Below are 57,671 nucleotides of genomic sequence, written 5' to 3'. Positions count from 1 at the left end.
GAATCACACAATGACAATATTTGTCCAAAATATAAAATTCAACCTGACAAAAATTGTCACTTTTTAGCAAAAATATACAGCAAATTTTATAGTCTGATTTTTTTATGTATAAGATGCTGTTTTTCTATATAAATTGTCTATAATAAAAGTTGGCACGTTTAGTGCTAAGATTAAAATAGCTTACAAAGCTTATAATTAAATTAACAACATCTGTGGAGAATGTTATGAACACAATGCAGAAGGGCTTCACGCTCATCGAACTTATGATTGTTGTCGCTATTATCGGTATTTTGGCTGCAATAGCGATTCCAGCTTATCAAGATTATACAATTCGCACCCAAGTATCAGAAGGTATCAGCTTAATTTCTGGTGCCAAAAATGGTGTACAAGATTTCTGGTCAGACCGTGGTCGTTTTCCAGCTAGCAATACTTCAGCTGGTTTAACAGCAGCATCTTCAATTATGGGTACTTATGTAGCATCAGTTGGTGTAGGTGCTGGTGGTGCGATTACCGCACATTATGGTCGGAATGTGAATGCTAAAATTTCTGGTAAATCATGTACTGCAACGCCTCGTGATGCTGGCGGTAGTGTTATATGGTCAGGTAAATGTAACTTTGATGACAAATGGGTACCTAAAGCGTTCCGTTAATTGTTAGCTTGGCTACATGAGGGGAGTGTTCATTAATGGACACTCTTTGTTTTTATGGATAGCATTAAGATTATGAAAGATAAAATTAACACACAAAAACACTCCATTTATGGATTACTTATTATCACATTTTTTGTGGGAGTATTTTATTTTATTTATAATCAGGCATATGGTTTAAATTGGCAGTTTGATGATTTTGCGAATTTAAAAGGGTTATCCGATGTTAACACCAAACAAGGTGCTTTAAACTTTATTTTTGGTGGAAATGCAGGGCCAACTGGCAGACCTATTTCATTGCTTACTTTTATACCAGACTATTTGTATTGGCCAAATAATCCATGGGGATTTATTAAAAGTTCACTATTATGGCACTTAATGAATAGCGGTCTTATCTTTTTATTAGTCCTTAATATTTTTAGAGCAAGTGAAACTTTCAAAAATACCCCACTCTATTATGCTTTAGCTGTTACTATGTTATGGGCTTTAGCACCTATTCATAGTAGTGCAATTCTTATGCCTGTACAAAGAATGACATTAATTTCAAGCTTTTTTATACTTTTAACGCTTGTGTTATATAGTTACATGCGTCTTCATCTATCAGAAAATCGACCAATAATAAATTTTATTTTATTTACAACCATTATTTTAACAGGAAGCTTATTAGCTGTTTATTCAAAAGAAAACGGTATTGTCGTCTTAACCTTGGTTGCATTAATTGAATTATTTTTTTATAAGAATAAACTTATTCCAACCTATCATAAGTTATGGAAATTTTGTATATATAGCCTATTAATTTCTGTGCCTATTTTTATGCTAGGATACTTTTTTGATCGTTATGAAGGTATTGTTTCAAGCTTTAATAATTATCGTGGAAGATCATTATTGGACCACCTTGCGACACAAGCTGTAGTCCTTTGGGAGTATATTCGTCTTATTTTTTTACCTAGAGCATCATTACTTGGTCCATATCATGATGGACATGTCATATATCAGTGGACAATGTGGCAACCTTGGCTTGCATTGCTTTCCTTTGTAGGAATTATTATTTCAGCAGTATATTTTTATTATATAAAATCTAGTATTTTTGCAAAATACATTTTATTTTCTATATTATTTTATTTTGCATGCCATCAAATTGAATCAACCTTTATCCCTTTAGAGGTTTATTTTGAACATCGAAACTATATTGCTTGTTTAGGTTTTATCATATTAATTATTTTTATCCTAAAAATAGGACTAACCTATGCATCTTCAAAACTCATTCCTATTTTTATTTTCACACTTTTCTGTCTGTATAGCATATTCAATTTGCAGCAAACAACTTCACTATGGGGAGATCGTCTCCTTTCAGCTGAAATATGGGCAACAAACTTTCCAGAGTCCACACGAGCTGTACAAGCATTAGCGTGGTATTATCATACAGCTGGTTTTCAAGATGCCTCTCGAAAGGTACTAGAAGATTTTTATGTAACCCATCCTAACAATATTGGTATTGGTATACAAACACTACTCAATAACTGTATGCTTGGAGATAATCAGCTCATCCAAATAAGATTAAAAAAATTGGAATCACATCTATCTTCACTCAGTGTTCCAATGGGAATAACAACCCACTTAGCAAGTTTAGGAAATAAAGTTCGAAAAAATGAGTGTGGAAATATTAGTTTAAATCAGTATGAAAACTTTCTTAATAAAGTACTGAAAGATACTAATATTAATAAGGTTTCTATTGTCCGTCATCATGTAAATTTTGAACTAGCACTTACATATTATGAGATGGGAAAGTTTGATTTATATACTCAATATGCGAAACAAGCATTTTTTGATTACCCTTCATTAAGCATTGCCCAAATCATTGCTTTACGCCTTTTTGAGCATCAGCAATTACAAGAAGCTATCTTATGGATTGATGAGGCTTTACTGCATGCTCCAAATAATCTAAACCAGTTAAGCTGGAAGATTAGCTTAGGAAGTTTAAAAGAAATGCTACTCAAATTTGATAGGCAAATTCAAACAAATAACTTTGAAAATATTTATGATGGGTTACGATAATATGATGGTAAAACATAGCAGAAAAATAAGTGTGATCTTGCCTGCGAAAAATGAATCAGGTGCTGTTGGAAAGACAGTGTCAGATATTTTACAACTCGGGTTGGTTGAAGAAATAATTGTTGTCAATGATGGTTCAACAGATCGTACCAAAGAGGTTGCAGAACAAGCTGGAGCAAAAGTAGTCACCCATTCCTACTCTAAAGGTAATGGTGCTGCCATTAAAACAGGAGCAAGAACTGCAACAGGTGATGTGATTATTTTTATGGATGCCGATGGACAGCATAATCCACAGGATATTCCCCGATTAATTGAAAAGATTGAACAAGGTTATGATCTAGTTGTCGGCGCAAGGCAGAAAGGTTCTCAGGCAAGTATAGGACGTGGTGTTGCCAATGCTTTATATAATAATCTTGCAACTTATATGACTGAACAAAAAGTAGAAGACTTAACTTCAGGATTTCGTGCTGTTCGTGCAGACAAATTCCGTGAATTTTTATATTTACTGCCAAATGGTTTTTCTTATCCAACTACTAGCACCATGGCTTTTTTCCGTGCAGGTTACTCAGTAACTTATGTTCCTATACATGCAGCAAAACGCATAGGTAAAAGTCATATTCAACCCCTGAAAGACGGGGTACGCTTCTTTTTAATTATTTTTAAAATTGCCACGCTATTCTCACCTTTAAAAATGTTTCTTCCAATCGCGATTCTCCTATTTATGATTGGAACGGGCTGGTATGGCTATACTTTGTGGGATGCAGGTCGTTTTACCAATATGAGTGCACTACTCTATACAGGGAGTGTAATGGTGTTTTTGATGGGACTGATTAGTGAGCAGATAACGGCGTTGATGTATAAAGATGATAAATAATAAATGAAAACCGATATTAAAAGATTCTGGCAAATGCTAACTAAGCAGGAAAAACGCCATTCGGTGTTGATGCTTATGCTGGTGGTGTTAATGGCCTTTGCGGAAACAGCAGGCGTAGTGTCCATCATGCCGTTTTTGTCGGTGCTGGCCCGACCCGATATCGTGCAAGACAATGCTGCCCTGAGCTGGCTCTATAACCAGTTTGCTTTTAACAGCAATCAGGAATTCATCACTGCGCTGGGTATTGCCTCCATCGTGCTGGTGGTCGGCTCATCCGCATTCAAAACCGTTACCCTGCATCTGGTTAACTGGTTTACATTTTTGCTGCGCCACAGCATCAGCGCACGCTTGCTGTCCGGCTATTTGCACCAGCCCTATGAGTTTTTTCTCACATACAACCCGTCAGAGCTCAGCCGTAATGTGCTCTCAGAAATCGACCAGCTACAAAACGGCCTCATCAAGCCCGTCTCCCAGCTCATCGCACAAGGTGCCGTGGCACTGGCCATGATGTTGCTGCTGTTCATTTACAACCCCTGGATTGCTTTAAGCGCCGCTGTCGTCATCGGCCTACTCTACGGACTCATCTACTTACTTGTGCGCAAACGGCTCGATACCACCGGCACAGAACGACAAACAGCCAACGGCCAGCGCTTTCAGGCTTGTAACGAAGCCTTGGGCGGCATTAAAGATGTCAAGATTACCCACGCCAGCGAAGCCTACCAGCAGAAATTCAACCTCTCCTCCCGTGACTTTTCACGGCATCAAGCCAATGCCGAAACCCTAAGCCAGTCACCGCTCTATATGGTGGAAACCGTCGGTTATAGTGGGCTGATTATTTTGGCCTTAATCCTCATGAAGCAGAGCAACGACATTGGCCAAGTATTGCCCGTGCTGGGCTTGTATGGCTTTGCCGCCTACCGCCTGCTGCCATCGGCGCAAATCATGTATCGCGGCTTTGCCCAGCTGAAATTTTCATCCGCAGCACTGGACACCATTCACCAGCACCTTAGCCTGCCACGCCTAGAAAACCGCTCGGCTTCCACGGCACTGGTGCCGCAACAAGAAATTCGCCTACAGGGCATTCACTTTGCCTACCCATCAGCCCCAGATAAAGCAGTTTTGCAAGATTTTGACCTCGTCATTCCAGCCAACACCAGCGTTGGCATCGTTGGCAAAAGCGGCGCGGGTAAAAGCACCGTGATGGACTTGCTACTGGGCTTGCTGGAGCCGCAGGCGGGCACTCTCTCTGTCGATGGGCAAGTCATCGACAGCAGCAACATTCAAAACTGGCAGGCCGCCATCGGCTATGTGCCGCAGCATATTTACCTGGCCGATACCAGCATTGCCGAAAACATCGCCTTTGGCGTGCCAGTAGCCGATATTGACATGCAAGCCGTAGAGCGGGCTGCCAAAGCCGCACAGATACATGACTTCATCAGCACCGAACTGCCCGACGGCTATCAAAGCCGGGTGGGCGACCGAGGGATTCGTCTCTCAGGCGGGCAAAGACAGCGCATTGGCATTGCCCGTGCCCTGTATCGAGATCCCCCAGTCTTGTTGATGGATGAAGCGACGAGTGCATTGGACAACGACACCGAAGCCGCCTTGAATCAAGCCGTCAACGCCTTGACTGGGCAAAAAACCATCGTTATCATTGCGCATAGAGAAAAAACTTTAGAAAAATGCAACCAAACAAAATGGCTAATGTAAATCAAAATCATATGAGATTAAATAAATTCAATATTCACATTTCCGCCCGGAAACTTTGGGTAAAATTTGCAATCAAAATATTAATGAATAACATTAGCAAAAACCAAGAAAAAAAATGGCATGAAATTTTGCAAAACAATCTTGCCGCCTACCCGGACGATGATATTGGAAGAGAAATTGCAATCTTCGGGAACTACGAGGAACTAGAGATTTCCACAATTGAATATTTGATTGACGCGGGAGTGATAAGCATCAACAAGAATTCTATCTTTATGGACATTGGGGCCAATATCGGAATCTATACCTGCAGGTTAAATGGAAAATTTCCATCAATTTATGCTTTTGAGCCCCACCCAATAACATCTGATTTGTTAGAGTTTAACTTAAAGAGTAACAATATAGATAATGTGAAACTTTATAGGTATGCGCTCTCGGATGAGAGTAAAGACCTTCTTCTTGTTGATGAATTAAAACAAAATCGTGGTGCATCAAGCATAAAAGAAGGAAATCAGACTAAAAATAATCAAAAGTCCTATTCTATAAAAGCAAAAAAAGGAGATGACATCCTTACAAGCCAAGAAATTGACAAAGTGGCTTTCATAAAAATTGATGTTGAGGGTCATGAAATTTCAGCCATCAAGGGATGTCAGGATATCATCTTAAAATCAAAACCAGTGATTGCATTTGAAGCCAACAATCCAGATAAGAATGGCATCCTTATGGATGAATTGTCAAAATTAAATTATGATATATTCGTAACCATCCAACCAAAAAAACGGAATGTAATGAAAATATTTCATGAAATAAGGCATTCTATATTTGGGAGAAATTACTCATTTCATCAGGTCAATAGAAATGACATAAGCACCACCAAATACCAAATAGTTTTTGCAATTCCATCACGAGAAAAAATCTCGTATTATTAAATATACTTTAAACAAGAAGATCTTGCTTACATCAAAAAAAGACAATCTTTTTGCGAGAGCGTTAAGGATATAAACCCTATCGACATCAAAGCCATTCAAGTCGTCAGCCAGATGTTTCATGTGGATATATTTTTTTATAGGCAAATCAGCTTTCTCCACCCAGCTAGCATGAAAATGGTGCGTTGCATAATTAGGCCGAACATCTAAGCAAAAAAATTCAGCTGGGTAGATGTGGATCGAATTTAAACCATCCGAACCTATTTGCAATTCATTCAAATTCGGATCAATCTTAAATTGATGAATTAAAATTTCCGTGATGGTTCGTGTATTGGGCTCTTGATCAGATTTATAGACTCTATCTTTATAATAAGCGAGCATACCCGCCAGCAAACTATGCCCGGCAATAGAACCCCATACAGCAGTCATTGGCGTACCTCTGATCTCAAAACCAGAAAATGCTTCATGCACCAAAAATTCATCAATCCCCATTTTAAGCTCAACATCCGTATCCAGATATACACCGCCCTCTGTATAAAGAGCAAAAACACGAACATAATCAGAGACAAATGCAAATTTGCCTACCGCATAGGCTGACTTGGTGAACGGATGTGAACTCACATCGAAATTAGTCTCACTCCAAAGCTTGATTTCATAATCAGGGCAATGCTTTTCCCAAGTATCAATGAAAACAAGTAATTCTTTTGGCATTTCTTTGCCACCGAACCAGCAATAATGTATTTTTTTTGGTATCATCACGACAGCCTCTGAAATATAATTAAATATCAATTATTCATTAAAGAAAAATCTAGAGCGGATTTTTAAGATAACTGCAAAATAAACTAACAACTTAGTAAAATTATTGATTAAAAGTTGTGGCAAGCCATCTTTATACACCCTCCTTAAAATCCCATCAACTCGCCTATCCGCCTCCAAACTGCTGAGCTTCAAATCTACAGGATGTCTAAATTTTTCACTGTAAAAAAAATCAACTCTATTAGGCAGAATTTTGTTCCAAGCATCAGCCCTAGTAAGACAAGTTGATTGAGAGGAAATAATCAGCTTAGCCGTTTCAGTGTCTAGCGAGTAACAGCAGGTCCTAAATAAAAAACGGCGTGCTACTTTGGAGACCTGCCACAACGCACTGCTCACTTGGCTGCCAATCAGATATTTTGTATTCTTGAGTCCTTCTTGCCCACCCAAGACGACCAAGCCATTTAATTCATTGTTTCTTAACAGTGCAATTACCTCATCAAAATCAGCATCCTCGCCAATGATGTCATCTTCAATGATGATGCAATGCTCATTGCCTGATTGCAAAAAATTTTCTAACACCAGCAAATGTGATATTGCACAACATTTTTCACCCTGTGTCAGCGGCCTTCTTTTGTCGCTTGGGCATGGCTTATCATATTTCGCAATCAGTTCTGCGTTGCTGGCATCTTTTGCATCCACAGCATCAATAATATGAAATTGCGAATAATATTTAGGAAAGCGTTTTTGCATCGCCTCACGCCTAGCTGCATCTCGCTTGAGGCTAATCATATAAATTCGCATCAAGTATTCTCCTTGAGCGTATTCACGATTTGCTGCGCCGCCATTCCATCCCCATACGGCATACAGACTCTGGCCATGCTGCGGTAGTGCTGGGCATCATCGAGCAGGCGGCTGACGGCTTGCACGATGTGCGCCGTATCGGTGCCGACCAGCTCTGCGACGCCTTCGGCGACGGGTTCGGGCCGTTCGGTGGTTTGGCGCAGCACCAGCACGGGTTTTCCGAGGGCGGGGGCTTCTTCTTGCACGCCGCCGCTGTCGGTCAGGATAATGTGCGCCGACTGCATGGCCGCCACAAAGTCAAAGTAGTCCAAGGGCGGCACCAGCTGCACCCGAGGATGCTCACCAAACATACTGTGAGCTAGTTCGTACACATGAGGATTAGGGTGAACCGGATAGAGCACCCGCACATCGGGGTACTGCTCCAGTAGTTGCAGCACGGCATGAAATACCGCTTGCAGCGGCTGGCCAAAATTCTCACGCCGATGGGCAGTCAGCAATATCAGGCGGTCGGCGGATGGGGCCGTTGTCCCCGCTTGGGCGACTGTTTGCAGCAGGGTATCAATGCAGGTGTTGCCAACCAGATGAATGGCGCTTTCAGCAATGCCCTCTTGCCGCAAGGCGTTTGCAGCGCCGGCTGTGGGCGCAAAGTGCCAACGGCTGATGCGTGAGACCATTTGCCGGTAGCCCTCTTCTGGGAAGGGGTGGTCGAGCTTGTGGGTTCGTAGCCCAGCTTCTATATGACCAAACGGCACACGGCCATGAAACGCCGCCAGCGCTGCACCAAAGACGGTGGCCGTGTCGCCCTGCGCCAGCACGGCATAGGGATTTTCTTGCTGAATAATCTCAGCCAGCTCTGGCAGCATGCGTGCCAGCACTTGGTCTGGGCTTTGCCCCGGCTGCATGAGATTGAGGTCGTAATCAACCGCAACACCAAAGCGGGTCAGCATTTGGTCGAGCATGTCACGGTGCTGGGCAGTGACGACAACGATGCAACGTGCCCAGTTGCTGCTTTGCAGGGCGCGAATGACGGGAACCATTTTTATGGTCTCGGGCCGAGTGCCAAAAATGCACAGAACGGTTTTACGCTGGGTCATGGGTTAGCCTTTTCAAGTCTTGTTCTAGGGTGGAGGTAATGCCGCTCCAGTAGATGTTTTGTGGCGCAGCGGCCAACTTACGGTCTAGCAGTTGTTGGGCCAGTGCAGTGGCCAAGCTGCTGGGCTGGCTGGGTTCTGCCAAATACGGATCAAGCTCTTGCGCTTGCTGCGGGAAGTTCGCCGTGAGATTGGGCGAACGGGTGGCAACAATGGGGCGCTGGCAGGCCATGGCTTCGGCAATTTTGTTGGATGCGCCAGCATCCATGAAAGGCGAGCGGCGATAGGGCACAGTCAGCACATCACAAGCAGCCAACGCATAGGGCACATCTTGAAACGGCACATTGCCCAGATAGTGAATGCCATCTTGAGTGAGGTCAAGGTCAGCGGCAGCTTTGCCGCCCAACAGCAGTTCTATGTTCTGCCCTTGTTTACGCAACAGCTGCACGGCGGCAATGAGGTCTTGTACACCACGGTCTGGCTCCATGCTGCCGAAATAGCCCACATAGCAAGCATCAGCGGGAAGTTGTAGTTTTTGTCGTGCCAGAGCTTGGTCTATCGGGCGAAAGTGCTCGGCATCTATACCGTTGCTCAAAATAGCATCTATGCCGTCTTGCCCTAGGTCGCGCAGTAGTGCATGACTGGCAAACAGGCGCATGTCGGCTTTTTTCAGTAGATAACCAAACAGATCAAAACCAAAAGGCCGTACATAGCCGCCAAACTCGTCATATTTGTCATACACGTCAAATACAAACTTGGTCTTGAGTTTTTGTGCCAGCCGATAGGCCATGAATGCGATGTAGCAATCACCGCTGGCTATTACAACGTCCACAGCAGGACGCTGGCGGCTTTGTTGCCAGTAATGCGTAGCTAATGACAGGTTTTTTACAGGCGTGGAGGTGATACTTAATGTATCATTCTGAGTCGTGATGGTTTGCTTGCTGTGATAATCCACCAGCCATAATGTTACGTTGTTATTTTTTGCTAGGTGCAGTGGGAATTGGTAGTTGCGTCCAAATTTCTCCAGCAGGGCGTCACGATTAGTGTTAAAGCGCTTACCTATAAATAAAATATTTATCATATTCTTGAGCACACACTTTTAACCTTACTACCAAAACGCCCCCACTCAAACTGCCTCGCAAAATCTTGGATGTTCTCTTTTGGTAGAGGAACAGCTAATAATGCAATAACTTGTTTACTCAGCTGGCTATAGTTGTTCTTTTCGACAAGATAACCCGAGATACCTTCCGCTACCGCATCCACAATACCACCTGTAGCAAAGGCTACTGTAAGTAAACCATGTGCTGCGGCTTCAATAGCCACCATTCCAAATCCTTCAGGATCATCAGGAATATGCCGTACAGGGAACACATGTACATCTGCAGCTTCATAAATAGTCGCAAGCTGCTCATTATCGGTAATTACCCCTAAAAATAGAATATGATTTTCAATCTGATTTTTTCTTGCTGCTTCTAAAATTTCTTCACGATTCTGTAGCCCTGCACCCAAAGAGTTTTTAGGCGACTCTCCAACTACAACCAAAATTACATTTGGTTCCTGCTGAACAATATAAGCTAATGAGCTTTCTACAAATTCTTTCAAACCTTTACGAGTGGTTAAACGACCAACAGATAACAATATTTTTTTATGTTCTAAATTATATTTTTCCTTAAAAGACTGGATCGCATTTAAGGGCTGAGCTGTTACAGGCAAAGTCACACCAGGATGTACAATACTGATGTCTTTTTCTAATACACCTGAATTCAGTGCCAATATCTTCGTGGGTGTACTATTTACAATTACACAATCCATGCGTTTAAAAAAAGGAACCCAAATTTTTTGATACACCCAATGAGCAGCAGTAATATCAAAACCATGCAGGTAAACAACTGCTTTAGCACCCGTAAGCCTGCTGACTAACCAAACTAAAGGAGCAGTTAAACCGCTTCCAGCAATAATCACATTTGGCTTAAAGCACACAGCAGTCCAAAAAGCTTTGCACAATGCAATCAACATAAATAACACGAGAGGCTTTAAAGGTGACTCCAAAACCTGAATGTTTTTAGGTTTAACTGCAGCAGCACCTGTAGGACCAACGACTTTAACCTCTGCATATTTACTCAGCTCGTCTGCCATATGCCAGTTTAGACGCTCCATCCCCCCAACCAAAGGTGGTAAATTACGTGTTATAAGAAGAATACGTTGCTTCTTCATTTTTTAATTTTTCCCCAATTAAAAACCTACCTTTGAAATACTTAAACCTTAATTGTCGTAAATATTTCCTAAGATAAAAGAATGAACAAATATAGCACTTTACCCTGTAACTGGAAAAAGAAATAAAAGACTAAAAAGCCACTAAATTACCAAACTTAGTGGCTATCTCAATTATAAAGTTCGGACACTTTGCCTCAACTCAAAATTTTCCAGCAACAGCGAATTGCACTTTTCCAGCAGTTTTTCATAATCTTCTTTCAGCTGCTCATAATCACTTTTCACCGCTTTGGTCTTAGTTTTCGCTTGCTCAATTTGCTGGGCAGGCGAAAGAACATTTTGCCCTGCTGCCTGTGCAGCTTGCTCAATTGCCTCAATTAATGCTGCATGACGGCTCTTTTTAATCGAGCCTCGTTTACGTCCAGCCTCCATTGCAACCGTATCGTTATTAATGGCAGAGCCTTTCGGTAGAACAATCGGTTTGTTGGCTTTTAATCGCTCTAAAGCAGCGTAATAATCATTAAGTGCACTCATATTTTACACCTCAATATTAATCGTTTTAATTTTTTGAATCATTTTGTTTAAAGCCAAAATATCACTGTCCATTTGCTCGTATAGCAGACTGTTCTGTACTTGCATATCTCGCAGCCGTTGTAGTCGATGAACCGCTTTTTGCATCTTTTCCGCACTCTCTGCATCAAATACAGCATGGGCACAACTCAAACAGCTGGTAATAGCCGTAAATGAAATTTTTTCGCAAGAATCAGGGTTGGTACATGCGCCAAACAAGCTAGGCTTATAGGCAATTTCACCCTTTTTCATACGCTTAATGGTTTCATCACGGTTTGGAAATACTGTGAGTAATTGCTCGCGGTCTTTTTGTAGCTGCAAATAAGTTCCTGCCCCACCAAGTAAACGGCCAGCACTATTAATTACACCCTCTTCAAATTGCGCATAAGAATGTACCAAGCGCTGATATTCCAGTTCTTGAATAAACTCTTTTTGACTGTCACTCACTAAAATATTTGGTGCAAATACCGAATTTTCGCGATAATACAGTGTCATCGCTTCGGTTAAATGCTTATATTGAACCGACAAAGCCCCCAAACCTATTACACCTGAACGAGCACCGTACACTGCCAAAGAACGCCTAAATTGATGAGTACAAATATTCCAATATGCTCCAATCTGACAATCTTTCTCTTCACGCCAGTTACGGAATCCATCAAATGCTTCTAACTCAGCTATATCGCTTTCAGTGATTCGTAGTTCATCTCCCAACTTTTCTAGAAGATGCTGACGATAGTTATTAAAATTAGTCTCTGTGCGAGTCGGCGCACCTTCATAATTAGAAATAAAATCCGTTTTATGCTCAATATTTTGATTATTTTTATGCCGAGGTTTTGGTAAATATCTTGTTGGAAATAAGGGATATTCACGAGGATTAGAAAAATCGTAATGTGGACTGAGCAAAGCATAAATCTCACCAATGCTTTGTGCAGCATTCACCCCGATTTGAATATCTTCAAAGCTGATCCAATAGGTGGATTTATTACCACCACCATGTAACTTGGAGGTATAGCCCATCAGTACATGCACAAGATGCTCATTGCTCTTAACCGTTTGATAGCAGTCATAAGACAGTTGATTGACTTCGTTGTCCCGCATACCCGTAAATAGATGAATCCAAAGTTTGGCCATGCCTTGAATTATCGTGATATAACGGGTCAGATTTGGATGCTTCTTAATCTGATGATTTTCAAAAAGCTGAGTTAACCCCAGCAAATCATGTGCATCGTTGAAACTTATTGCACGTTTAGCACGTTTAAACTCAACAGGCATCAGAGCAAAATTGGCATCCTGCTGAGTACGTTGAAACCATTGCAATAAGGCAGGTGCATTTTGATTAAACTCATTCAATTTATCAGCTAAAGCATTAATTAAAGCCATATAAAGCCTTGGAGGAACAACTTTGGTTCGCGGACCGATTTTACCTGATCGTAACCTGAGTTGAGCTGCTAACTTCGCTAAATGCTCAATCGGTTGATAGGTACTAAAAGCAGGGATCAATGAGGGATACTGCTGTTGTAGCGTAAAACAATCGGTTAAAAATGCTTTGATGCACAAGGCCGTTGAATAACTCACGCCAGCATAAGCATCATTAACTTTCGATAGATAAGCGCCATCAGCAAATAACTGCTGTAACGTACAACCATTCTTGTATGCAAGTCGTGCAAACTGACGCAATGCAAGATGACGCTGCTTAATACTTTTAATGATCGACTTACCCGTTTTAACGTACAATAACGCAAAGATGATTTTTTTCATTTCTGCACGTATTTGACAGAAGAGAAAGTCGTTCTCTCCTGCATTTTCAAGCCAGCTATCAAAATTCAGGCGACAGTGGCACTTCGGTAAATAGGGTGAAAGATCCCAAACATTGTCTGCATAAACCGATAATGTTGCACCACTTTTCATTCGAGACAATACAAAAGAGGCTGGAACAATCAGTTGATGATTCTGCAACCGATATTCATCGGGTAAAAACTGCTCAGCAACGCCACTGGCATATAAATACGAATTAAATGAACTCATGCGATCCACCCCAAATCAAGTAATAATTCAAAATGATTGAGCCAATAGGCATCTAAATCACCGCTTTCCACTTCTTCTTGAATTGAAAAAATACGGTCATGTAGATTTTCATAAGTGTTTGATAAATCATTAAGCACTTCGTCAATTCGGTGTAGTACAACACCGAACTGCTGTTCCCATTTGATCAAATCCGTGGCTTTTTGTTTGACATAAGCAAGTAGACTTTTCAGTGATAAAAGCTTACGCACATCCGTATCATCGGCATGGACTGCATAGTGTTGGCAAAATAAACAATGCTCAAATTGCTGACAGTTTGGGGTTGGAGCTTGTGCGGTAAAACCACGTGCTTTTTCAGGCTGAGGCGTTGCTGTCACACATGCACCGACAGGTAAGGTTTGAACATCAACAGGCTCATCTAGCGTTTGCACCGAAATTCGTTCAAGCGTTCGTGTTTGTGCGACAGCAACCTCTCTCAGCTCATTAAAGAACTGTGAAATTTGCTGAGCTGCATCTTTAAATGACGTACGTGCATAATTATTTCTTGCTGTATCAAGTGAGTGACCCATAACTTCTGCTTCAAGCAGTAGATCTCCATCACTTAACTCAACAGTTTGGCCGCTTTTATGCTTACGCCACTGTTGCGGAGTAATCCAGACCATTTGAGGAAAAATGCGTTGTAAAAAACTTCTGAGTAATTGCAACTTAGCAGCCCCAATCGATGCAAGCCTTTGAATTTCGTTACGTTGCGGAAAGACAAAATCACAAGTTTCATCTTGGATATACCATGCTCGAAGTTCTAAAATTTGTCTAAAAACAGGTTCAAACGTCACCCCAAATTCGGGCCGAACTTCTTTCCCGCCAGCACGGCTTTTTGTACCAGAGAATCTACGTCCCTGAGTTGAGGGCAAGATTTCCATCGTATCCAGCTGTAACTGCTGAGCTGTGTCTAAATTAGCTCCCGTTTTTGCGATAAACAACAACATGCCGATGCAAAGACCATAGGAGGCAAGCCGCTCTCGCTCAATGTGTCGTTGGTCTTTATTACGCTCTTCAAGCTTACGGATCGCTTGATTACGATTTTCACGTAAACGCTTTCGATATTCACTATCCTCAGCAAGCCCGAAATCCACCAACATTTTTGAGAAATCGGGAATAGTTGAATATTTAGACAAATAGCTGTGCATATCAAACTGAATATATTGTTTTTCAGTTTGATGATGAAAGCCTGAATAAAAATAGAACTCTTCCTGATCCACGGATTGAAAGTGTGCGGGAAAGTTACCCGCCTGTACAACGATACGATGGATTTCCGAAAATACATTCAACAAAGTCGCATACGTCTTTTGATGATCCTCCTGTGCAATCGGTAAAACAGGAACATCATAACGCTGCGACTGTACTTGCATTGCTTGACTAGCAATATCAATTTCATGACAATCAAATACATATGCGATCAGTTTTGCAACATAACGCTGATACTGCTTTGCGGTATGTGCAGCCAAGTTATCGTCATCAGTATCTGCAAGCAAAGTGCGATCAACTAAATATTTGCTGTAACGACGATAGGCATCGATCATGCTGTCCTTATTGGATAAATCAAAAACTTTCTTTTGCTGATCAATCCAGTCCAAAAATATTTTGATAATGGAATAGAACAACCCTTTTGATAGATCCGATCCATCCATTTGTAGTAAATAATCAGTGAAACATTTTAAAAAATAGCGTCTTTTTTCATCAAAAGAAGCAACAAGCTCATGGTCGGATACACCGGAAGAACATGCTCTTTTAGCAAAAAAGAATGTACCCATATCTAAAGTTTTAAAAGAAAATGAGGCTGTTTTATCTTTGAGCACAAGTATGAGATGCTCATGCTCAGTAATCTGCTTATGAGTATCAGTGATATGTACAAACAATGGAGTACGAATGAAATTCATGACAAATCTCCTGCTAAATTCACAGAGGACTGTACGTATTTCATCAAGCTAGACTCATACTCATGCTGAATTTTATTGCGCCATTGCAAGCGTGATTTATAGTTCAAATACTGCAAAGTCGTACTAATATTGCGATGCCCCATCCTAGCTTGCACATATTCGACTGCTGTCATAGCCGTATGCCCTTCGGGTAAATGCTGTAACTGGCTTTCCAATAGATTCATCCCAAAACTGGCACGTAAGTCATGGAATTTAAAGCTTGGAAATTGCGGATCAATCAAACGAATCTCGGGTAATAGCACGACTTTTAAATAACTACGCACCGCTTCACCTTCATATAGTTTAAGCCTCGCCCCAAACGAATCAGAGGCTTTGATCTTATCGATCAGTTCTTGCTGTTCAGCTTTGCTGGTGTAGAAAGGTGTGCCAAGCTTAGTGAGAAACACATAGTTTTCATCCGAGTCAGCATAGCTAGACTTCTGTCTACGCTGTTGCGCTTGTGGGCTATTAATATAAATTTTAAGATCTTGTGCCAACCAATTCGGGATGAGTAGCGTCATCGGCTTTTGAAATTTGGTATCAATGCCTGTACCCGACCCAATAGGTAGACGGATAAAACCCTGACTATCAGGCTTACAATTAAGTAAATTTTTGATTCGTAAAGTACAAATCGTTTGTAAGCGGGCACCCGTGAATAAGGCAAGATAGAACATCAACTGATATTCTCGTGATGATTTTAGTAGTCCTTTTAATATGACCGTTTGCGATTCAACACTGAGTGGGCTTAATTCACCATCATCCGCAATCGCTTCAGAATTCGGTGCTTTGGCTGGAACATGAATCGCAAGATCATGCGACTTAATTGCCATTTTTCTACGTGCGCCAAATTCATTATCTACCGCAATATATTTGTATACATCTTGAAAGGGTAAACCGTAGCGCTGATGATCAACCAAATCTTCTGTGACAAGAAAGCGATAAAAATTCACCACCGCATTAATTCGATGACTTGCAGAATTGGCCGAGATTAGACCTGCATTCGCTTGCTCAATCAGACGAGTACGATATTGAAAAATCGCATTCAACTGTTTTAATTTATGAAATTTCAAACAGTCCAGCTGTTCATCTTCTAAAAAGCGCTGAAAATCAACAAGCTGATGTGCAATAGATGCAAAGGTTTTAAAATCATACTGTACTGTTTGCTGTAATTTTTTCAGCAAATACAGATTAAAAATTTCAGAAGGGTTGCCATCTCCCTGGATAATCACAGGGAATTCAAGGTAAGCATCACCATGTTTTTCAAACGCTGCATCATTTAAACGATCAGTTGTCTTAACCAACGTCAATAACTGAAATTTTTTAATGGTCACGACTTTGGCTTTTGATTGGTAGCGTGACTGACCATTTTTAAGTTTAGTGCTCATTTTGAGTCTCCTGTTTATTAAAAAACAGGCAAAAAGTGATCTTGAGATAGGATTGACAAAAATGCCCCTATTCATCAAAATACAAATGTCTGATCAGCAATGAAGACATTCATAAGAGCTCATGTTCCCGCATGGGCTTTTATACTTTTTGCCAAAGATGAATTAATATCTCACAAATTAATAAAATACCTTTAGGTGTACATTTAATCTAAATTAATTGAGATCGTTGACCTTTCCTCAAACTTAAAAATAAATAATTAATTTAAGTCATTTCTATATTCCTTTTTAATGCGTTCAAGTTCAGTTAATACATAAGAATTCATCGACTGATGTCTTTTCTTAGCCATATTTTTTATCCAAAAAACTAATTCTTCAGGTAAGCGTAAATTCAGTTGTTTGGTTGCTTGCATAGAATCATCTCCTAATTTATTTATAGTATGAAAGGCATACTACATGTTCTATTTTTCATATAGTATGCTTTTCATACTATATGCGCAATACCATTTTTGCATCATAATCATACTATTTGAAAATTTTGTTATTTGTGAGCTTCATGAAAAAAAAAGAGATACAGTTCAATCTGCGTATTCCAGAAGATTTAAAAGCTAAAATTGATGAAGGGGCAAAGTTGAAACAGCGTTCCGTTCATGCCGAAATAATGTCTCGTTTATATGACTCTTTTGTCATGGATAACAATATTCATCTAGAAGCAGCTAAAGTTATTGAAAATTATCTGCAAGCTAGAACACCTACAGAACGAAAAAAAGTGGTAGCAGAACGTTTAAATTTTGTATTAAGTGAACTGAAAAAAATTCATCATTTCAATGAATTTACAATTGCTGAATTAGCTTTTGAGATCAATGAAGATACGGCTGATGAGGCTGAAGCATGGTTTAGAGCAGAATTAGAACCCACCTTCGGACAATTGGAAAAAATAGCGCAACATACTTCAGTGAATCCAAACTGGTTACTCTTTGGTAAACAGACTCCCTATGATATTCAGCACATACGTTTAAATGAGTTTTTAGATCAAGATATAAAACTGCTCGTAGGCTCAAATCCAAATAATGAATATTTAAATAATTCAAAAGTGAAAGAAATAAAGTTTATTCGAGAATTGTCAGAAGCGGGGCAATTAATTATTCTTAAAATTTATGAAAATTACGCAGTTGAGACTTTTTATCCCCCATATCATATCAGTGACGTAAATGGTGTTGGTGGATATAACTCATTGTTATATTTCTGTTTATTGACAAAAGTACTGTTACGATATTATAAATCTAAGGTGAATGTATATAGTCATCTGCTTTCAGAAGAGCAGTTTAAACTTATTTTGACTGGAACAGTTCATCCCTTAACAATTGCAGAAAAATTACATCATATTCCTTGGGTTGATGATTTAGCAGATAGACTCCCAAATAAAAATTTAGATTATTGGGATGGTTTTGATACGTTAAGAGCAAGAATACTACGAGACTTTGCAGCGAAAGAATACATTCAGGAAATTTGGAATGATCCTGAATTGTATTTAAAGCATCCTATTGAGTTTTAAAAAAGGGATGACATTTTACTAAGTGCCATCCCTTTTTCTAGGCTCACTGGTATATTCAAATAAATCTTGCATATTACAATTAAAATATTCACATAAGGTATCAGCGACTGAAAGTTCAATTCGTACTGCACGATCATAGTAAAGACTTGTTAGCGTATTACGATTAATACCAGTCGCTTGAGCTACCTCACTTAACTTTAAAATTTTTCGCTCACCCATCAAATTTGACAACCTACATCTAATCATAACAACCTTTAAATTAAAAAATTAACCTACAGCAGGTTAATTAAACTTGATAAATAACTTTTACCGTGATAATTTAACCTACAGCAGGTTATATTGTTTTATTAAAAAACAAATTAGCCGTTCTAAATTTCATTATATAGTTTTTTAAGGAAGTTCAGCTATGAATAACTATTTTTCTCCAAAATTCTCTGTTTCAGAGGAAGTTCGTTCAACTGCTGTTGCACTAATCAAAGAGTTTAATATTGACCGTACATTTGATTTAGCTTTGTTTCTGAATGTTAACCCCAACTTAAATGACCAAGATGCGACTTTAGCCTGGGTGAATTATTTTGAAAAAAATCAACATGATCTCAGTGACTTCAATCATGTTAGACGCCACTTTATGAAAAATTTTCCTAAAATTATGTTTGCAAATTTCAGTGAATAAAATAATCAAAGGGAGATATCAAATATCTCCCTTAATTTTTATAGCAATGCTCTTATGGTAATCTCAACAAAAAGTGAAATTCAATTTAATTGGTTGTAAAAATATGGAATTATTTATAAAAGCAAGCCATATTGAGCCTTCAGTCATTATTTTTGACGTGTTTGGTACACTTGTAAATATAGAGGAAAGACGTTCCCCATATAGAAAATTAATGAAATGGCTAAAAGAAAATGGGCGACAACCAAAACCTGATGATGCCAAATTTATTATGTCCCACAATTTGAATTTGGCAGAGCTTACAAAGCGATTAGCTGTAAATATTCCAGACCAATTTCTGCAAGAACTTGAGCATGATTTAGATGAAGAGTTACGCTCTATTAGACTGTATGAAGATACCTTATCCACTTTGGAAGAATTAAAAAAACTGGGATTCAGATTGGCAGTATGCTCAAATTTAGCGATGCCATATGGAAAAGTTGTTTCTTCATTTTTACCTTCTCTTGATGCTTATGCTTGGAGTTATGAGGTTGGAGCAATTAAACCAGAGTCACAAATTTATCAATATTTAATTGATAAATTACAATGTCATGCCAAAGACATTTTGTTTATTGGAGATACTCTTTTAGCTGATTACAGTGGTCCAACTGAATTTGGTATGTCAGCACGTTTAATTGATCGTAAGAGTGGGCAAAAGCTGGCAGATGTTTTAGCTGATATCATTCGGTAATTAATAGTGGTTTAAGTCTGAAAAAATTAGTTGAATTTAAGAAGCCCAAAAGTTTTGGCTTTTGGGCTTTTTTTATGGTTATGGGTTAAAAAGATTTAACTTATCGGCAATATATAAGGTCGGTGTATCGACACGCATGCGCACATTATCCAAATACTTTTGCTCTAAACCATTGGTTGTCCAAAGCCCCATGTCATCATCATTCACAATTCCAAGGGTTTGTCGGTTAATCAACCATAAACCTTCCATTTTGTCATGTGCATAACTTACACGTTTACCCATATCCAATACCAATGTTTTACTTGTTGGTTGAATATTTAGTGCTTGTAATGCTTCCCATTTTTTATCGTTATTGATGAAATATTGCTCGAGGGTTTTACCTGCAATCGTTAAACCAAGTTTAGGATCTTGTACTAGATCGCCCTGAGTTGCGATATCCTCCAAATTGGTAGCATCCTTCAGATCAATACGATAAACATGTTTCATGATATTCGGATCGTCTTTAAGGAATTTGCCATCACGTTCCAGTACTAAAAACTCATGATCATTAATCGCAATAATAGCTGAGTTTGAGTTAGCATCAATTTCTTGACGATAGAGATACTGAGCAACTTTGCCTGTTTCGAGATTGATCGTCACAATACGTGTTAAGGTTGATTTATTAACAGCTTTGGTCGGTAAGTCCATTGTCGATTGCATAATCCCAACCAATGTTTTTTGGTCAGGTGTAATAGTTAAGCCTTCCATACCACGGTTGGCACGACGATAACTAAATTCTTGCGGTAATGTGAAGGTATTGCGCACATCATTTACAAAAGGATTAATACGACCAATTTCTTTTCCATTGGCATCATAGTGCACAATGTGAGGACCATATTCATCACTTACCCAGAATGTACCATCATTCAATGCTGCCAAACCTTCAGAATCGAGACCGTAATCATCAAGTTTGATAGGGTTCGTGATTGGGTCATAAGGCTTTGATGGATCTTTAGCAATGACCTTGCCATGAATATCGTAAGGTGTTTCGCCTGTACCACCTAGTGCAGCAGTATTCGGTAATCCACTAATATTATTTCCATCACGATCTTTTAATAAAATCGTTTTGATGAGTTTGATTGAGCCATCATCTTGTACCTCAAATAACCCAATTTTAGGTACATAGTCTGGCATTGGAAAAATCTTACCAGCACCATTCACGCCATCATTATAGTCAGCATTTGGGCCACGATCTGTGATTGCGTAAAATTGTTTATTGTTCGTAGGATGGGCAGCAACATCAGAGCCAAAGCCACCCTGTCGAAGTGTAAATGCAGTCGCAATAGTTGTTCCATTCGCCTTAAAGCTTGTTAAGCTTTGGTAAGGCAATGCAACCCCTTGGGCAAATAAGTTTGGACCACACTGGATCGAGCTTTGCTGGATTTCATTCGCATCCAACTCACCATTTTGATTTTTATCCAAACCGCTTTCAATACGTGTTCCAGCACTCCAGCAATCATCATTTCCAAGTACTAAAGGCGTCTGTTGAATCAAACTATTCAATCCATTTTGACCATTGTCCCCATCATCAGTACATGCCGTTAAGAAAATTGTCGAAGCCAATAAAGCTAAAGTTAGTGGTGTTTTTTTCATTGTTCATAAGCATCATTGTAGAATAGGCTCTATGGTAAAAATCAAAAATGACATTAATGTGAATAAAATATAAATAATTCATGATATTAAAATCTTAGATTAGCATTTAAGCTCAGCTATCTTTCTATTTTTTTTAAATAGGTTTCACATTTTGAAGTGGGGCCAAAATTATATTTTAAAGCGGTATTGGCTCTAGCTGTTGCATATTCAATCCCTTGAATTTCACGCTGCTGAGCAAAAACTTGAATCGCAGGATGTAACTGTTCTGAGCAACTGGGATCATTGCTAAAGTATTTTAAAGTCTTGGTATTGGAAAAATATATTGCAGCAAACAATCGCCCATCTTTAAATACAATCGCGGATGAAGCATCTAAACTGCTTCCAGACTGACCTTCATAATACAGCGCCTCATCTGTTTTCAGTAAATATGGCGCTGAGTAATTGTCAAAATTAGATTGAAATTTTAGATAATCATGCTTTAACAATGTTTGAAGTTCTGTTTGGATTTTTGGATTCAAAACAATTTGAGGAATTGATGAAATATCTGAATATTGAATGAGGTCTAGTTCTTGAGCATGAGTAAAAACGGAGATTGAAAAAAGTAGAAAAAGATAATAGTGATTCTTCATATCAAATTTATTATTTTTATGTCCATATTAACTTACTTATGGATTGTTCATTTTATATGGACACTTATGGAGTATCGATAAGAGTAAAACCCTTTTGAACTGATTTCATAACATTCTCCACAAATGTTTTTTAATTTAATTATTTAATAAAGCTATGTAGCTTGTTTTATAAATAGCACAGAGCGTGCCAAGATTTATTATAATAAAATTGACAGAAAAAACAGCACTTTAAGAAAATATTTTTATTTTTGTAAATATTATGTCTCTTTTTGTGTAAAAAAGTGACGATTTGTGTCACTTTCCTACGCTTTATTACCTCAAAATAATTGGTGTATTGCTCAGTTCATTGGCACGGTCTACAGACTTACCTGCATAAAACTCATCCATGACATTTCCGATCTCTTTTACACCCTCTGTCATGGCAGTCCTATACATCTCTTTTTGCATGTGTTGAATGATCCTTTGGCAAATTCCATCCCAAATATTTTGCTCTGTTGCATTTTTAATGCCGCGATCAATCACAATTTCAACCTGACGTTCACACAGGTTTAAATACAGTAAAACACCACTATTAAATTCCGTATCCCACACACCCAGTTCCGCAAAGAGCTGTTCAGCACGTGCACGAGTATTCTGATAATAAGCTTGGTTTGAAGGAATATGCCCTTCGATCACCACTTGTATTTCACCTACATGTCCATGCTCTGCTGCTGTGACTGCTTGCGCAATGGCCTGCTGATCTTGCTTATTAAAAAAACGGTTTGCCGCAGGCATATAAAAGAAGTGCTTCAACCAGCGTTTAAAACTTGGTTGTTGTATTTCCTGTGTTTTAGGACAGGTGACAATTTCTGTTGTTTCTGTTTTCGTTACCATGAACCTGATGCTCCCCCTCCGCCAAAACCACCACCGCCTCCGCTATAGCCTCCGCCACCAAAGCCACCACCTCCGCTACGGCCTCCACCACCCCCACCACCGGCAAGGAACATTTGAAAAATGGTTTGAGCAATAGCAGTGATGAGTAGAAAGAATATTGCCCCACCCATCAACAGACTGGTGAGTAGACCTGCACCATTGACCAAACCCGCAACGGTCCCGGCAACAGCTGCAGTTGACGCACTTAAGCGCTTACCCACAATAAAGGATGCAAAAATACCAATCACCAAAATAATGAGAACCGTTGTAAACGTTTTCTCTTTGGCTTGTTGCTCGTGTAAGGCTTGTTCCTGACGTTCTTTCAGCTCTTGGGCTGCTTGAGCTGCAACTTCAGGGTCTTGATTTAAAATACGTGCTATTTCCGTTAAGCCAGCATCTATGCCTTGAGCATATTGGGCTTCCTTAAAATGAGGTGTAATTTGATTTCGAATTATGCGACTAACGATGATATCGGGCATGATTCCTTCTAACCCATAACCCGTTAATATTTGTATGCGACGATCATTCACAGCGATCGCCATCAATATCCCGTTGTCACGTTTTGCTGAACCGAGTTGCCATTTTTCTGCAACACGCATGGCATAATCAAAAATATCTTCTTGACCTGTGGTTGGCACAATCACGACACCAATTTGCGCCTTGCCTTGTTCGTGTAACTGTAAAATTTTCTGGCTAATGGCTTGCTTTTCAGCAGCGGAAAGTAAGTTTGCCTGATCAACTACAGGTTCATTGAGCGTCGGCAAGCCACGAATCGACTCGCCATCTGCCATATCATTGGCGATATTCGGCTGCTGAATTTTGATTTCAGGCTGTGCTGTTGTTTCTTTTTGCGTAGCTGACTGCTGATCTTTTAATATTTTACCGACAACAACTGTTTCAGCATCTACATCTGTAGCGGTGGCAGTTTCTGCATGTGTGAAACCCACCACACACAATAAGCATGCTAAGACTATGCGCTGCAGCCACAACAAACCTGTATGTTTTAGCTCAAAAACCACCATCAGCCCACCTCACAATGCAGTGACGCCAATTAATTAAAATCAACTTTTGGTGCAGTTTGTGCACTTTGCTCTGCGCTAAAGTTAGGCTTTGTATCCATACCAATGACTTTAGCCGTCATCACTTGCGGGAACTGGCGTGCATAGCCATTAAAGTCTTGTACCGTAGTAATGTAGCGATTACGTGCGACAGCGATCCTGTTTTCAGTGCCTTCAAGCTGTACCTGTAAATCACGGAATTGCTCATTGGCTTTTAAGTCTGGATAATTTTCCGAGACTGCAATTAAACGAGAAAGTGCGCTGGTCATCTGCGCTTGAGCTTCTTGATATTTTTGGAACAGTGCTGGATCTTCCAAAACTTCCTTATCCACTTTTAAGCCCGCAACATTGGCACGTGCTTGAGTCACTTCTGTCAGTACTTGTTCCTCATGTTTCGCGTAACCTTTAACCACATTGACAAGGTTAGGTACCAAATCTGCACGGCGTTGATATTGGTTTTGCACTTCAGACCATGCTGCTGTAACGGCTTCGTCTTTAACTTGTAATGTGTTATAGCCACAACCACTGAGGGTCAATGTACTGACTAATGCGATTGCGAGCATGCTTTTTTTCATTGAATTCATAACCCTTAACCTCAAGTATTTATTTGTAATTGTTTAAATAAATTCATTCTAACCCTATTTTTCGAATGAATTATGTATTTTCTTTGTGATTAAACTGATCCACTCGAAAAATATTTAGCATTAAAAAAAGCCCACGACTCGGGCTTTTTTTATCATATTGAACTAACTATACAATTGCGGTGTAATTTCAGTCTGAAAACTTTCCATTTGATATTCATCAGCAAGGCGTTCTTTCCAATATTTCACAAACTGACTGTAATCAATTTCGCTCGGATGGAATTCTGCTTTGTAATATGACAAATATTCTGGCGTCAGTTGAATAAACATTTTTGCCAGCAAATATGCCCCGAAAATATTTCCACCCAGCTTTGGCAAACTTTTTTCTTATCCTGCATAAATAGCTTTGTTGCAGAATAAAACGTAAGACTAGCAAAACCTGTGGTCACACTGCGCATAATCATGCGACGTATTTTGTCATCACCGTAGACATGCTGATATACATCGAATGCCACCGCGCGATGCTCAATTTCTTCAATCGCATGCCACACCCAAAGTTTCACCGCATCATCATCTAAAGTACTGAGCACTTCAGGATGTCTTAAAATATAGCCGCCAAGTAAAGCGGTAAAATGTTCAAATGCACAGGTAATTGCCAGCTGAATCTTTGGATGTAAGTTTTTTACATAGCTGTCTTTACGTGCCAGCCATGCTTGGAAACGATCTAAATTATAGGTTTCACTGCGCCAAGCATCGTTAAATTCAGCATGGGCTTTGGAATGCATCGCTTCTTGCCCAATGAATGCTGCGATCTCAGCTTGTAATTTTTCATCACTGACTTTATCGCGTACATTGCGCACGCTATGCACAAAGAATTGCTCACCAATGGGAAAGGTCGATGACAATGCCGTCAACAAATACGACATCACCGGTGAATTTGCAAAATAATGCCGGCGAATCGCTTTAGGATTGAATTGTGCTCGACGTACCGTAATGCCAATGGCTTTCGGACGATTTAGATATGTTTTTTGTGTCGTCACTTGCGTCATGGTCGCTTCCTAAGATTTGGATCATGATCGCAGTATGTAATTCCTAAGCTCTTTCACACATGGCAAAATGTGCTAGCACATTTGCATAATTCACCATTCTAAAGCGCTGTCTGACAACTTTGCAGTGTATTTATCTGCAAAATCTATTCACGTGTCATTTGAGGTAAATTCCAAAAAAAACCCGCCGAAGCGGGTTTTTTGAATAAATCCAGTGTAAGCACTGGCGTGTCATGACTTAAACATCTAAGTAGTCAAGAATACCCTCTGCAGCTTGGCGACCTTCCCAGATTGCGGTTACCACAAGATCAGATCCACGTACCATATCACCGCCGGCAAAAATTTTCGGATTCGATGTTTGGAACTTAAATTCTTGCTGTTCAGCAGCAATGACGCGGCCTGAACCATCCATACTGATGTTTGATGTTGTAAACCAATCTGCGGGGCTGGTACGGAAACCAAAGGCTAGCAATACTGCATCTGCTGGTAAAATTTCTTCTGAACCTGGAACTGGCTCAGGGCTACGACGACCGCGACTATCAGGCGCACCAAGCTGTGTAGTCACAACTTTAACACCCGTTACTTTGCCATTTTCACCCACAATTTCAATCGGCTGACGATTAAATTGGAAATCTACACCTTCTTCACGCGCATTTTTCACTTCACGACGCGAACCCGGCATGTTTTCTTCGTCACGACGGTAGGCACAAACAACCGATTCGGCACCTTGACGGATCGAGGTACGGTTACAGTCCATCGCGGTATCACCACCACCGAGAACAATCACTTTTTTGCCTTCCATGCTGATGTATTCAGATGGATCTTTTTCCCAACCTTGCGTACGGTTGACATTGGCAATCAAGAAATCCAGTGCATCATGCACACCAACAATGTCTTCACCCGCAAAACCGCCCTTCATGTAGGTATAGGTTCCCATACCCATGAATACAGCGTCGTAATCAGCCAATAGCTGATCTATCGTCACATCTGTACCAATTTCGGTATTTAGACGGAATTCAACGCCCATGCCAGAGAAAATCTCACGGCGACGTTTCATTACGTCTTTTTCCATTTTGAATTCTGGAATACCAAAAGTCAGCAAACCACCAATTTCAGGACGTTTGTCGAATACAACTGGCTTCACACCATTACGTACAAGAATATCTGCACAGCCAAGGCCAGCAGGACCTGCACCAATAATCGCAACTTTCTTGTCTGTCCACTTAACGTGTGACATATCTGGACGCCAGCCCAATGCAAAAGCCGTATCGTTAATGTATTTTTCAGCATTACCAATGGTGACTGCACCAAAGCCGTCATTTAGCGTACACGCGCCTTCACATAAACGGTCTTGCGGGCACACACGACCACAAACTTCAGGCAAGGTGTTGGTTTGATGACACAATTCTGCCGCTTGGAAAATGCGACCTTCTGCAATCAGTTTTAGCCAGTTTGGAATGTAGTTATGTACTGGACATTTCCATTCACAATACGGGTTACCGCAACCTAAGCAGCGGTGTGTTTGGTTTTTTGCAACTTCAGCTGTAAACGGTTTATAGATTTCCACAAATTCTGCTTTGCGGACAACTAGATCTTTTTTCTCTGGATCTTGGCGTGCTACATCCAGGAACTGAAAGTCATTATTTAGGCGCTCTGCCATGTCTCTCTCCGTGGGTAGGTGTAAGCATGTTTGCACTTACACCTGCCTATCAAATCTGCAGTAGTGGAATTATTGTGGATCAGCTTGAGTTGTTTTCAACAAAGTCTGCAAATTAGCAGCTTTTGGTTTCACAAGCCAGAATTTGCGGCTATAGAAGTCAAACTCGTTGCGGATCTTATACGCCCAAGCACTACCTGTTTCTTTAATATGTTCATCTAAGATACGGCACAAGAACTCTTTGTGTTCTTCCATCGACTCTGTAGAGATACGGTTCAATTCAATTAATTCGTGGTTGTAATGGTCAACAAAGTCATTGTCGAGGTCGAGCACATAAGCGAAACCGCCTGTCATACCCGCGCCAAAGTTATGACCCACTTTACCCAATACAGTCACGATACCACCTGTCATGTATTCACAGCAGTGGTCGCCTGCACCTTCAATCACAGCAAACGCACCCGAGTTACGTACTGCAAAACGCTCGCCTGCTGTACCTGCAGCAAACAATTTACCGCCTGTTGCACCATATAAACAGGTGTTACCAATGATTGCAGTATTTTGCGTTTGGAACGGTGAACCTTTAGGCGGGAAGATTGAGATACGACCACCAGCCATACCTTTACCCACGTAATCATTCGCATCGCCTTCTAGGCTGATGTGTAAACCGCCTGCGTTCCAAACACCCAATGACTGACCTGCAGTCCCTGTTAATTTAACTTTAACAGGATGCGCTTCCATACTGAGGTTGCCATAACGTTTTGCAATCTCACCCGAAATACGCGCGCCTATTGAGCGATCACAGTTACCAATTGTGAAGCTATATTCACCGCCTGTGCCTGCTTCAATCGCTGGCAGCATTTCAGCTACCATTTTCTCAGCCAATAAGCCTTTATCGAATGGTGCATTGCCTTGTACTTCACAGTACTGAGCTTTACCTTCAGCCGCAGGATGCGATTGGAGTAATGCACTCAAATCAAGGTGTGCATGTTTTTCAGTTTCACCTGGAAGCATTTCCAGTAAATCTGTACGGCCAATCAAATCTTTCAGACTTGATACGCCTAGCGCTGCTAACCATTCACGTGTTTCTTCCGCAATAAAGTGGAAGAAATTGATCAGCATTTCAGGCTCACCGATATAGTGTTCCTGACGTAAATGATCTTGCTGTGTTGCAACACCGGTCGCACAGTTGTTTAAATGGCAAATACGCAGGTATTTACAACCCAATGCGATCATCGGTGTAGAACCAAAACCGAAACTTTCAGCCCCAAGAATCGCTGCTTTCACAACGTCTAGACCTGTTTTCAAGCCACCATCAGTTTGTACACGGACTTTGCCACGCAGGTCATTCACACGAAGCGCCTGATGCGCCTCAGATAGACCAAGTTCCCATGGAGAACCTGCATGGTGAATTGAAGAAAGTGGAGAAGCCGCTGTACCGCCGTCATAACCAGAAATGGTAATGAAGTCTGCGTATGCTTTTGCTACACCTGCCGCAATCGTACCGACACCCGGCTCAGAAACCAGCTTAACGGACACCATCGCCTGTGGGTTAACCTGTTTTAAATCGAAAATTAACTGTGATAAATCTTCGATTGAGTAGATGTCGTGATGCGGCGGCGGAGAAATTAATGTCACACCCGGTACTGAGTAACGTAAACGTGCAATTAAGCCATTCACTTTACCGCCCGGCAACTGACCACCTTCACCTGGTTTTGCACCCTGAGCCACTTTAATTTGAAGGACTTCTGCAGAAGTTAGATATGCAGGGGTCACACCAAAACGGCCAGATGCAATTTGTTTGATTTTCGAGTTACGGATAGTGCCGTAACGCGCTGGGTCTTCGCCGCCCTCACCTGAGTTCGAGCGACCACCAATGGTATTCATTGCGATTGCAATAGCTTCGTGTGCTTCAGGTGACAAAGCACCTAAAGACATCCCAGCCGAGTCAAAACGTGGCAGAATTTCTTCAACGGATTCAACTTGATCGAGTGCAATCGATTGATCTGTTTTCAGCTTAAATAAGTCACGAATCGTCGCGATTGGACGGTTATTCACTAGCTCTGCGTATTCTTTAAAGTCCGCATAATTACCAGAACGCACAGATTTATGCAGTGCATTGATCACGTCTGGGTTAAATGCGTGATATTCCTTACCGAATACAAATTTCAGCATACCGCCTTGATCGATTGGCTTACGTGATTTCCACGCCAAATCTGCCAATTTTTTCAAGTCATTTTCTAGATCAGAGAATGTTGCGCCTTTAATACGGCTCGGTACACCAGTAAAGCATTTTGCAACCACTTCATCAGAGAGGCCGACCGCTTCAAACAACTGACCGCCACGGTAAGAGGCAACAGTAGAAATACCCATCTTAGAAAGGACTTTCAATAAGCCTTTTTCAATGCCTTTACGGAAGTTCGCTTGCGCATGGATTGGGTCACCCAACAACTCACCTTTGGCGATCAAGTCATTGATCACGTCATAAGCTAGGTACGGATAAATCGCAGTTGCACCAAAACCAAGAATCACCGCAAACTGATGTGCATCACGCGCCAAACCAGTTTCCACAATGATGTTGGCATCTGTACGTAGACCCACATTGATTAAATAGTGGTGAACCGCGCCTGTTGCCATTAATGCATTTGCAGGTAAGAAGCCTTGACGGATTTTCTTATCAGACAATACAAGTAATGTCTTTCCATCGCGAATCGCTTGCGCAGATTCTTCACAAATACGTGCGATGGCAGCTTCTAAGCCTTCATCTTCTACATAGTTCAGGTCGATATCTGCAATCTCGTAACCTTTACGACCAAGGGTACGGATTTGATGCATTTTCGAATTTGACAGTACTGGGCTTGAAATGATCAGACGATCTGCATGCTCTGGACCTTGTTCAAATACATTTTGTTCACGGCCGAGGCATGTCTCTAACGACATTACGATCGATTCACGCAATGGATCGATTGGCGGATTCGTAACCTGAGCGAACTGCTGACGGAAGTAGTCAGACACATGGCGCACCTGACGAGACAATACTGCCATTGGCGTATCGTCACCCATTGAGCCCACGGCTTCCTGACCGCTTTCAGCGATTGGACGAAGCAATTGGTCACGTTCTTCAAATGTCACCATGAACATTTTTTGTGAAGCTTTCAGGTCATCACCTTTTAAGCCTTGATCACATAAATATTCTTCTAGCTCTGGACTACCTTGCACACGTACTGAGTTTTCACGTAACCACTGACGGTACGGACGCATACGTTTGAGGTGATTACTCACATCTTGAGTATCGAGCATTTTGCCGGTAAAGGTATCGATCACCAAGATTTGACCCGGACCGACACGACCTTTAGATACAACGTCTTCTGGTTCATAACCCCAAACACCAATTTCGGATGCCAAAGTAATGTAACCATTTTTGGTAATCACCCAACGTGCTGGACGTAAACCATTACGGTCAAGCATACAAATCGCATGACGACCATCTTGAATTACCAGACCTGCTGGACCATCCCAAGCTTCCATATGTTTTGAGTTGAATTCATAGAATGCACGTAAATCCGCATCTAAAGTTTCAACGTTTTGCCAAGCTGGTGGAACCAACATGCGCAGCGCACGGAACAAATCCATACCGCCACCAACAAGGATTTCCAGCATATTGTCTAAGCTTGAAGAATCCGAACCTGTACGGTTTACAATTGGATTCAGCTCAGTTAAACCCGGCAATAATGGGTTTTCAAATTTTGGTGTACGCGCCATCGCCCAGTTACGGTTTGCGGTAATGGTGTTAATTTCACCATTGTGCGCCAAGTAACGGAACGGCTGTGCCAAAGGCCAACGCGGCAAGGTATTGGTTGAGAAGCGCTGATGGAATACCACGATGTGTGACTTTAAACGCTCATCAGCAAGATCGGTATAGAAGTCAGCAATGGCTGCTGGCATCATCAAACCTTTATAGCTGATCACAGTTGAGCATAAAGTGGTTACATAGAAGTATGGGTCAGCAGTCAGTTGTTGTTCTGCACGACGACGTGCCATCACCAACTTACGGTTGAATTCAACCTCTGAAACACCCATTGGGCAATTCACGATAATTTGTTCAAAGGCAGGCAATGACTGCATCGCGATTGAACCCAATGCATCGTTATTGGTTGGCACAACACGCCAAGCGATGACTTTACAGCCTTCGTCTTCGATTTCTTTGGTTAAAATTTGTTTTGCATGTGCGGCTAATGCAGGGTCTAGATTTAGAAATACCGTACCCACAGCAAAGATTTCACTCAATGTAATGTCACTGAGTTTTTTCGCTTCTTCACGGAAAAATTCTTTGGGCATAGCAAGGAGTAGACCACAACCGTCACCGGTTTTGCCATCTGCGGCAATACCACCACGGTGGGTCATACAACTTAAACTATGCATTGCGGTTTTGACGAGATCATGGCTTGCATCACCCTGCATATGGGCGATTAAACCGAAACCACAGTTATCTTTAAACTCATCCGGTTGGTATAAACCTTGAGCGGGAGCTACAGTATTAGGCGATGGCATGTGCATAGCGTACCCTTCTTTTCTTTACAGCTCTTTCGAGCACTTAACAAACTAATTTCTTGTTGCGATTCGTCTTAACTTACTCACATGAATTGTTCTGTCGAGCAAAATTATTTCTTATTCACACCCTTAAGATAAACCGAATTCATCTTTGATGCATGAATAAAAAGTCAAATTTTCTGCTTTTGCAGTTCAGATCAGGGATAACGACTGGATTAATGACTTCGCACTTTTATCGAATCATTTTCGCGCCAAAACAGGGAGAAAAGTTCAATTTACGCACCAATTAAGCAATTTATATGCCAACTTGATGCATTTTCTCCTAAGATGGCTGATTACAAGCATTTTTTAGTTATAACAAATAATTCAAATTGTTCTTTTTTTATTTTATGCACTTTTTCTGTGCAGTTTAAGCTTTCCCTAAGACGTCTTGCGCTATTTTAGAACTAATTAAAAGGATCGGTTACTTCTTGTTCTACCGGTGCAGGTTTTGGACGTGGTGCATCTACACTACTTTGTGATTTTTGCACATCAATCACATTTCCTTCAGCATCTCGACGTGTCACCGTAGTACTTGTCGTTGCATTAGTTGGTGTTGTTACCGTCGTTGCAGCCGCTGCTTTTCGTGCGGCGATTTGAGCTTCATCAATTTTCGGTAAAGGTACAGATTTTAATTTAACAGCATATAACTTTTGACTCGACGACATTTCTTCCGTGCCTAAGTCATTCACATATGCTTGATATTGTTTAAATTCAACAACCTCAGGTTTGATTGAAGCAGGCATAGCGATGTTGAGGCTCGACATTGCAGCTTTGGCATCATTTTGCGACGAATATGGTCCTGTTAAAATGACGTATTGCTCAGGATGGTCTTCACCAGAAAGACGTAGATAAATAAATTTGTGACGCTCAGGCTGCTTACGTAAGAAGCTTTTTAAAATATCTTCTTCAGAAACCCGAAATAATTCAACACCATAAAGCTTGGCAGAGTCATTAATAAATTTAGTGCCGCGAAATTCTGGCTCATGTTGAGCTGTAGCAACCACACGGGTCGTCATATCAAGTGGACGTACTTCTTCATTTAATGCACCAAGATGGGACATTGCTGCCACTTTCTCTGGCTGAATTTGCAAATCCACTTCGGTTTCAGCTTGCTTTTCAACTTCAACCAATTCTTTGGTATCTGTAATCGCCCAGAAAACCAATGCAGCGAACAGACACACAGCTCCACCCACCAACCATGCGTAGTGATGAACTTTTTGCCATTGAGACTGCCGCGCTGCCATGATGTACCTACTCTGCCTGATTTGTCAAAATTGCCTGTTTCATTAACTCAACATCAAACTCTTTGGTGATGATGGCCTGACCTAATGATTTCAGTAAAATAAGTCGTAATTGCCCATTCAATACTTTTTTATCATGAGACATATACGCCAAAAAATCCTCTAGCGGAATTTTAGGGCAAACTATCGGTAATTGTGCACGTAAAATGATTTTTTTTGTACGCTCTAAATCTTCAACTGTGATCCAGCCCATGCGCTGCGATAAATCAGCTGCCATCACCATCCCTGTTGCAACTGCTTCACCATGCAGCCAGACACCATAGCCCAGATAAGACTCAATCGCATGACCAAAAGTATGACCCAAGTTCAGTAATGCACGTTCACCTTGTTCTTTTTCATCATTCGCGACAATCCGGGCTTTATGCGCACATGAACGGTAAACTGCCTCAGCCAATAATGTGGCATCGCCTGCAACTAAAGCGTCCATATGCTGTTCAAGCCAAGTTAAAAACTCTACATCGCCTAAAAGTGCATATTTAATCACTTCGGCTAAACCAGCAGAAAGTTCACGTGGAGGTAAGGTTTTTAACTGTGCCATATCCGCCAATACCACTTGGGGTTGTTGGAAAGCGCCAATCATATTTTTACCTAGTGGGTGGTTAATCCCTGTTTTCCCTCCAACGCTCGAATCCACTTGTGAGAGTAAAGTCGTTGGAACTTGAATAAAATACACACCGCGCTGGAAACATGCCGATGCAAAACCGGCCATATCTCCAATCACTCCCCCCCCCAAGGCAAGTACGGTGCAATCTCGGTTAAAACCTGATTCAAGCAACGCATCAAAAATTAGATTTAAGTGTTCACTGTTTTTGAATTTTTCACCATCGGGCAAAATACATGTCGCAACGGTTTTACCCAAACCCTCAATAGCACGTACATAATGCTGTAAATACAAAGGTGCGACTGTTGTATTTGATACGATCATCACCTGCTTACCGTGAATATAAGGTTCAAGTAAGCTTTCTGGGTTTAAATCACTGCCAATAAAAATGGGGTAACGACGTTCACCAAGTTCAACATGTAAGGTTTGCATGAATTTAACCTTTTCTAACGAGATATATTTTGTGAAACAATTAAATTAAAAATTTTTTGCGCAAGATCTCGCGCGGCACCTTGATTGGTTTCAATAATATAGTGCGCGACTTCACGATAAAGTGGATCACGTACAGCCAATAAATCTCGAAGCTTCTGTTCAGGATTTTCGACTTGAAGAAGTGGACGATTTTTGTCGCGGTAGGTTCGTTGTAACTGAATTTCCACCGGAGTATACAGATAAACAACAATACCCCGTTGTTTTAAAAATTCACGATTGGGAGCCTGAGTGACCGCACCACCACCAGTGGCAAGCACCAGCTGCTTTTTTGCAGTTAACTCATCAATTACATTCGTTTCACGACTTCGAAAACCAACTTCCCCTTCTTTTTCAAAAATCCAAGGAATCGTTGCACCTGTTTTACGTTCTATTTCATGATCACTGTCAAGAAATTCACGTCCTAACAACTCTGCTAAATGTCGTCCTACAGTTGTTTTTCCTGCCCCCATTGGCCCTACCAAATAAATATTTGGTAGGGTTTCAAACTCTTTGCTTGGCAAGGAGTCACCTATTTCTTTTGTTAAATTGAAAATATATTAATGATTTCTGGTAACACTGTCATTAACAATTCGTGGTGTAACAAAAATCAGGAGTTCTGTCTGTGCACTAGTTTTCACATTATTTTTAAATAAGTTTCCAACAACTGGCAAATCTCCTAAAAAAGGGACTTTGGTATACTGGTTTTGTTGAATGTCATCAAAAATACCACCAAGGACTACTGTTTCACCATCACCGACTAAAACATTAGTCTCAAGTTTATTGGTATTAATTAAATAGCCAGCTGCTGTTAATCGACCAACAGTATCCTTGTTAACTTTTAGATCCATTTGTACTTTCCCATCAGGTGTAATACTTGGAGTCACTTCCAGTTTCAGATTCGCATCAACAAAACTCGTTGTCGTACCGCCCTCAGCACTCCAGCTTTGATAAGGAATTTGATCTCCCCTCAAAATTGTTGCTTTTTGCTTATCTCCCGTTAAAACTTTAGGCGCTGCTAAAACTTCACCATGACCATCCGTTTGTAAAGCTGTAAGTTGTAGATCAAGCATAAAATCTGAAATTTTAAGCAACCCAAAACTAAAGTTTCCTGCCGATGCCGTCCCCAAATCTACCGCTAAATCCAACTTTGGAGAATAATCTCCCCCCCAAACATTTGATCCATTAGCACCCGCACTTAAACTTGGATTATTACGCTGTATACCCCAATTAACACCAAGCTCTCTCGAGAACTCTGTTTGAGCAGTCACAATTCTTGTTTCAACCATAACCTGCTTCACAGCAACATCTAATAGATCAATCATCTTACGAACTTTATCAATATTCTCAGATGTATCATTAACAATAAGTGTATTTGTCCTATTATCAGAAACAACACTACCTCTTGGGCTCAGTACACTTTCTAATGCAAGTGATGTACCTCCTGCTGTACCATTTGACTCTGCCCCTTTTCCATCTCGGGAATCTTCTAATAATTTTAAAATATCTGAAGATTTCGCATAACTCAGTTGAATATATTCCGTTTGAATTGGTGCTAATTTTATTCGCTGTGCAATTGCTTTCGCTTCATCATCTTCCGCTTTAATCAGCTCAGAAACTGGTGCAATCCAAATCACATTACCGTTACGACGTTTATCCAAGTTTTTGGTTTTTAACACAATATCCAATGCTTGATCCCAAGGCACATCTTTTAAACGCAGGGTAATATTGCCTTGGACGGTATCAGCCGCAACCATATTGATTTCAGTAAAATCTGCCAATAACTGCAAGACACGACGAACTTCAATATCCTGAAAATCTAAAGAGATTTTTTTACCCGTGTAATGATTGGCTGCTTTTGGACGTAATGGATTTTTATCTTCTGGACGCTTCAGACTAACCGTCAACTTATTGTCCGATTGATACGCCATGTACTCATAGCTGCCTGAAGATTGAATGGTAATAGTCCCATTACCGCCATCATTATGTGCATCTACGGTTGATACAGGCGTTGCAAAGTCATTCACATTTAAACGGCGTGTCAAATGTGTAGGAATTTTATTTCCTAATGTACGAATAACAATTTTACTGCCTTGTTGTTGCACATCAATAGGGGTATTTCCACCCAGTAAATCAACAACCACTTGGCCTTCACCATTCGACCCACGATGGAAACCAATATTTGAAATCCCTTGTTGCTGACGCTGAGCAACTGGTTCAGCAACACTCGCAGCTTGTGCTGAATTGATTTTTAAAATAAAGGTATTGCCTTCAACACGTGTGGTAAATGCACCTGCATTGGCCAAGTTTACAGTCAAACGTGCACGCTGTGCATCTGAAGTTACATCCACTGAACTTGCTTCAGCGGTTGCGACAGCAATTGAACTTTGCTTTAAATTTTGCTGTGCTTTATCAAAATCCAACACCAAACGTGAAGGTTGATCCAACTGGTATGCCTGTGGTTGTGGTGGTAAACCATTAAACATCACCCGAATTTCAGTTCCCTGACCTGGAATCTGCATCGGCACAATATTGGTTACACTGACCTGTGCACTGGCAACTTGCATCATCGCCATTGCAACAGCACCCATCGAAAACTGACGAAACACCTGCTTCATTGTATTGCCATCCCCAAAAATAAAATCTTGTACAGTATTTTTCATTTTTTATTCCTTTAAGCTTATGGCGCTGGCCCAATTAAAATGAGACTTCTCGGACGTTCGACATACCCTTCTCGACCATCTGGAATAATCTCAATCAAATCAATTTGTGTCGGGGTAATATTGACCACACGACCATGATTCAGCCCCATATAACTGCCACGTTGAATACGCTCAACCTCACCATCTGGTGTTTGAATTAAGGCCAAAGTCTGACCTGATTGATTACGCATGCTGCCTTTCATATTTAAGGTTTCAAGGGCATAGCTTTCCAAAGGTTGTGGCTGACGATTCAAGTTCGGATAAACGCGTTTACCCGCCATAATTTTCAGTTCTGCCGCGAGTGAGCTTGGTAAAAACGGACTCTTTAATGAATGCGCAGCATAATTAAAGGTCTCAACCGGTACAAAATCTGGCGCTGGCTCAATCGCCATCGGTTCCTGATTTCGAATATTGGCCATTTCCTGATTTACGACATCAATACGTGATTCACAACCTGCTAACAACATTACTGCAACAACAGAAAGTACCAATTTATTCATTTTCATTTTGGAGCCTCCCCTGTACTAGCTGCAGCTGTATCAGCAGCTTCAGTATTTCCAACATAGCGATATGTTTTGGCATTCAACACATAGTCAACTTTTGGAATATCTGAATTTTTTTCTTTATTTGCTGTCGCAATAATTGTGAAATTATGCAAAGTCACAATACGCGATAAACCGGCGATACCACTGACAAATGAACCAAAGGCATGATAATCCCCTGTTGCCTCAATACTGATCGGCTGTTCAATAAAGAATTCTTGTTTCACTTCTGGTTCAAGTCGAATAATTTTAAATTTCAACCCTGAATTCACACCAGTCAGGTTAATGTCTTCAACCAAGCCCGGAATTTCAGTTTCTTTCGGTAATTGTTCCAATTGCTGATTAAAACGCGCTTCCATATCTTGCAATTGCATTTCATATTGCTTCAAGTTACGCAGTTTTGAATCTTTTTCACGAAATTCATTTAATAAATTTTGTTCTTGCGCATTGGCATTGGAAATTGCATCAATCTTATTTTTAATCGCTAAAAAATAGCCCAAAATCGCCACAAGAATAATAATAAAGATCCAACAGGTGATTTTGACCGACAATGGCCAACTGCCATAGTTATTTGGATCTAAGGTATTAAACTGCTGCATGAACTTTTCAAGTGTCATTTTCTTTTTAGGCACGACGACAGCATCTTGATTCAATTGTTCAAATTCATCACGACTCATTTTGCAGCCTCCGGAGTTGGTGTTGCTGCAGTTTGTGCGTCAGATGTTTGCGCCGATGAAGCTGACTGTCCTGCATTTGCTGCTGGATCATTAATGGTCGGCTGCGCAATTTGCTCCAAATCAGCAGTCACAGTAAATGCACCATAAGATTCTTCTACGCGAGGAACCACTGACGTCGGCGCTTTGTCTTTTTTCTCTTCAGCCACAAGGAATGAGCTCATGAAGGCATTACGATACCAAGGTGATGCTTCCAAATTACGCAGTAAATCTGCAACAGTATTTGGACTTTCCGCACGCCCTTCGATCATAAATTTGTCGCCATTACGCTCAAATTTTGTGATGTACATATTGGCAGGTGTCACACGAACCAATTCATCTACAAGATGTACCGCGATTGGACGTTGACCTTGTAAGCCTTGAATCAGCTTCATGCGTTCAATAATGGCATTACGTTGTTCTTGCAAACCATCTAAAGACTTTAATTGAACATCTAAATTTTGGTTATGACTGATAATCAATTGGTTCGCTTGTTCTTGATCTTTTAATTTGTGATCAAAGTACAACCATGTTAAACCAACCCCAATTACCCCAATTAAGAAAGCCCCAATACAAAGTGCAATAAATTCTTTTTTTCGTTTCTCTCTTAGCTCATCACGCCAAGGGAGCAAGTTAATTTTTGCCATTAATCAAAACTCCTCAATGCTAGACCGCATGCCACCATGAGTGATGAGGCATCATTTTCAATTTTTTTAATATCAATTTGAGGTGAAAAACCCATTTGTAAGAATGGATTGGCAATCGTGACGCGGTAACCCAATTTTTGTTGAAGTAGTTTTGCAAGCCCCGGAATATTGGCATTCCCCCCTGCCAATAAAATATGGTCAATTTCGTTGAACTGTGAAGATGAGAAGAAGAACTGTAAAGAACGCGCTGCTTGTTGAACGACTGCTTCTAAGAAGGGTTCTAAGACTTCAACATCATAATCATCTGGCAAGGCACGTGTTTTTTTCGCACGACCCGCTTCTTCGAAAGACAATGCATAGCGATTTTGAATTTCCTGTGTCAACTGCTTGCCACCAAACACTTGCTCACGGGTATAAATCACTTTGTTATTCTGCATAACAGATAAGGTCGTCATACTATGACCAATATCTAAAATACCCACGGTATTTACACCCATTGGCAAAGTATCTGAGAAAACTTTAAATGCATTTTCAATTGCAAAGCTTTCTACATCGCCAATTTTTGGTGTCAGACCCGCAAGCTGAATGACTTCCGCACGCGCTTCAACATTTTCAATACGCGTAGCGACAAGTAAAACATTGACACGATTTGGATTAGATAGACGATCCGGCAAGACCTCAAAATCAAGGCTCGCTTCATCCAATGGGAAAGGAATATATTGCTCAGCATCATCACGAATCTGAATTTCACGTTCATCATCGTTCATATCTGCGTCCATTTCGATGATTTTTGTAATCACCATCGATGTTGGAACCGCTAAAGCTGCATTAGTGGTCTGCGTATTGGCCAAATTAATTGCGCGCTCTAAACAGTCACCGACAGCTTCCGGATTCAATATGTTCTTTTCAACAACACTTCCTTCTGGTAATGGGACCAAAGCATAGCTTTCTACCCAATACCGCCCACTCTTTACAGAAAGTTCCAAAACCTTAACAGAAGTCGAACTAATATCTACTCCTATTAACCCCTTATTTGGCTTACGATATAACCTGAGCACAATATAATTCCTATTATTTTTTTATCCCCAAAAAAATTAACCCACTAATTAGCATTGGTCTATAATTTTATACAGATACAATAACTCATCTAACAATCCGTATATCGAAAGGATATACTGACCACCAATTAGTTTGCCATTAGCTCTTATTAAAACTTACTTGTTATGAAAAAGCTATCTTGTTCAGGCCTTGTTCATCCATTTTTTTTGGCCATTATTATTATTTTGGTCGCAATTCCAATGGGTTTCTATGGCATGTATCTCTATATTGCCCCGTCTTTGCCTGAAATGTCCATCTTAAAAAAGGCTCCATTATTAAAACCCTTGCAAGTTTATAGTGCTGATAATGAGCTGATTGCAGAATATGGTGGCAAACTTTCGGTTCCTGTAGAGTACGACCAAATCCCGTCTCATTTCATTCATGGCTTTTTAGCTGCGGAAGATTCTTCGTTTTTTGAGCACAGCGGAATTAGTTTCAAAGGATTGGGACGTGCTGTCAGTGAAAGTATTACGGGTTCAGATGTGCAAACCGGTGGTTCAACCATTACCATGCAGGTTGCAAAAAACTATTATCTGACTCCAGAACGTACTTTAAAACGTAAACTGACTGAAGTTTTCCTTGCTCGAAAAATTGAACAGAATCTAAGCAAAGAAGAAATTTTAACGCTGTATGTCAACAAAATCTTTTTGGGCAAAAATGCTTACGGGATCGCTGCAGCTGCAAAAATTTATTATAACAAGAGCTTGCAAGATTTGAGTTTGGCTCAAATGGCAATGATTTCAGGCTTACCCAAAGCACCATCAAAATATAATCCTGTAGCCAACCCAAAACGTGCTTTAGAGCGTCGTAATTGGATTTTAGGACGTATGTTGCAATTGGGGTATATCAATCAATCTGAATATCAAAAAGCGATTGCTGAACCGATTAATCTCGATATGCCTGACCGCGGGGTCAGCAACAAATTCCCCTACGTCGGGGAAATGGTTCGCTCTGAGCTCGTAGAAAAGTTTGGCGAACAAGCGACAGATTCTGGCTATAAAGTCTATACCACCATCAACAGCCAACGCCAAGCCTATGCTGAGCAAGCTGTGCAAGATGGTCTTGAAGCTTACGATAGACGACATGGTTGGCGTGGTGCAGAAGCACATGATGAGCCATTAAAAAACTTTATTCCATATGCTAACACTTATCCTGCCCAAGTCACTAAAGTCAACAACACCAGTATCGAAGTGTTGATGCAAGATGGCAGTAGTGTGACTGTTCCATGGTCAGGTCTGTCTTGGGCACGTCCCTATCGCAATGCCAATAGTGTAGGCAATGCGCCAAGCAAAGCCTCACAAATTGTTAAAGTAAAAGATATTATTCGCCTACGTCCGAATGCTGATAAAAGCTCATGGGCTTTAGTGCAAATTCCAAAAGCGCAAGGTCAATTAATCGCACTCAACCCCAATAATGGTGGCATTGAAGCCATTGTCGGTGGTTATAATTTTTATCAATCTAAATTTAACCGTGCTCTACAAGGCTGGCGTCAGCCGGGTTCAACCATTAAACCCTTTGTTTATGCTTTAGCACTTGAACGCGGTATGACTCCATACTCCATGGTCAATGACAATCCAATTACGATTGGCAAGTGGACGCCTAAAAACTCTGACGGTCGGTATTTAGGGATGATTCCTCTACGCCGTGCCCTATATTTATCACGTAACACGGTCTCTGTTCGCTTATTACAAGTCGTCGGAATTGAACGTACTCGCCAATTATTTATGGATTTTGGCTTACAAGAAAACCAAATTCCAAGTAACTACACCATTGCTTTAGGTACCCCACAGGTGTTGCCGATTCAAATGGCGACAGGTTATGCGACTTTTGCCAACGGTGGATATCGTATTCAACCCCATTTTATTAGCCGTATTGAAGATGCTTATGGCAAAGTCATTTATCAAGCCAATCCTGAATATGCATGTATTCAATGTATCAATCAAAAGGACGAAGTTGAATCTGCAGATCCGACCACGCCGGATGATGAAGTGATTGAAGTCACCAATCAGGATAACAAGCCCGCTGAATCAAAAATTTCCGATACTGAAGCAGCAAACTATAAACAAGCTCAGCGGATTTTGAAGTCAAGTTCAGCCTTTGATATGGCGAACATCTTGCGTGACGTGATCCAACACGGTACAGGTCGTGCGGCTTTAAAAATTGGTCGCGGTGATTTAGGCGGTAAAACCGGTACAACCAATGATGCAAAAGACGCGTGGTTTGCTGGATTTAATGGAAAATTGGTCACTGTGGCTTGGGTCGGTTTTGACCAACCCTCTACTTTAGGTCGCCGTGAATATGGTGGTGTTGCAGCATTGCCTATTTGGTCAGATTTTATGGCGAAATCACTTAAAGGCACACCTGAAGCTTGGGTGCGTTTAGACACCCATGCCAAGAATCCAATCAACCGTAATTCGGCTAAAGCGACTCAAGGTCAACCTGAACAAGATCGTGCAGCAACGCCACCAATGGCTCAACCGCTGTATCGTCCTGCTCCTGTTGCACCGAAGCCTCAGGCTTCGCAAAATGATTTTGACGACCTTCCTGGGTCTACTGAAACCAATCTTGCACCGACTCGAACTGCGCCTCCGCCAATGCAGCCTAAACCACAAGGTGCAGAGCATAAAACGGACGCACTTGATCATCTCATCGATCAAGTTCAGTAAATACTGCATAAAAAAAGCCCTCAAACGAGGGCTTTTTTATCACTTCCAATGCATTATTTCTTTTTAAAGAGATAAATTTGATACTGCGCTTGCAACTCAAATTGTTCATTTTTTTCTAGAGCTTCTCGACGCTCAGCTTTCACTTTATAGGCATAAGGCGTCATTGCAATTAAGTTTTTGAGATCCTGCTGAGAAAGTGACATTTTCGCTTGAACCACTTGTTCACTTTCCAATTCAAAATCATTCGCCAGTTGTTCCACAAATTTATGCGGTTCATGTGGTTTTACTTCTTCAAACAAAGCTTCACGCATAGCATAAAGATGCTCTGGTGCAGGTGTAACCACCATCAAGTGCCCCTCAGGCTTTAATACGCGAAGGATTTCTTCTTTTGGAATAGGACTAAATAAACTCGTACACAAGTCAATCGAATGGTCTAATACAGGTAAGGTTGCCCCTGTCCCAACCACCCAAGTCACCTCTTTATTCAGTTTAGCGGCCACTTGTACTGCATTTTTAGCAATATCGACACCCACACACTGTAGTACTTCAGCTTGCATCGCATCAGTGTAATAGCCTTCACCACAGCCAATATCCAACAAGTTTTCAACCCTTAATTTTTGAATCAAAGCCACCACTGCCTGTTGCAAAGGTGCATAGTGACCTGCACTCAAAAACGCACGACGCGCCTGTATAGATTCAGGCGTATCACCCGGATTTTTACTGTGTTTATGTTGAACCACATGTAAATTGACATAGCCTTGTTTTGCAACATCATAGCTATGATTATTTTCACAGCGCCATGTCCGCTCTGTGAGTTTCAATGCTTCACGGCATACAGGACACATCAACAGGTTCATCATTTACTCCACTATATTTTTGAAATAAAAAAACCGGCATCTGTGGGAGCAAATGCCGGTTTCGTTTATTTATTTGCTTAACGTAATTTTAAAGTCATTAGACCCAAAACTACCAGCATAATTGTGATAATCCAAAAACGAATCACCACCTGAGTTTCACGCCATCCCTTTTTCTCATAGTGATGGTGCAGCGGTGCCATTAAGAATACACGCTTGTTCCGCATACGCAGTGAGCCAATTTGCAAGAAAACAGAAATAGCTTCAACCACAAAGACACCGCCCATAATGGCAAAAACGATTTCTTGACGAACCATGACTGCGATCGTACCGAGCATCGCACCTAGAGATAAGGCACCGACATCACCCATAAACACTTGAGCTGGATGCGCGTTAAACCATAAGAATGCCAAACCAGCACCGATCATTGCCGCACAGATCACGACAAGTTCAGATGCGTATTTCACATAAGGGATATGTAAATAATCGGCAAAACGAACATCACCAGCCAGATAAGCAAATACACCTAAACCTGCGGCAACTAGAACGATTGGCATAATCGCCAGACCATCTAAACCATCGGTTAAGTTCACAGCATTGGATGCACCGTTAATCACCAAATAAGTAAAGACAATAAAGCCAATACCGAGTGGAATAATAGACAACGGAATGCTAATTTCTTTAAAGAATGGAATCAGCAGATCCAACATATTTGAGGTATGTACAGGGTTTGCTTGCTGTGTCGCAATCACATAGAGCGCAATACCGGCGCCTAACGATGCCACAGAAGTCCAAAAGAATTTCTTCTTCGCAGGTAGACCGGCATTATCTTTATAACGGATTTTAATCCAGTCATCTGCCCAGCCAACAGCACCAAAGATCACCATCACACCAAGTACAATCCATACATAAGGGTTTGAAAGATCGGCCCAAAGTAAGGTTGAAATCCCAATAGACAGTAAAATCAACACACCGCCCATAGTCGGTGTGCCCATTTTTTTGGCATGATTTTCAGGTGCAAATGAACTGACTGCCTGACCATATTTGAGAGCTTGCAATTTGCGGATCATCACAGGTCCAAGCAACAGACCAATGGCCAATGCCGTTAAGACACTGAGTAGTGAACGAAGCGTTAAATAACGAACAACCTGAAACGAGCTGTGATAACCCGCAAGCTGCTCAAATAACCATAACAGCATTAAAGTTTCTCCATCAATTCAGCCATCAAAGTTTCCATGTGGGTATAACGAGAACCTTTAAACAGGAAACTCATGGACTGAGGCTGATGTGTTTTGACTAGACTAATTAATAACGGTAAAGCCTGTTCTTGAGTAAGAAAGGCCTGTAATTTTTTACCATATTGTGTACTACGCGCGCCTTCTTGCACAGCAGGTGAAAACTCACCGACAGCAACGACAAATTGAAGACCAGAGTGTGCTACAAGATCACGTCCCAACATGTAGTGCTGCTGTGCAGCAGATGAACCTAACTCACCAATATCCCCAATGACCATGACTTTGATGCCATCTTGCTGCGCAAGTACATCAGCAGCAGCACGCATTGAGGTTGGATTTGCATTGTAAGTATCATCAATAAACAAATAATCTTTGTGTTGAATAAAGTTTAGACGGCCTTTGGCACCTGTCGCATGTTCAAGCCCCACAACGATATCATCTAAACTCACACCAATCGACAACGCGAAAGCTGCGGCTGCAGTGGCATTTTGCACATTATGCTCACCCGCAAATGGCAGTTGAACAGGACGCGAACCTTGTGGCGTATTTAAGATAAAACGTGAAGATTGAGCCTGAAGTTCAGTCTCAGTCGCAAAAACATCCCCGCCCTGACCAAAACTCATTACTTGCTCAGTTTGCACCGCTTGACGAATGGCATCTGTAAAATCATCTGCCGCAGGGACAATCGAAGTTCCTGTTTTCGCTATATGTGCATAAATTTCAGACTTGGCACAACAAATACCATCACGCCCACCAAACTCCCCCATATGAGCGGTGCCAATATTTAAAATACCGGCAACCTGAGGCTGTACCAAATTTGAGGTGTAATCAATTTCACCTTTATGACTGGCACCAAGCTCCATCACGGCATACTGATGTTCTGGACGTAACTCAAGTAACATCATCGGTACGCCAAGGTCATTATTTAAATTACCGCGCGTAATTAACGTTGGTGCAAGACGAGAAAGGATACTCCCGAGCATCTCTTTGGTCGTAGTTTTACCACTACTTCCTGTCAAGGCAATCACTTTTAAGGCTGGGTTTTGGGCACGACGAAATGCACCTAAATGTCCAAGTGCTAAACGTGTATCTGCAACCACCAACTGACAAATATCCACATCAACCGGATGACTGACAATGGCAATTTCACAACCCTTTTCAGCCACTTGAGCAAGGAAGTCATGCGCATCAAAGCGTTCACCTTTCAGGGCAAGAAAAGCGTCACCTTGCTCTGCATGACGTGAGTCGGTCAAAATTCGTTTTACAGAACCTGTCGGCGCTTGATTGTTATGCCAGTGACCTTGTGTCGCTTGAACCAACTGTTCGGCAGTCCATGGTTCTAACGGAACCGTACTGGTCGTTGAAGTATGCATATCTGTTTCCTATTGCGCTGGATAAGCCGAGTCAGTGTTGTGATGCTGGGAATCAATCGCTGATTTCACTTCCACCACATCATCAAACCAATGTCGAACACCATCAATTTCTTGATAGTTTTCATGGCCTTTACCAGCAATCACCACAATATCACCCGCTTGCGCATGGTTGACTGCGAATTTAATCGCTTCACGGCGGTCATGGATTTCATGGACAGTTTTTCCAGTAAAATCAATACCAGCCTTCATATCTGCAAAAATTTGTTCTGGGTTTTCAGTACGTGGATTATCCGAGGTAATCAACGCAACATCTGCATGGTTTAATGCCGCTTGTGTCATCAATGGACGCTTACCACGGTCACGATCACCACCACAGCCAAACACCGCCCATAACTGTTGCGATACATGACGTTTTAAAGTCTGTAACACTTGAACTAAAGCATCTGGTGTATGTGCATAATCCACCACAAACAGGCGTTCATCATCACGAATCACTTGCATACGACCCGGTGCACCTTTTAACTCGGGCGCAGTTGCGATCAAGGCAGATAAGTCAAAACCCGCTTGCTCCGCTGAAATTAAGCTCGCCACAATATTTTCAATATTGAAGTGTCCCAATAATGGACTTTGCACCACAAATTCAGCTTGAGCAGTACGCAATTTAAATTGTGCGCCCGTTAAGCTGTATTGAATATCCGTCACTTGATAATCCGCAGCCTGACGCGTTGAATAAGTCAAAATTTTAGGCTGAGCCGGGTTTTGGCGTGCGGCATTCAGCATCACTTCTGCATGTTCATCATCGAGATTGATGACTGCAACTTTGAGCGATGGAAACTGAAACAAACGTGATTTCGCTTCAGCATAGGCTTCAAGGGTTTTATGATAATCCAAATGGTCACGACTTAAATTGCTATAAGCGGCAATTTCAATTGCACAGCCATTTAATCGACCTTGTTCTAAGCCATGCGAACTTGCCTCAATGGCAGCAAACTCTGCACCTTCAAGTGCATAGGTATGCAACGCATTTTGCATATGTAACGCATCTAAAGTGGTGTGAGAAGAGGCTTCTAAATTCGGTAAAATTCCGTTACCAGTGGTTCCCATCACTGCACATTTTTTGCCTTGCAGCATGATTAATTCAGCGATTAAACGAGAGATCGTGGTTTTACCATTGGTACCCGTCACTGCCAAAATTCGTGCAGCTTGAGCTGGTTGAGTCGCCTGTAAATATTGCTTTTGCCACTGCCCCATCAATTGACGCACATCCGCGATCACGACACTTTGATCCAAGCCCAAATCAGTTTCTGAAATGACTGCCAACGCGCCATTCTCTAACGCTGCACGTGCAAATTGTGCTGTTTTTTCAGGTTGCGAAAACGAAGTCAGGGCAATAAATATTTGCCCTGCTGTAATTTTGCGACTATCCAGATTGAAGCCCTGAAAGGATTGCGACATCCATTCAGCGGGCTGTTCAACGGTGTATAGATCTTGAAACGTAATTTTCATTCATCACCTATTACTGGATCTTAGGAGTGTCTAAAGGTTTATCTAATGGTACGTTCATTAAACGTAAAGATTCTTGCATTACACGAGCGAAAACTGGTGCAGCCACCAGACCACCGTAATACTGACCTGTTGGGTTTTCCACCACAACAATCATGGCCAAACGTGGATCACTCACTGGTGCGACACCAGCAAAGAGTGCACGATATTCTGAAGTCGAATAACCTTTACGGTCTGCACGTAATTTATGTGCTGTACCAGTTTTACCTGCCACGCGATAACCCGGAATATTGGCTTGACGTGCCGTACCACCCGGTAAGGTCACCGCTTCCATCATTAAAAGCACTTGATCAGCAATTTTAGGGTCAATCATCTGCTCACCTTTCGGCTTTTCCTCAAGCTTGTACAAGCTCAGTGGCATTTTGACGCCCTTGTTGGCAATCATGGCATAAGCATCAGCCAGTTGGAGCACTGTAGCGTTCAAACCATAACCATAAGCCATGGTTGCTACTTCAGACACATTCCATTTGCTCTTCGGCAAAATCAGACCAGCACTTTCGCCGGGGAATTTCACGGCTGAACGTTGACCAAAGCCAAGACGTTGATAGAAGGTCGGTAATGTTTCATAAGGGAGAGATAAAGCGATTTTTGCCACACCGACGTTAGACGATTTTTGAATAATGCCGCCCAAAGTCAGAGGGCCATAGTTATGCGTATCTCGAATAGTATGATTCCCAACGCGCATTGAACCTGGTGTGGTATTTACCACCGTATTTGCCGTGTATTTACCGCTTTCCAACGCCATTGCCACGGTCATTGGCTTCATGGTTGAACCCGGCTCAAAGGAGTCAATTGCACCACGGTTACGCATGGCATCTTTATTTAAGACACCTTTTTTATCATTTGGGTTGTAAGACGGCCAAGAGGTCATCGCTAAAATTTCACCCGTTTTGACATCGACAGCAATCGCTGTGGCAGAACGTGCATTATTGGCTACCCCGGCTGCAGTCAACTCACGATACATAATGTATTGCAAACGTGAATCAATACTCAGCGTGATATTTTCACCCGACTCAACTTCTTTCACGATCTCAGGGTCTTTAACGCGGTTGCCTTTTTTATCTCGGACAATTTGCTGCGCACCATCTACGCCTGCAAGACGTTCATTCAATTGCATCTCTAAACCTTCGATGCCCATACCCTCACTATTGGTTAAACCAATAATTTGTGAGTTTGGCTGAGGCTGTGGATAGTAGCGCTTATAGTTTTTCTCGGTATATACCCCCTGAAAGTCACGTTTCATGATCAATTCAGCTTGTTGTGGTGGCACTTCTTTCTTTAAAACTAAATAACGTGAACGTGGACGCTCATTCATTTTGCGTCTCAGTTCAGCACGATCCATCCCTACAGCATCAGCGAGTTCATCTAAATTCAGATTTTTATCTGGTAATTGACGTTTTAACTTACGATTGTTTGGATCTTTAGCCAATTCCGCCGTAATTTCTTCAAAGAGTTTTTTATTGTCAAAATAATCACGTGGATCGATCACGATTTTCATGATCGGAGTACTAATGGCTAAAGGAACGCCGTGACGGTCATAGATTACACCGCGCATGGCTTTTAAGGTTTCAGTTCTTAAAATTTTGGCATTGGCTTTATTTTGTAAAAAGTCTTTATTGATGATTTGTACATAAAAAGCCCGCCCGACCAATGCAATAAAGCACAGTAAAACCACCGCCCACATCAAGTGATAGCGCCACATCTCCACCGAAATGGCTGTACGACCAGTAACAGACTGCTGTTTTTTACGCGGAGTTTGTTTGTTTCTCTTTTCAACCATGTGACCGGCAGCCTATTTTTTCTGTTCTGGAGTTTGTGGCAATGAAATAACAACGGTTTGTGCAATAGGAGGCGAATACATCCGTAATTGGGTAACTGCACGTGTCCCAATTTGGGCTGTTGCACCAAAAGTTTGTTGTTCGATCAGCAAACGTCCCCATTCTGCGTTGAGGTCATCCCTTTCACGCATATAGGTACTCAATTGACGATAATCTTGGCGATATTCAAAGACTTGAAACACCACCATAATCGCACTCACAAAAACCAAGAGCAATAAAATGCCGTATGTAATGATTTTCTTTGACTGCGATTGATCAGAGTTTTTTTCGATTGCTTCGGTTTTCATTCTTTGCCTTTTAAGCTAAACGCTCTGCCACACGAAGCCAAGCACTACGAGATCGTGGATTGGCTTTAACTTCTTCTTCACTTGCTTTAATTCGTGACACTTTTTTTAAGCGGCGGGTATCTTCGCGTTTTTGTGGTAAACCCCAGCCTGTGTCTTCTGCAAGTGTAGATTCTTTTTGAATAAATTGTTTAATTAAACGATCCTCTAAAGAGTGGAAACTGATCACTGCAAGAGTGCCTTCAGGTTTCAGCATATCCACCGCTTGAGGTAAGAAGATATCAATATCGTCGAGTTCTTTGTTAATAGCAATACGAATTGCTTGGAAAGTTCGTGTCGCTGCATGTTTATTTTTTTCCCATTTCGGGTGGGCAACTTTCACGATTTCAGCCAATTGAGCTGTGGTTTCAATATACCCTGCCGCTTTAATCGCTTTGGCAATACGGCGGCTATAACGTTCTTCACCATATTTAAAAATAATATTGGCCAAATCTTCTTCTTCAATATCAACCAACCACTCTGCGGCTGTTGGGCCTTGTGAGTTGTCCATACGCATATCAAGTGGGCCATCTTTCATAAAGCTAAAGCCACGTTCTGCTTGGTCTAGCTGCGGAGATGACACCCCTAAATCCGCCATTATACCGTCGACCAAATCGATACCACGACTACGCAGTTCTTCTTTTAAGTCTGCAAAACTGGCGTGAATAATTTTAAAACGCGCATCTTCTTGTTCTAATTCTGCTGCAACGGCCAATGCTTGTGGGTCTTTATCAAAGGCATAAACACGTGCATTTTCATCTAATTTAGACAGTAATAAACGTGTATGACCGCCACGCCCAAATGTGCCATCTACGAAAATTCCTGTATTGCGATCTGCCAGTAAAGCATCAACAGTTTCATGAAGTAATACAGAAATATGCGACATAAGGGTTCGTTCAACACAGCTAAAAATGTAACTGCACATTATTACCTTGTTTTAGCAAAGCTCCAAACGTCTTTTTGTACAGAAATATTACTTTCCATAGAGAAAACCGTTTTTATTTTTTGCCATCCATTAAAAAACCTCCCGAAGGAGGTCTTTGAACATCTCAAATCATAGATTTCGATGTATTAGCGCTTGTTATTGTAGATCTGATCGAAGATCGCACCATTCACAAAATGTGTTTGTTGAGCTTTTGCCCAACCACCAAACACTTCATCAATGGTAAAGGTTTTTAATGGCGGGAACTGTGATTTATATTTTGCTAAAACTGCTGCATTACGTGGGCGGTAAAAATGACGAGCTGCCATCTCTTGACCTAATGGAGAATAAAGATAATTGATATAGCCTTGAGCTAACCATTTATTACCATTTTTATCGACAGTTTTGTCTACGATTGCCACTGAAGGCTCAGTCAAAATCGACATCGATGGATACACGATATCAAATTTGTTTTTACCCAAAGTTTTTTGCGTAACTAAAGCTTCGTTTTCCCAAGTCAATAACACATCACCAATACCACGTTCTGCAAATGTAGTCATCGATGCACGTGCCGCAGAGTCCATTACTTTTACGTTATGGTACATCTTACCCACGAAATCTTTGGCTTTCGCTTCATTACCACCCGGCTGTTTCAAAGCATAACCCCAAGCTGACAAGTAAACCCAACGTGGGAGACCGCCAGTTTTCGGGTTCGGGGTAATAATTTGTACACCCGGTTTGGTTAAATCAGACCAATCTTTAATATGTTTCGGGTTGCCCTTACGCACCATGAAGACAATCGTTGACGTATATGGCGCTGAGTTATGTGGAAACTCTTTTTGCCAACCCGGCTGAATCTGTCCAGACTTTACAATTTCTTCGATGTCATTGGCCAATGCCAAAGTCACGACATCACCTTTTAAACCGTCAACCACAGAACGGGCTTGTTTACCTGAACCACCATGTGATTGTTTAAATGCAACCGTTTTACCCGTACGCTCTTTCCAATATGCGCCAAATGACTTATTAAATTCGTCATAAAATTCACGCGTTGCATCATAAGAAACGTTTAAAAATTCACGATCAGCAGCCTGAGCAGACGCTGAGAAAGCAACACCAGTGGCAAGCAACGCAGCACTGAGCCACGCCTTAAATTGAGTTTTCATAACAGCCAGCATAAAGTTATATTCAATACTGCTAAATATATGAAATAAAGTCATAAATCGCAATTGCAGCAAGTTTAGACGTCTTGCTGGATACAGCTAACGTAGCGAATTTAATTGTTTGTTTTTCATATTAAAATACACAAAAACAATCTACTTATTCTCTATATATAGATTTTTATGCATTACATATGCAAAAAAACGGATAACCCCAATTATCCGTTTTTACACCAATCAACTTTATTTGCAGACTTACTCTTTATTCTTTTCACTATAGATTTGATCGAAAATCGCACCATTCACAAAATGTGTCTTTTGCGCTTTTGCCCAACCGCCAAACACTTTATCAATGGTAAAGGTTTGAACTTTCGGGAATTGAACAGCGTATTTTGCTGTGGCTTTTGCATCGCGAGGGCGGAAGAAATATTTACCTGCCAGCTCTTGGCCCTTAGGTGAATATAGATAGTTTAAATAACCCTTCGCCAAATTTCGATTACCATTTTTGTCGACGGTTTTATCTACTACAGCCACCGAAGGTTCAGCTAAAATCGAAATAGACGGATAAACAATGTCATATTTATCTTTGCCTAAGCCCTGAGTCGCTAATAGTGCCTCATTTTCCCAAGATAGTAAGACATCTCCAATGCCACGCTCAGCAAAGGTCGTGAGTGAACCACGTGCACCAGAATCCAATACTTTGACATTGCTATAGAGTTTTTTCACCAATTCTTTGGCTTTGGCATCATTTCCACCCGGTTGTTTTAAAGCATATCCCCAAGCTGATAAATAGATCCAACGCGGTGCCCCACCTGTTTTTGGATTTGGCGTAATAATTTCAACACCCAGTTTGGTCAGGTCATTCCAATCTTTAATTTTTTTCGGGTTGCCCTTACGCACCAAAAATACGATAGTTGAGGTATACGGCGCAGAATTATGTGGAAATTGTTTTTGCCAATTTTTATTGATTTGTCCAGTCGCCACAATTTCATCAATATCATTGGCCAATGCCAAAGTGACAACGTCTGCTTGTAAACCTGTTGCCACTGCACGAGCTTGTTTGCCAGAACCACCATGTGATTGTTTAAAATTAATCTCTTGTCCTGTACGTTTTTTCCAATATTGTCCAAATTCTTGGTTATATTCCTGATAAAACTCACGTGTTGGGTCATAAGAAACATTTAAGAAATCTTTTGCGGCATACACCTGTACCGCCACCCCACCCAACAAAGCGAAAATTCCCGATGCTATTATTTTTTTCATCTGCTCAAACTCAAATTGATATTGAGAGCACTATATAAATCAAAAATAACTTTAACAATCAGATATCTATAATATAAATTCAAATCTATTTCTGTTTTAAAGATATCTAAAAATAACGTATTTAAAGCTTTAATTCTGCTAATACAGCAACAATCAGAAGCGATCTCCATGCTATCTTCATAGTTGTTTGCTAAAACATCCGAAAATCTAGAGAAAACAGTCTATTTAGGTAATCCTAGTACAGACTTTTTTAGTTTTTTTGTAAAAATTGTGACGTAGTTCTACTTTTTAATTACGAAAGATGGTTAAATCGTAGTCTAAATATTAAAACTATTTTGCAAATAAAAAGTTCCATCACCAAAACTAGGGGGAGATTTGGACATGAAATTTTCATACGCACTATGCCTAGGCTTAAGTTTAAGCGTGACTGCACAGACTGGATTTTGTGCTGTAACCAGCACCGCATCGAATAACAAACTTACGATGCCTGCTGAACGTACCTCATTGATCGAAAAAGCGATTAATCAGCAAAAATCTGAAGGTAAAGGCCGTACAGATGATAATTTAAAAGTACTTACGTCTATTAAAGCTGCACCGACTCAAAGTTTCTTTGCATCACAAAACCAAAGTTTTTCTCGTTTTGTTCAAGCCATTTTCTCTGGTAGCAACTCATAACGACATCAGTATATTGATGCTGCCCAAGCTATTGTTTTAGACCAGTTCCCCCACTGTCGTCTAAAAAACACTAAAAACGCCTGATCATTCAATGTTGAATTAAGCATTAAGTGATCAGGCTTTTTCGTTATAATAGATCCCAATTTACATTCTGATTAAAAGCTGATTATGACTGTTCGTACTCGTATCGCACCTTCTCCTACTGGTTTCCCGCATGTTGGGACTGCTTATATTGCATTGTTTAACTTATGTTTTGCGAAGCAACATGGCGGTGAATTTATTCTTCGTATTGAAGATACAGACCAACTGCGCTCTACCCCAGAATCTGAAAAAATGATTTTAGATTCATTGCGTTGGTTAGGTTTGAACTGGTCAGAAGGTCCAGATGTGGGTGGCCCTCATGCGCCATATCGCCAATCTGAACGTATGGACATTTATAAACAATATGCGTTGGAACTGGTTGAAAAAGGTCATGCATTCTACTGCTTCGCAACAGCAGAAGAACTCGATCAAATGCGTGCGGAACAACAAGCGCGTGGTGAATCACCGCGTTACGACGGACGTGGCTTAAAACACACTGCGGAAGAAGTGGCGCAGCGTTTGGCTGCTGGTGAACCGCATGTCATTCGTATGAAAGTGCCTGAAGAAGGGATTTGTAAATTTAACGATTTACTGCGTGGCGAAGTCGAAATTCCTTGGGCGCAAGTCGACATGCAAATTCTACTGAAAACCGATGGTTTACCGACGTATCACTTGGCAAACGTAGTTGATGACCATTTAATGGAAATCACTCACGTGATTCGTGGTGAAGAATGGATTCCCTCTGCGCCTAAACACCAATTATTGTACAAATATTTTGGTTGGGACATGCCGGTGCTTTGCCACATGCCGCTGTTACGTAACCCAGATAAATCAAAACTGTCTAAACGTAAAAACCCAACATCAATTAACTACTACAAAGACATCGGCGTTTTACCAGAAGCCTTGTTGAACTACTTAGGCCGCATGGGCTGGTCAATGCCGGATGAAAGTGAAAAATTCACTTTGGCTGAAATGATTGAACACTTTGACATTCAACGTGTATCACTAGGCGGTCCAATCTTTGATGTTGAAAAGCTAAACTGGTTAAATGGTCAATGGATTAAAGGTTTAACACCGGGTCAATTGCTCGATACCCTACTGGCTTGGAAATCAGATCGTAATACCTTGGAAGAAATTGCTGCTGCGATTCAACCACGTATTAATTTATTGTCTGAAGCAGTGAATTGGGCAGGTTTTTATTTCAACCAATTCCCAACACTCAGCAAAGAACAGTTTGAAAGCAAAAAATTGACTGAAGAACAAGTTCGTCAAAGCCTTCAATTTGCCATTTGGCGTCTAGAAAGCATGTTCACTTGGAACAATGACACTGTCAGCCAAACGCTTATGGATTTGGCGAACCAAATGGACATTAAACTTCGTGACTTCATGCCAACCTTCTTTATTGCTATTGCTGGTTCGACATCTTCGACACCGGTTATGCAATCGATGGTAACCATTGGTCCTGATTTAACCTTTGCTCGCTTACGTCATGCGCTTGAAATTGTGGGCGGTCCGAGTAAAAAAGAAACAAAAGCATGGGAAAAACTCAATGAAAGCCTAAAACTGCCGAAAAATGATGCAGTTGATGAAGCTTAATTGATTTTTTAGTTGACGGATGGGCGTTATCCCCCTAATATAGCGCCCATACCGAGAGATGGTGTCAACCAACTCTAAGTTGCCTCAAATTGTCCCTATCGTCTAGAGGCCTAGGACATCGCCCTTTCACGGCGGTAACCGGGGTTCGAATCCCCGTAGGGACGCCATATTCAAGGTGATGCAAATCATCTTATAAAAAACCCAAGCATTATGACTTGGGTTTTTTATTGCCTAAATTTTATCTGATTTAAATTTACGGTATTTTTGCTTTCTGCGTCATTCTGATTAAAATAAACCATAGATTAAAATTATGGAGTTGCAATGCAATACCGTTGCCCTAAATGTCAAAGCCCTAAAATTATGCCTCTTGCGCAAGCAGGCCAGCCTGTTGCTCGTCCTGTCGTGCCTAAAAGCCTGATTATCCTCATCCCTGCGGTATTTATTCTTTTACTGTTGGTGATTATCAGCATCGCAATGTGGATTTTTGGTGACGGTGCAGGTACTACATTACAAACTGCGACTGTTGTTGTATTTATTGCTTGCTTGATTGCAGGCTTCATGTTCTATCGCGACCTGCCAGATTTTAAAATCTCAATGCAAGGTTTTATGCAATCACAGAAAAAATGGAAATGCCGCGAATGTAATCATGAGTGGGAAATCTAAACAGGCCATTTAAATCACATCAGCATTAGTGCTGATGTGGTTCATCATAAGAATGCGCGTGATCATCTTGAAGGTGCTCATGTGCATGATCAGACTTTTGGGTGTGTTGGTGTACCACACATTCATCTTCTTCGATTTGCAATGTCATCTCCGTGATTCCATGTTCATGTTGCAACATTTCAATCGCCTCAAAATACAAGGCATTACGATCGGCTTCAGGTGCAAAGAGATGAACCGTCAAATGCACATTCTTTGACGTTATTGCCCAGACCTTTAACTGGTGAATGCTCTCCACCCCTTTGAGTGCCAATAAATCATTGCGTAACTTTTCTATGTCGATTTCTTCAGGCACGCCTTCCAATAAAATATTGATACTTTGTTTGAGTAAAATCCAAGTCCTTGGTAAGACCCAAAAACCAATGAGCACCGCTATAAGGGTATCGACCCATATCCAGCCCGTAAAATAAATAATCGCCGCGCCAATAATCACACCCACCGAACCTAAGGCATCACTCAACACCTCTAGATACGCTCCTTTCACATTCAAGCTTTCTTGCGAACTGGAAAATAAAATACGCATCGAGATTAAGTTAATGATTAGACCGATGACGGCCACAATCATCATGCCCATACTTTGAATTTCCGGCGGCGTTGAAAAGCGCTGATAGGCCTCATACAAAATATAAATCGCAACCACAAATAGCATCAAGGCATTAAACAAGGCTGCCAAAATTTCAAAACGCTGATAGCCAAAGGTACGTTTGTTATCAGCAGGAAGCTTGCCAATTTTGATCGCGACCAATGCTATGGCAAGGGCTGCAGCATCGGTGAACATATGTGCCGCATCTGACAATAGCGCCAAACTTTGCGTCATAAATCCAGCAATGACTTCAACAATCAAAAATGTCGTGGTCAGTGCTAAAGCAAAACTTAATTTTTTGACATTCCCTTCTGTGACAACGGCATGGCTGTGGTCATGCCCATGATGCTCACTCATTATTTTCTGACCTTTATAAATTATATATTCTTCAGTCATGAGCTTAACAGGTGCAGCAAACGTAATAAAATTACATCATTCAACCTTCAGTATTACGTTTTACTTTCAAGCTTAAAAACTGCTTTTTCAGCATCCTCTTTCAATTTATTCAAATTAATTTTTCGCGATCTAGATGACTGAAATTACTTTTGACATCCTCACCCCCTTAAAAGAGGGTGATTCCTACAGCTAGACGCTTATGCCCAAGCGCAAGAATGTTTAGAGCTGAGTTTATATCTCGATCATGAGCTGTACCACAGCTCATGCACTCCCATT

At 41.0% G+C, this 57,671-nt stretch carries 49 protein-coding genes, 1 tRNA gene and 1 pseudogene; 13 read left to right on the top strand and 38 right to left on the bottom strand.

Annotated features, from left to right (window positions below):
* The first annotated feature begins 233 nt into the window (after positions 1-233).
* The 5 genes from FTU83_RS03555 (at position 234) to FTU83_RS03535 (ending at position 6,209) form a co-directional block, all read left to right on the top strand.
* Positions 234-650 (top strand): pilin, encoded by a 417-nt coding sequence (locus FTU83_RS03555; protein WP_180105686.1) that lies wholly within the window; start codon positions 234-236, stop codon positions 648-650.
* Positions 651-722: 72 nt separating this feature from the next.
* Complete coding sequence (locus FTU83_RS03550; protein ID WP_180105664.1) at positions 723-2,702, top strand: hypothetical protein; 1,980 nt, start codon at positions 723-725, stop codon at positions 2,700-2,702.
* On the top strand, positions 2,686-3,573 hold the full coding sequence (locus tag FTU83_RS03545) for a glycosyltransferase family 2 protein (RefSeq protein ID WP_257222517.1): 888 nt from the start codon (positions 2,686-2,688) through the stop codon (positions 3,571-3,573). Before FTU83_RS03550 ends, FTU83_RS03545 begins: the two co-directional genes overlap by 17 nt.
* A gap of 3 nt (positions 3,574-3,576) precedes the next feature.
* Positions 3,577-5,283 (top strand): ABC transporter ATP-binding protein, encoded by a 1,707-nt coding sequence (locus FTU83_RS03540; protein ID WP_180105665.1) that lies wholly within the window; start codon positions 3,577-3,579, stop codon positions 5,281-5,283.
* A complete protein-coding gene (locus FTU83_RS03535) occupies positions 5,271-6,209 on the top strand; it encodes an FkbM family methyltransferase (protein ID WP_180105666.1) in 939 nt (312 codons plus the stop codon). The genes FTU83_RS03540 and FTU83_RS03535 overlap by 13 nt, the downstream gene beginning before the upstream one ends.
* Here the strand turns inward: FTU83_RS03535 and FTU83_RS03530 are convergent.
* From FTU83_RS03530 to FTU83_RS03485, 10 genes are all read right to left on the bottom strand, one after another.
* Positions 6,183-6,962: a glycosyltransferase family 32 protein gene (locus tag FTU83_RS03530; protein ID WP_180105688.1), complete on the bottom strand. Its 780-nt coding sequence runs from the start codon at positions 6,960-6,962 to the stop codon at positions 6,183-6,185. The genes FTU83_RS03535 and FTU83_RS03530 overlap by 27 nt on opposite strands.
* A gap of 33 nt (positions 6,963-6,995) precedes the next feature.
* The gene (locus FTU83_RS03525) at positions 6,996-7,763 is read right to left on the bottom strand and encodes a glycosyltransferase family 25 protein (RefSeq protein ID WP_180105667.1); all 768 of its coding nucleotides are present in this window, start codon (positions 7,761-7,763) and stop codon (positions 6,996-6,998) included.
* Entirely contained in the window at positions 7,763-8,857 is a 1,095-nt protein-coding gene (gene wecB / locus FTU83_RS03520) for a non-hydrolyzing UDP-N-acetylglucosamine 2-epimerase (RefSeq protein ID WP_180105668.1), read from the bottom strand. The genes FTU83_RS03525 and wecB overlap by 1 nt, the downstream gene beginning before the upstream one ends.
* Positions 8,844-9,947 (bottom strand): glycosyltransferase family 4 protein, encoded by a 1,104-nt coding sequence (locus tag FTU83_RS17650; protein WP_180105669.1) that lies wholly within the window; start codon positions 9,945-9,947, stop codon positions 8,844-8,846. The genes wecB and FTU83_RS17650 overlap by 14 nt, the downstream gene beginning before the upstream one ends.
* Positions 9,932-11,068, bottom strand: coding sequence for a glycosyltransferase family 4 protein (locus FTU83_RS03510; protein ID WP_180105670.1), 1,137 nt, complete (start codon positions 11,066-11,068; stop codon positions 9,932-9,934). The genes FTU83_RS17650 and FTU83_RS03510 overlap by 16 nt, the downstream gene beginning before the upstream one ends.
* A gap of 171 nt (positions 11,069-11,239) precedes the next feature.
* Positions 11,240-11,599 carry a hypothetical protein gene (locus FTU83_RS03505; protein ID WP_180105671.1) on the bottom strand — a complete coding sequence of 120 codons (360 nt, stop codon included), beginning with the start codon at positions 11,597-11,599 and terminating at the stop codon, positions 11,240-11,242.
* Between the two features lie 3 nt (positions 11,600-11,602).
* Positions 11,603-13,660, bottom strand: coding sequence for a hypothetical protein (locus tag FTU83_RS03500; RefSeq protein WP_180105672.1), 2,058 nt, complete (start codon positions 13,658-13,660; stop codon positions 11,603-11,605).
* On the bottom strand, positions 13,657-15,594 hold the full coding sequence (locus FTU83_RS03495; RefSeq protein ID WP_180105673.1) for a hypothetical protein: 1,938 nt from the start codon (positions 15,592-15,594) through the stop codon (positions 13,657-13,659). Before FTU83_RS03495 ends, FTU83_RS03500 begins: the two co-directional genes overlap by 4 nt.
* On the bottom strand, positions 15,591-17,018 hold the full coding sequence (locus FTU83_RS03490) for a site-specific integrase (protein WP_180105674.1): 1,428 nt from the start codon (positions 17,016-17,018) through the stop codon (positions 15,591-15,593). The genes FTU83_RS03495 and FTU83_RS03490 overlap by 4 nt, the downstream gene beginning before the upstream one ends.
* A 257-nt stretch (positions 17,019-17,275) precedes the next feature.
* A complete protein-coding gene (locus tag FTU83_RS03485) occupies positions 17,276-17,428 on the bottom strand; it encodes an Arc family DNA-binding protein (protein ID WP_005018094.1) in 153 nt (50 codons plus the stop codon).
* A gap of 143 nt (positions 17,429-17,571) precedes the next feature.
* Here FTU83_RS03485 and FTU83_RS03480 point away from each other — a divergent pair, with 143 nt between their 5' ends.
* Entirely contained in the window at positions 17,572-18,570 is a 999-nt protein-coding gene (locus tag FTU83_RS03480; RefSeq protein ID WP_180105675.1) for an Arc family DNA-binding protein, read from the top strand.
* Between the two features lie 18 nt (positions 18,571-18,588).
* On the opposite strand, the gene FTU83_RS03475 is transcribed toward FTU83_RS03480, so the two are convergent.
* The gene (locus FTU83_RS03475; RefSeq protein ID WP_180105676.1) at positions 18,589-18,816 is read right to left on the bottom strand and encodes a helix-turn-helix transcriptional regulator; all 228 of its coding nucleotides are present in this window, start codon (positions 18,814-18,816) and stop codon (positions 18,589-18,591) included.
* A 160-nt stretch (positions 18,817-18,976) separates the two neighbouring features.
* Here FTU83_RS03475 and FTU83_RS03470 point away from each other — a divergent pair, with 160 nt between their 5' ends.
* On the top strand, positions 18,977-19,243 hold the full coding sequence (locus FTU83_RS03470) for a hypothetical protein (protein ID WP_004281168.1): 267 nt from the start codon (positions 18,977-18,979) through the stop codon (positions 19,241-19,243).
* A gap of 103 nt (positions 19,244-19,346) precedes the next feature.
* Positions 19,347-19,970: an HAD family hydrolase gene (locus FTU83_RS03465; RefSeq protein WP_180105677.1), complete on the top strand. Its 624-nt coding sequence runs from the start codon at positions 19,347-19,349 to the stop codon at positions 19,968-19,970.
* A gap of 78 nt (positions 19,971-20,048) precedes the next feature.
* Here FTU83_RS03465 and FTU83_RS03460 read toward each other — a convergent pair whose 3' ends face one another.
* From FTU83_RS03460 to FTU83_RS03385, 16 genes and pseudogenes are all read right to left on the bottom strand, one after another.
* Positions 20,049-21,602, bottom strand: a complete 1,554-nt coding sequence (locus FTU83_RS03460; protein WP_180105678.1) for an esterase-like activity of phytase family protein — start codon at positions 21,600-21,602, stop codon at positions 20,049-20,051.
* A 116-nt stretch (positions 21,603-21,718) separates the two neighbouring features.
* Positions 21,719-22,231, bottom strand: a complete 513-nt coding sequence (locus FTU83_RS03455; protein ID WP_180105679.1) for a hypothetical protein — start codon at positions 22,229-22,231, stop codon at positions 21,719-21,721.
* Positions 22,232-22,543: 312 nt separating this feature from the next.
* Positions 22,544-23,104, bottom strand: a complete 561-nt coding sequence (locus FTU83_RS03450; RefSeq protein WP_180077108.1) for a TPM domain-containing protein — start codon at positions 23,102-23,104, stop codon at positions 22,544-22,546.
* Entirely contained in the window at positions 23,098-24,165 is a 1,068-nt protein-coding gene (locus FTU83_RS03445; protein ID WP_180077109.1) for a YgcG family protein, read from the bottom strand. The genes FTU83_RS03450 and FTU83_RS03445 overlap by 7 nt, the downstream gene beginning before the upstream one ends.
* 29 nt (positions 24,166-24,194) lie before the next feature.
* The gene (locus tag FTU83_RS03440) at positions 24,195-24,785 is read right to left on the bottom strand and encodes a LemA family protein (RefSeq protein ID WP_078189372.1); all 591 of its coding nucleotides are present in this window, start codon (positions 24,783-24,785) and stop codon (positions 24,195-24,197) included.
* A gap of 162 nt (positions 24,786-24,947) precedes the next feature.
* A pseudogene (locus tag FTU83_RS03435) lies at positions 24,948-25,831 on the bottom strand (metal-dependent hydrolase).
* Positions 25,832-26,066: 235 nt separating this feature from the next.
* Positions 26,067-27,488: an FAD-dependent oxidoreductase gene (locus tag FTU83_RS03430; protein WP_180105680.1), complete on the bottom strand. Its 1,422-nt coding sequence runs from the start codon at positions 27,486-27,488 to the stop codon at positions 26,067-26,069.
* Between the two features lie 69 nt (positions 27,489-27,557).
* The gene (gltB, locus tag FTU83_RS03425) at positions 27,558-32,033 is read right to left on the bottom strand and encodes a glutamate synthase large subunit (protein ID WP_180105689.1); all 4,476 of its coding nucleotides are present in this window, start codon (positions 32,031-32,033) and stop codon (positions 27,558-27,560) included.
* A gap of 446 nt (positions 32,034-32,479) precedes the next feature.
* Positions 32,480-33,319, bottom strand: a complete 840-nt coding sequence (locus FTU83_RS03420) for a hypothetical protein (RefSeq protein ID WP_180064857.1) — start codon at positions 33,317-33,319, stop codon at positions 32,480-32,482.
* Positions 33,320-33,326: 7 nt separating this feature from the next.
* On the bottom strand, positions 33,327-34,409 hold the full coding sequence (gene aroB / locus FTU83_RS03415) for a 3-dehydroquinate synthase (protein ID WP_180064858.1): 1,083 nt from the start codon (positions 34,407-34,409) through the stop codon (positions 33,327-33,329).
* 14 nt (positions 34,410-34,423) lie between these two features.
* Positions 34,424-34,969 carry a shikimate kinase AroK gene (gene aroK, locus FTU83_RS03410; RefSeq protein ID WP_180064859.1) on the bottom strand — a complete coding sequence of 182 codons (546 nt, stop codon included), beginning with the start codon at positions 34,967-34,969 and terminating at the stop codon, positions 34,424-34,426.
* Positions 34,970-35,005: 36 nt separating this feature from the next.
* A complete protein-coding gene (gene pilQ / locus FTU83_RS03405; protein ID WP_180064860.1) occupies positions 35,006-37,108 on the bottom strand; it encodes a type IV pilus secretin PilQ in 2,103 nt (700 codons plus the stop codon).
* A gap of 17 nt (positions 37,109-37,125) precedes the next feature.
* Positions 37,126-37,653: a pilus assembly protein PilP gene (locus FTU83_RS03400; protein WP_180064861.1), complete on the bottom strand. Its 528-nt coding sequence runs from the start codon at positions 37,651-37,653 to the stop codon at positions 37,126-37,128.
* A complete protein-coding gene (locus FTU83_RS03395) occupies positions 37,650-38,366 on the bottom strand; it encodes a type 4a pilus biogenesis protein PilO (RefSeq protein ID WP_180064862.1) in 717 nt (238 codons plus the stop codon). Before FTU83_RS03395 ends, FTU83_RS03400 begins: the two co-directional genes overlap by 4 nt.
* Complete coding sequence (locus FTU83_RS03390) at positions 38,363-39,049, bottom strand: PilN domain-containing protein (RefSeq protein WP_078189382.1); 687 nt, start codon at positions 39,047-39,049, stop codon at positions 38,363-38,365. Before FTU83_RS03390 ends, FTU83_RS03395 begins: the two co-directional genes overlap by 4 nt.
* The gene (locus FTU83_RS03385) at positions 39,049-40,107 is read right to left on the bottom strand and encodes a pilus assembly protein PilM (protein ID WP_078189383.1); all 1,059 of its coding nucleotides are present in this window, start codon (positions 40,105-40,107) and stop codon (positions 39,049-39,051) included. Before FTU83_RS03385 ends, FTU83_RS03390 begins: the two co-directional genes overlap by 1 nt.
* Positions 40,108-40,272: 165 nt before the next feature.
* On the opposite strand from FTU83_RS03385, the gene ponA reads away from it, so the two are divergent.
* On the top strand, positions 40,273-42,813 hold the full coding sequence (ponA, locus tag FTU83_RS03380) for a penicillin-binding protein PBP1a (RefSeq protein WP_180064863.1): 2,541 nt from the start codon (positions 40,273-40,275) through the stop codon (positions 42,811-42,813).
* Between the two features lie 53 nt (positions 42,814-42,866).
* Here ponA and FTU83_RS03375 read toward each other — a convergent pair whose 3' ends face one another.
* From FTU83_RS03375 to FTU83_RS03335, 9 genes are all read right to left on the bottom strand, one after another.
* Entirely contained in the window at positions 42,867-43,670 is an 804-nt protein-coding gene (locus tag FTU83_RS03375) for a putative RNA methyltransferase (RefSeq protein WP_180008743.1), read from the bottom strand.
* 77 nt (positions 43,671-43,747) lie between these two features.
* The gene (gene mraY, locus FTU83_RS03370; RefSeq protein WP_078189386.1) at positions 43,748-44,866 is read right to left on the bottom strand and encodes a phospho-N-acetylmuramoyl-pentapeptide-transferase; all 1,119 of its coding nucleotides are present in this window, start codon (positions 44,864-44,866) and stop codon (positions 43,748-43,750) included.
* Positions 44,866-46,275 carry a UDP-N-acetylmuramoyl-tripeptide--D-alanyl-D-alanine ligase gene (gene murF, locus FTU83_RS03365; protein ID WP_180092201.1) on the bottom strand — a complete coding sequence of 470 codons (1,410 nt, stop codon included), beginning with the start codon at positions 46,273-46,275 and terminating at the stop codon, positions 44,866-44,868. The genes mraY and murF overlap by 1 nt, the downstream gene beginning before the upstream one ends.
* A gap of 9 nt (positions 46,276-46,284) precedes the next feature.
* Positions 46,285-47,781: a UDP-N-acetylmuramoyl-L-alanyl-D-glutamate--2,6-diaminopimelate ligase gene (locus tag FTU83_RS03360; protein ID WP_180092198.1), complete on the bottom strand. Its 1,497-nt coding sequence runs from the start codon at positions 47,779-47,781 to the stop codon at positions 46,285-46,287.
* Between the two features lie 10 nt (positions 47,782-47,791).
* A complete protein-coding gene (ftsI, locus tag FTU83_RS03355) occupies positions 47,792-49,618 on the bottom strand; it encodes a penicillin-binding protein PBP3 (RefSeq protein ID WP_180092196.1) in 1,827 nt (608 codons plus the stop codon).
* Positions 49,619-49,630: 12 nt separating this feature from the next.
* Complete coding sequence (ftsL, locus tag FTU83_RS03350) at positions 49,631-49,963, bottom strand: cell division protein FtsL (protein WP_078189390.1); 333 nt, start codon at positions 49,961-49,963, stop codon at positions 49,631-49,633.
* 10 nt (positions 49,964-49,973) lie between these two features.
* Entirely contained in the window at positions 49,974-50,885 is a 912-nt protein-coding gene (rsmH, locus tag FTU83_RS03345; RefSeq protein WP_180008673.1) for a 16S rRNA (cytosine(1402)-N(4))-methyltransferase RsmH, read from the bottom strand.
* A 185-nt stretch (positions 50,886-51,070) separates the two neighbouring features.
* Positions 51,071-52,087, bottom strand: a complete 1,017-nt coding sequence (locus FTU83_RS03340; protein ID WP_078189545.1) for a sulfate ABC transporter substrate-binding protein — start codon at positions 52,085-52,087, stop codon at positions 51,071-51,073.
* Positions 52,088-52,336: 249 nt separating this feature from the next.
* Positions 52,337-53,344: a sulfate ABC transporter substrate-binding protein gene (locus FTU83_RS03335; RefSeq protein WP_180092193.1), complete on the bottom strand. Its 1,008-nt coding sequence runs from the start codon at positions 53,342-53,344 to the stop codon at positions 52,337-52,339.
* A gap of 381 nt (positions 53,345-53,725) precedes the next feature.
* Here FTU83_RS03335 and FTU83_RS03330 point away from each other — a divergent pair, with 381 nt between their 5' ends.
* The 4 genes from FTU83_RS03330 to FTU83_RS03315 all read left to right on the top strand — a co-directional run bounded on the left by FTU83_RS03330 (position 53,726) and on the right by FTU83_RS03315 (position 56,359).
* The gene (locus FTU83_RS03330) at positions 53,726-54,019 is read left to right on the top strand and encodes a hypothetical protein (protein ID WP_180092190.1); all 294 of its coding nucleotides are present in this window, start codon (positions 53,726-53,728) and stop codon (positions 54,017-54,019) included.
* 168 nt (positions 54,020-54,187) lie between these two features.
* The gene (gene gltX / locus FTU83_RS03325; RefSeq protein WP_168378189.1) at positions 54,188-55,696 is read left to right on the top strand and encodes a glutamate--tRNA ligase; all 1,509 of its coding nucleotides are present in this window, start codon (positions 54,188-54,190) and stop codon (positions 55,694-55,696) included.
* Positions 55,697-55,787: 91 nt separating this feature from the next.
* Positions 55,788-55,863 (top strand) — tRNA-Glu (locus tag FTU83_RS03320).
* 154 nt (positions 55,864-56,017) lie between these two features.
* Positions 56,018-56,359: a hypothetical protein gene (locus FTU83_RS03315; protein WP_078189395.1), complete on the top strand. Its 342-nt coding sequence runs from the start codon at positions 56,018-56,020 to the stop codon at positions 56,357-56,359.
* A 25-nt stretch (positions 56,360-56,384) separates the two neighbouring features.
* Here the strand turns inward: FTU83_RS03315 and FTU83_RS03310 are convergent, their stop codons facing one another.
* Positions 56,385-57,356 carry a cation diffusion facilitator family transporter gene (locus tag FTU83_RS03310; protein WP_180105681.1) on the bottom strand — a complete coding sequence of 324 codons (972 nt, stop codon included), beginning with the start codon at positions 57,354-57,356 and terminating at the stop codon, positions 56,385-56,387.
* Positions 57,357-57,561: 205 nt separating this feature from the next.
* Positions 57,562-57,671: zinc ribbon domain-containing protein (locus FTU83_RS03305; protein WP_179994364.1), on the bottom strand; the 110-nt coding region annotated here is incomplete at its 5' end.

It is taken from the genome of Acinetobacter sp. YH12152 (genome assembly GCF_013418285.1).
GTDB classification, from domain to species: domain Bacteria; phylum Pseudomonadota; class Gammaproteobacteria; order Pseudomonadales; family Moraxellaceae; genus Acinetobacter; species Acinetobacter amyesii.
The sequence above is the reverse complement of the archived record's forward strand: the minus strand, read 5'-3'. Positions and strand labels throughout refer to the sequence as shown.

Coding starts and splice junctions, on each gene's coding strand:
- FTU83_RS03455 (WP_180105679.1), bottom strand. CDS start 22,231: ATGAAGAATCACTATTATCTTTTTCTACTTTTTTCAATCTCCGTTTTT.
- murF (WP_180092201.1), bottom strand. CDS start 46,275: ATGCATACTTCAACGACCAGTACGGTTCCGTTAGAACCATGGACTGCC.
- FTU83_RS03525 (WP_180105667.1), bottom strand. CDS start 7,763: ATGCGAATTTATATGATTAGCCTCAAGCGAGATGCAGCTAGGCGTGAG.
- FTU83_RS03400 (WP_180064861.1), bottom strand. CDS start 37,653: ATGAAAATGAATAAATTGGTACTTTCTGTTGTTGCAGTAATGTTGTTA.
- FTU83_RS03540 (WP_180105665.1), top strand. CDS start 3,577: ATGAAAACCGATATTAAAAGATTCTGGCAAATGCTAACTAAGCAGGAA.
- FTU83_RS03530 (WP_180105688.1), bottom strand. CDS start 6,962: ATGATACCAAAAAAAATACATTATTGCTGGTTCGGTGGCAAAGAAATG.
- FTU83_RS03555 (WP_180105686.1), top strand. CDS start 234: ATGCAGAAGGGCTTCACGCTCATCGAACTTATGATTGTTGTCGCTATT.
- FTU83_RS03375 (WP_180008743.1), bottom strand. CDS start 43,670: ATGAACCTGTTGATGTGTCCTGTATGCCGTGAAGCATTGAAACTCACA.
- FTU83_RS03535 (WP_180105666.1), top strand. CDS start 5,271: ATGGCTAATGTAAATCAAAATCATATGAGATTAAATAAATTCAATATT.
- FTU83_RS03495 (WP_180105673.1), bottom strand. CDS start 15,594: ATGAATTTCATTCGTACTCCATTGTTTGTACATATCACTGATACTCAT.
- FTU83_RS03500 (WP_180105672.1), bottom strand. CDS start 13,660: ATGAGTTCATTTAATTCGTATTTATATGCCAGTGGCGTTGCTGAGCAG.
- FTU83_RS03475 (WP_180105676.1), bottom strand. CDS start 18,816: ATGATTAGATGTAGGTTGTCAAATTTGATGGGTGAGCGAAAAATTTTA.
- FTU83_RS03390 (WP_078189382.1), bottom strand. CDS start 39,049: ATGGCAAAAATTAACTTGCTCCCTTGGCGTGATGAGCTAAGAGAGAAA.
- FTU83_RS03485 (WP_005018094.1), bottom strand. CDS start 17,428: ATGCAAGCAACCAAACAACTGAATTTACGCTTACCTGAAGAATTAGTT.
- FTU83_RS03315 (WP_078189395.1), top strand. CDS start 56,018: ATGCAATACCGTTGCCCTAAATGTCAAAGCCCTAAAATTATGCCTCTT.
- FTU83_RS03550 (WP_180105664.1), top strand. CDS start 723: ATGAAAGATAAAATTAACACACAAAAACACTCCATTTATGGATTACTT.
- wecB (WP_180105668.1), bottom strand. CDS start 8,857: ATGACCCAGCGTAAAACCGTTCTGTGCATTTTTGGCACTCGGCCCGAG.
- FTU83_RS03460 (WP_180105678.1), bottom strand. CDS start 21,602: ATGAAAAAAACACCACTAACTTTAGCTTTATTGGCTTCGACAATTTTC.
- FTU83_RS03420 (WP_180064857.1), bottom strand. CDS start 33,319: ATGGCAGCGCGGCAGTCTCAATGGCAAAAAGTTCATCACTACGCATGG.
- rsmH (WP_180008673.1), bottom strand. CDS start 50,885: ATGTCGCATATTTCTGTATTACTTCATGAAACTGTTGATGCTTTACTG.
- FTU83_RS03440 (WP_078189372.1), bottom strand. CDS start 24,785: ATGAATTCAATGAAAAAAAGCATGCTCGCAATCGCATTAGTCAGTACA.
- FTU83_RS03445 (WP_180077109.1), bottom strand. CDS start 24,165: ATGGTGGTTTTTGAGCTAAAACATACAGGTTTGTTGTGGCTGCAGCGC.
- gltB (WP_180105689.1), bottom strand. CDS start 32,033: ATGCCATCGCCTAATACTGTAGCTCCCGCTCAAGGTTTATACCAACCG.
- FTU83_RS03450 (WP_180077108.1), bottom strand. CDS start 23,104: ATGGTAACGAAAACAGAAACAACAGAAATTGTCACCTGTCCTAAAACA.
- FTU83_RS03490 (WP_180105674.1), bottom strand. CDS start 17,018: ATGAGCACTAAACTTAAAAATGGTCAGTCACGCTACCAATCAAAAGCC.
- FTU83_RS03545 (WP_257222517.1), top strand. CDS start 2,686: ATGATGGGTTACGATAATATGATGGTAAAACATAGCAGAAAAATAAGT.
- ftsL (WP_078189390.1), bottom strand. CDS start 49,963: ATGAAAACCGAAGCAATCGAAAAAAACTCTGATCAATCGCAGTCAAAG.
- mraY (WP_078189386.1), bottom strand. CDS start 44,866: ATGCTGTTATGGTTATTTGAGCAGCTTGCGGGTTATCACAGCTCGTTT.
- FTU83_RS03335 (WP_180092193.1), bottom strand. CDS start 53,344: ATGAAAAAAATAATAGCATCGGGAATTTTCGCTTTGTTGGGTGGGGTG.
- FTU83_RS03480 (WP_180105675.1), top strand. CDS start 17,572: ATGAAAAAAAAAGAGATACAGTTCAATCTGCGTATTCCAGAAGATTTA.
- FTU83_RS03510 (WP_180105670.1), bottom strand. CDS start 11,068: ATGAAGAAGCAACGTATTCTTCTTATAACACGTAATTTACCACCTTTG.
- FTU83_RS03360 (WP_180092198.1), bottom strand. CDS start 47,781: ATGAAAATTACGTTTCAAGATCTATACACCGTTGAACAGCCCGCTGAA.
- FTU83_RS03310 (WP_180105681.1), bottom strand. CDS start 57,356: ATGAGTGAGCATCATGGGCATGACCACAGCCATGCCGTTGTCACAGAA.
- FTU83_RS03470 (WP_004281168.1), top strand. CDS start 18,977: ATGAATAACTATTTTTCTCCAAAATTCTCTGTTTCAGAGGAAGTTCGT.
- FTU83_RS03465 (WP_180105677.1), top strand. CDS start 19,347: ATGGAATTATTTATAAAAGCAAGCCATATTGAGCCTTCAGTCATTATT.
- aroB (WP_180064858.1), bottom strand. CDS start 34,409: ATGCAAACCTTACATGTTGAACTTGGTGAACGTCGTTACCCCATTTTT.
- pilQ (WP_180064860.1), bottom strand. CDS start 37,108: ATGAAAAATACTGTACAAGATTTTATTTTTGGGGATGGCAATACAATG.
- FTU83_RS03395 (WP_180064862.1), bottom strand. CDS start 38,366: ATGAGTCGTGATGAATTTGAACAATTGAATCAAGATGCTGTCGTCGTG.
- FTU83_RS03330 (WP_180092190.1), top strand. CDS start 53,726: ATGAAATTTTCATACGCACTATGCCTAGGCTTAAGTTTAAGCGTGACT.
- gltX (WP_168378189.1), top strand. CDS start 54,188: ATGACTGTTCGTACTCGTATCGCACCTTCTCCTACTGGTTTCCCGCAT.
- FTU83_RS03430 (WP_180105680.1), bottom strand. CDS start 27,488: ATGGCAGAGCGCCTAAATAATGACTTTCAGTTCCTGGATGTAGCACGC.
- FTU83_RS03505 (WP_180105671.1), bottom strand. CDS start 11,599: ATGAGTGCACTTAATGATTATTACGCTGCTTTAGAGCGATTAAAAGCC.
- ponA (WP_180064863.1), top strand. CDS start 40,273: ATGAAAAAGCTATCTTGTTCAGGCCTTGTTCATCCATTTTTTTTGGCC.
- ftsI (WP_180092196.1), bottom strand. CDS start 49,618: ATGGTTGAAAAGAGAAACAAACAAACTCCGCGTAAAAAACAGCAGTCT.
- FTU83_RS03340 (WP_078189545.1), bottom strand. CDS start 52,087: ATGAAAACTCAATTTAAGGCGTGGCTCAGTGCTGCGTTGCTTGCCACT.